The following is a 56,873-nucleotide window of genomic DNA, read 5'->3' on the forward strand; positions in this document are numbered from 1 at the left end:
GCTTCGAGACGATCGACCAACTACGTGTCGGAATTGACGAGTACATCCGCTACTACAACCACGAACGCATCAAGATGAAGCTCGGCGGCCTGAGCCCTGTAGCCTACAGAGCACAGGCCGCGTAGCCTTACACAATTACTGTCCAACTTTTGGGGCGCGGCTCATCAGTGTCGATTCTGTAGGAGCGAGCTTGCTCGCGAAGGCCACAACTGGCCTGACTGACTGGCATTACGCCGCAACGGCGGTTTTTACGATTCAGCTTCGGTTTCCTGGCGCCTCAGTCCATCAGAACGCCGGCAGTACCGCGCCGCTGTATTTCTTCTCAATAAAGGTTTTCACCTCAGGCGAGGTCAGGGCCTTGGCCAGTTTCTGGACGGCATCGCTGTCCTTGTTGTCCGGACGTGCCACCAGGAAGTTCACGTAAGGCGAGTCGCTGCCTTCGATCACCAGCGCGTCTTTCGCCGGGTTCAGACCAGCTTCCAGCGCGTAGTTGGTGTTGATCAAGTCCAGGTCCACCTGGTCCAGCACACGCGGCAGCATGGCCGATTCCAGTTCGCGGAATTTCAGTTTTTTCGGGTTCTCGGCGATGTCTTTCGGGGTCGCCAGGGCGTTTTTCGGATCCTTCAGGGTAATCAGGCCAGCCTTCTGCAACAGCAGCAGGGCACGACCACTGTTGCTGCCCTCGTTCGGGATGGCCACGGTAGCGCCTTCCTTCAGCTCGCTCAGGCTCTTGACCTTCTTCGAGTAGCCACCGAACGGTTCGACGTGAACGCCGATCACGGTCACCAGATTGGTGCCTTTGCCTTCGTTGAAGTTCTTCAGGTACGGCAGGGTCTGGAAGTAGTTGGCGTCCAGACGCTTCTGGTCAACCTGCACGTTCGGCTGCACGTAGTCGGTGAAGACTTTGATTTCCAGGTCCACGCCTTCTTTGGCCAGGGTCGGCTTGATCAGCTCGAGGATTTCAGCGTGGGGAACCGGAGTCGCGGCAACCACCAGTTTTTCACCGGCGTGGGCAAAACCGGCAACCGACAGCGCGGCGGCCAGGGCAGTCATCAACAACGTCTTTTTCATGTGCAGTCCTTATTGGTATCCGCGCCTTGTGGGCCTCGGTAAGTGTTGGTTGGCCGGGCCCGTATTGCCCGGCGTGAGGCGGACAATACCGAGATTTTTTATTCCTTAAAAATATCTTTTGCTTAGCTGGTTATGCCTTTTTGTTCGAATGCGACCATGCAGGGTGCGCAACGCTCTAGCTCGCGGCTTGCGTGAGACGCAACAGGGTTTTCTCCAGCAAACGCTGCAACGCACGACGCTCCGCGGCGTCGCCTTGCTTGCTGATGTGCTCCAGCCGTTCGGCCAGTGCCGAAAGTGGCGTCGGCAAATTCAGGTGTTCCGGCAGGATCTCGTCACCGCTGCCCAGCAACAGGGCGAAGTGAATGACGTTCTCCAGCTCGCGGGTATTGCCCGGCCAGTCGTGCAACTCCAGCACCCGCTGCGCCGCCTCGCTCAGCAGCGGCACCGGCAGGTTCAGCCGTGGGCTGTAGATCCCGATGAAGTACTCGGCCAGGGGCAGGATGTCGCCAACCCGCTCGCGCAGCGCCGGCAGTTCCAGCCGGCCTTCGTGGAGGTAGTCGTACAAGCGCTGGTGGAAGCGCCCCGCCGCCACCGCCTGGGCCAGGTCGATGCTGGTGGCCGCGACAAGGCGCACGTCCACCGAATGCGCCTGCTGCGCGCCGACGCGAGTCACCTCGCGGTTCTCCAGCGCCGCCAGCAGCTTGACCTGAATCGCCAGCGGCAGGTCGGCGATTTCGTCGAGGTAAAGGGTTCCGCCGTTGGCCGAGCCGAACCAGCCGGCGCGGCTGCTGGCCGTGCCGCTGTGGGCGCCGGCGGCGTAGCCGAACAGCTCGGCATCGGCGTAAGTCGGGCTGATCGCCCCGCAGTTGACCGAGACGAACAGCCCGCCGCGATCACTGGCGCGGTGGATCTGCCGGGCCAGCAATTCCTTGCCGGTGCCGGATTCGCCACGGATCAGCACCGGCAGCGCCAGCGGCGCGAGAATCTCCAGTTCCTCGCGCAACTGGCGCGAACGCGGATCGACAAACACCAGCGCCTTGGCGCGGATGCTCAGCGGGCTCTTGTCGAGTTCGGGGAAGGTCAGCAGCGGCTGGCCGAAAGTGTCTTGTGCAGTCATGGCAAAACTCCCGCCCGGGCACTCCTGGCCCGGGCGTTAAGCGGTAAAAAGAAAAAGAGTGCGGTGGAATCAGGCGCGGCGAAGGGCGCCTTGTTCCAGACGGCTTTGCAGGCGGTACAGGTAGGCGAAACCCTGCTCCCAGCGGCGATGCCCGGATTTGACGTTGATGTGTCCGGCGCCGCCGAGCACGCCGGCTTCGGCGCCCCAGGCACGGGCCAGTTGCATCGCCCGTGGGGCGCTGACGGCCGGGTCGTTGTCCGACGTGACCACCTGGCTCGGGAAGGGCAGTTGTTGCATGGGAATCGGTGCGAAGTTACGCAGCGCCGGCGCGCAGGCTGGGCGTTCGACATCCGCCGGCGCCACCAGCAGCGCCCCGCGTACTCGCCGCAGCAGCGCCGGGCTGGCCTGGGCCGCCCAGTGGGAAACGGTGATGCAACCGAGGCTGTGAGCGATCAGGATCACCGGCGCGTCGTCGGCGGCAATCGCCTGCTCCAGCGCGGCGACCCAATCCTCGCGCTTCGGTGTCAGCCAGTCGGCCTGCTCGACACGGGCGCTATTGGGCAGCGTGCTGTGCCAATGGCTTTGCCAGTGCTCGTCTGGCGAACCTTGCCAGCCGGGGACAATCAGGTAACGGATCGACTCGTTGCGCATGGGGAATTACCTCCTGCTGCGGTTGCGTGCATGCCGGCAAGTATTAGCGCTGGGGTTATATCCGTAAAGGAATAAGAAGCTATTTATTAATAACCAAAACAAGAGAAGGACCGCAGTGCGGTCCCGTTGTGGTTACTCGGTGGCTTGCTGCCATTCGGCCTTTTCCATGCCGTCGATCAGGGCATCGATCAGCGCCTTGGCGGCTTCCACGCCGTGCATCGCCAGCCAGACGAAGTTCGCTCTGCCGGCGTCTTGTCCGGTCGCTTCCTGGGCGGAGTAGTAAGCGCAGCGGAGGAACATCGAGGCGTGAACCAGCGTGCTGTGGGGGTCGATACCGGCGTTGACGGAAAACAGAGGAGGGTGGTCGGCGGGGCATTCGCCGAAGTGGCGCGTGCAGGTGGGGGATAGGGGTGGGTCGGGGACTATTTTTTTCATCAAGAACTCCAGTGCGATATGGAGCTGATACCCGACCGTTTCCACACGGATAGGGTGGCAGCTGTACGCGGGGTGGAAAACCGGGGCACTGGAGAGCCCGGCAGGCCCGAAGGCCTCCCGCGCACAGCCGCCATAGCGACTGCTCTCCAATACCCGGGTTTCCACGCCCGATCGCCGCTTTGACAGCGACCGGAGAAGCCTAGAGGGTGTGGGTTTCCCGGGCAAGGAAGGTGGGACCGACAGACCGCGTAGGGTACGTCCTAGGAGTTTTGGGTTCCACAAACTTTGTGTTTGCAGGTGTCTGGAATAGGCCTTTCTGAAGGTCGCGTCAGGGCCACCAGGCGCATGCCGATAGATATTTTTCGCTCTCAAGATCGAGCGCCGCCCGCGCGGCGCATCGCGAGCAAGCTCGCTCCTACATTGGTTGCAACGTGCCATGGCCTGACAGAGAGGTGTTGCCTGCTCTTGGCGCTTGGCGATGAATCGCGGGGAGGCTGTTGAGGTCGACTCGATACCGCGTCGTACAAACAAGGCTGCCAACCATGGCCTGACAGACATAGGCACGTTGCAAACCTCTGTCTGTAGGAGCGAGCTTGCTCGCGATGCGCCGCGCGAGCGGCGCTCGATCTTGAGAACCCTGAAAACCCCTCGGCTAGCGCCTGAAAGCAAAAAGCCCCGAGGCTTTCGCACTCGGGGCTTTTGCTGAATCTGTATATCGGCCTGTTCTTTCGCCTTCGCTTATCCCGCTCACTGGCTAGGAGAGGCTTTCGCCTCCGAAATCGATACCCCCTTTCGGGTTCCGGTCCGTATCGATGGGGGCAAATCTACCGCTGCCTGACCTCTTCGTCAACCTGGGGTCCCCGTTACACCTGTCACAAAAAAAGGCCAGCCCCTGCCACAGGACCGGCCTTCAAGTTTGCCTGAGTTGCGTGTTGCTCAGCGGGCGGTGATCACCGACAACTTGGTAATCCCCGCACGTTCGATGGAAGCCATGGCGCGGGCCACTTCTCCGTAATTCACACCGTCATCAGCCTGCAGTTGCACCCGCACATCGGGGTCTTTGGCCTTGGCCGTCTGCAAGTTGATCTCCAGCAGATCCGGCTGGATTTCGTCCTTGTTGATAAACACCTTCCCTGCGCCGTCGATGCTCACCACCAGCGGGTCTTTCTGTTCCACCGGGGCCACGGCCTCGGTCTTGGGCAGGTTGATCGGGATCGCATTGGTCAGCAGCGGCGCGGTCACGATGAACACCACCAGCAGTACCAGCATCACGTCCACCAACGGGGTGACGTTGATCTCACTCAGTACTTCATCACTGTCCTGGGTCGAAAAAGCCATGTCACACCGCCTCTTTCACGGGCTGGCCGGCCTGGGTGTTGGCCTTGTGCAGCGTTGGGTGGGCGATGACGCGGAAGGCACTCTTCTGCGCGAGGCTGTAGAAGTCGTGAGCGAAGTCGTCGAGGTCGGCGGCGGTCAGTTTCAGGCGACGCAGGAAGTAGTTGTAAACCAGCACCGCCGGGACGGCGACGGCGATACCCACGCCGGTGGCAACCAGTGCCGCACCAATCGGGCCGGCCACGGTTTCCAGGCTCGCCGAGCCCGCAGCGCTGATGCCTTTCAGGGCTTCCATGATGCCCCAGACAGTACCGAACAGGCCGATGAACGGCGAGGTGCTGCCGATACTGGCGACTACGGCGAGGCCGGTTTCCAGCGAGCGGCGTTCACGTACGATCTGTTGGCGCAGGGCACGTTCCAGGCGGTCCTGATGGTTGATCGACTGGCTCAGGTCAGCGGCATGGCCAGGCTCGCCAACGGCGATGGCGGCATAACCGGCCTGGGCGACGCGGGCAGCGGAACCCGGTTGGGTCTGCGCCAGGTCGGCGGCCGAGTCGAGGCTGGACGCGGCCCAGAATTGTTTGTGGAAGCGCTTGTCCTGGTTCTTCAGGCGGACAAACTGCACGGTCTTGACCAGGGCCAGGCCCCAGGTGACGACGGAGAAGCCGACCAGCAGCCAGATCACCGCGCTTTCGATGGATTCAAGTGGGGAGGCCAATACGCTCATGATGTGTTCTCTCTCGGGTTACGCGAATTTGGGTTAGCGAATCTTGAAATCGATGGGCACGCTCACCCAGCCTTCCTGGGCGACATCGCCCTGCTTGGCCGGGACGAAGCTCCAACGCTTTACCGCTGCCAGCGCGGCGTCATCGAGTTGGTCACGTCCGCTGCTTTTCTGGATCTGGATCTCGCCCGGCTTGCCGTTGGCGAGCACCTTGACCCGCAGCAGCACCGTGCCTTCCCAGCCGCGACGCTGGGCCAGCGACGGGTATTCCGGCGCCGGGTTTTTCAGGTACGCCGCGTTGGCCGAAGCCGGGGTCACCGGGGCGGGCGCGGGCGGTGCCGGCGGTTGTGGCGCGGCGACCGGTGGAGCCGGGGTCGGCGGTGGTGTCTGCACCGGCGGCTGCGGTACCGGCTTTGGCACGGGCTTGGGCACAGGTTTTGGCTTGGGCACAGGCTTGGGCGGCGGCGGCTTCACGGCCAGTTCGTCTTCCACCGGTGGTGGCGGCTCGACTGGTGGCGGTGGCTGGACCACGGGCGGCGGCGGCTCTACCACCGGCGGCGCCGGCTGGGAGAATTCGATGGTCATCGGTGGAATTTCTGGCGGTACGACCGGCAGAACCGGGGTCGGCGCCTGGCTGATCCAGTACGCGGCCGCGCCATGCAACACCAGGGCAAACACCCCAAGCAGGACTTTCTCACGACGGTTCAGGGCGCTGCGCGGCGTGCGCTGCAAGCGCTGCTGCGCCAGCGGAACACGGTGCGGACGGCCGAGATCGACCAGTTCGCCCGGCGCCGGGCGCCACAGCACATCGAGGGCGCTGGCGGCGGTCTGGACATTACCCATTGATAGACTCCTGGGGGTTCAATGCATTTCCTTCGAAGGCGGTCGGTCAGGGATGAAAAGCGCCTTCGCTTGCGGTGGATGATCGGGGCGAGACGCTTATCTCTGAAAGTAATCTTTAAAGTTATGGATAGAACTTGTTCGAATATGAGGTTTTGCCGAATCGCTACAGCCCACGTATTTCAAGGGCTGTAGCGATGCGGGCATTTCGCCATGCTTTTGCGGCATGAAAAATATTCCTCAAAGGCATGGGGAAATCGCCTCAGAAGTCGTAGCGACCGGTCACGCCCAGGGTTCGCGGCGTGCCGAGCAGGCCTTCATAGCCACCGTTGGCCGCGCTCCACAGCGTGGTGTAGTAGGTCTTGTCGAAGGCGTTTTTCAGCCACAGGGAGACATCCCACTGGCCTTGGCCGAGGTCGCCGCGCAGGCCGGTGGAGAGGTTGACCACGGCGTAGCTGGGGATGCGCGCGTAGTCCGAATCCTCGACCACGCCCACCGCTTTTGAGCGGAACGCATAGCTGGCGGTGACGTAGGGTTGCAGGCCGTTGGCGAGGTCCCACTGGTACTGGCCGTTGGCGTTGGCGATCCATTTCGAGGCGCCGACCACCTGGTGCCCGGAGAGGTCGCAGGACGCCGGGGCACCCGGTTGCAACGACACTTCCGGCGGGCACGGGGCATCTTTGTAGGAGAGGTAGCGGACGTCGTTGTAGGAGCCGTTGACGTTCAGCGTCAGCCCGCGCACCGGCACCAGGGTGCTTTCGAATTCCACCCCGCGTGAGCGCACCGAGCCGGCGTTGGTCAGGTACTGCACGCGGTTGGCTTCGTCGTAGGCGTTGGTCTGGTAGCCGTTGACCTGGGTCCAGAACAGGTTGGCGTTGAGTTGCAGGCGCTTGTCCCACAGCGTGCTCTTGAAGCCCAGCTCGGCGTTGTTGGCGCGCTCGGTGCCGACCAGCAGCGAATCGGCGCCGGCGACGGGCGCGGTGGCCACCGTCAGGTTGACCCCGCCGGACTTCTCGCCGTGGGACAGGGTGGCGTAGCCGAGCAGGTCATCGCTGAAGCGATAGCTGAGGTTGAGCAACCCCGACGGGCTGGCGCTGTACTGGTTGAGGTCGCCCGACTCGTAGGCGCCGACCCGGCCCTGCCGCGCGGTGGCCGCCGCCCCGGCGACGGCCGCGCCGCCCTGCGGAGCGTTGCGGTTGACCCGGGCGCTCTTCTCTTCATAGGTGCCGCGCACGCCCGCGGTGAAATCGAGGCGGTCGCTGAGGTGCCAGGTGCCTTGGGCGAATAGCGCGAAGCTGTCGGTTTCGATATGGCCTTTACCGAGGGTAGTGACGTTGGCCAGGGCGCCGGTCGGCGTGCCGTTCCAGATGTCGGCCTGCGGGCCGTAGTAGTTGAAGGAGCGGTTATCCAGGTCGGAGCCGAAGTAGTAGGCGCCGAGCACGTAGTCGAAGAAGCCGCCCGTGGGCGAGGCCAGGCGAAATTCCTGCGACCACTGTTTATCGCGCACCGAGACCCCGGCGTTGTACGCCGCCGGCACGTTGAGGCCGTCGTCGTTGCGCGGGGTGAAATCCCACCAGCGGTAGCTGCTGACCGAGGTCAGGGTGAAGTCATTGTCGAGGGTCCAGTTGGCTTCCAGCGAGGTGCCGCCCTGGAACACGGTGACGTGCTGGTCGTTGTCCAGATTGACCTTGCGCTTGCTGCCGTCGACCAGCGTCGCACCCGCCGCCGCCGCACGGCTTTCATAACGGTTGACGCCGTTGATGGTCGGCCCGGTGCTGAACAGCACGCGGGTGCCGGCGCTGGAATCTTCCTCGTTGTAGTCGCCGATCCAGCGCAGGTTGAAGCGCTCGTTGGGCTTGTACAGCAGTTGCCCGCGGAAGCCCTGGCGCGAGCCGCCGTTGAGGGTGTGGCCGTCGTATTCGTTTTTGATGTCGCCGTCGTTGCGGGTGCGGTAGGCCGAGAAGCGGCCGGCGAGGGTGTCGCTGAGCGGACCGGAGATCGTGCCCTTGGTCTGGAAGTAGCCGTCCTCGCCCACCGAGGTTTCTATGCTGCGTTCCGGGGTGAAGCTCGGCGCGCGGGTGCTGATGTTGATGACCCCGGCGGTGGTGTTCTTGCCGAACAGGGTGCCTTGCGGGCCGCGCAGGACTTCAAGCTGCTCGATGTCCATCAGGTCGAAAACGGCCATGCCCGGGCGCCCGAGGTAGACGTTGTCGAGGTACAGCCCGACGCTGCCTTCCAGGCCGTCGCTGGCCGGGTTGTTGCCCAGGCCGCGGATCGACACGCTGGACTGGCGCGCATGCATGTAGGCGACGTTGACGCTGGGCACCAGTTGCTGGAGGTCCTGGATGCGGTAGATGCGCTGGCTTTCCAGGGCCTGGCCGTCGAGCACGCTCATGGGGGTCGGCACGTCCTGGGCGCTTTCTTCGCGGCGGCGGGCGGTGACGGTGACCGTCTTCAACTGGCTGTCGGCCTTGGCGGCGGGGGCTGGCTCGGCGCGGCCTGCATCGGCGGCCTGCGCCGGCAGCCAGTGCGCGCTGCCCGCCAGCAGCAAGGCCAGGGGCAGGCGCTTGAGCCGCCGTGAAGACAAGGGTGCAGCGGAAGACGAAAGGCTCATGAGCGGCTCCTGTTCAGGAAATTCTTATTCCCTGAAGTTATTTATTTATGTTTTTACATATGTTTACCGAATAAGAGATTGCCTTTATAAGGAGTGCAACCGAGGCAGAGCAAATGCATTTGCCCGATACTTTTTATGTGAAAAATGCATATCGATCTTCGCCAACTCCGCCACCTGATCGCCCTCGCCGAGCACCGCAGCTTCGTCGCCGCGGCGAGCGCGGTGAACCTCTCGCAATCGGCGTTCAGCCGCAGCATTCAGGCGCTGGAGCACAGCGCCGGGTGTCAGTTGGTGGATCGCTCGAACAAGGAATTGCCGCCGACCAAGCAGGGCCTGGTGGTGCTGGAACATGCGCGCCGGCTGGTCAGTGGCGCGTGCCAGTTGAGCAACGAGATCCGCCAGTTCAACGGCCTGGAAGCCGGCGAACTGCGCTTTGGTTGTGGCCCGGCGCCCGCTGCTGGGCTGGTGCCGCGGGCTATCGCCGGCTTTATCGAGCGGTATCCGAAGGCGAGGGTGCAGTTTCAGGTGGATGACTGGCAGAGCCTGAACCGCCGCCTGCTGGCCGAAGACTTCGAGTTCTTCGTCGCCGACACCCGCAGCTTCGAGGCCGACCCCACTTACCAAACCCTGCGCCTGAAACCGCGCCGTTGGTATTTCTGCTGTCGCGCCGGGCATCCGCTGGCCGCCCGCGCCAGTGTCAGCGCCGAAGAATTGCTGCAGTACCCGCTGGCGGTGACCCTGCGCCCGCCAAACCTGCGCAAGGTCATCGCCGACCTCAGCGGCCACCCGGATGTGGAGGCCAATGTCGAATGCGAAAACAGCCACAGCCTGCTCACCGTGGTCCTGCACTCCAACGCCATTGGCATCTGCGGCGCCTACAGCGACAGCCTGCGCAGCACGCGGGGCGAGCTGGTGCGGCTGAAGATCGACGGGCTGAACGACGACTGTGAAGAGCTTTACACCCGCTACGGCATCGTCAGCCGCGCGCGCCAACGCCTGGCGCCATTGGCCGAGGCGATGATCGAGCAGATCGTGCGCACCGACCAGAACGAGGAAGACCTCGACGCCGCCGCCCTGGAACGCCTGGCCGTGTGAGGCGTTGCGCCGGACGCATCGCCGGTATTCGGCAAATGCGCTTGTCGCCGGGCGCCGTGGCGGCGAAAACAGTCGCCTGCCCTTTCATCCGGTGACTGCCATGCCCCAGCCTTCTCCCGTGCGCAACGTGCTGTACATCATGTGCGACCAACTGCGTCGCGATTACCTGTCTTGCTACGGCCATCCGCACCTGCACACGCCGAACATCGACCGTCTCGCGGCAGCCGGCGTGCGCTTCAGTCGCGCCTACACCCAGGGCACGATTTGCGGGCCGTCGCGGATGTCGGCCTACACCGGCCGTTACGTCAGCAGCCATCAGGTCTCGTGGAACGCCGTGCCGTTGCCGCTGGAGGAACTGACCCTCGGCGACTACCTGCGCCCGGCCGGCATCCGCACCGCGCTGGTGGGCAAGACCCACGCCACGCCCAACCTCGACGCCCAGCAGCACCTGCACCTCGACCCGGCCAGCGCTGCCGTCGAGCAGCTCAACGAGGTGGGTTTCGAGCCCTATGTGCGGCATGACGGCATCTTCCCCGACGACCCGCTGTTCAGCGACAAACGCGAAACCGCGCCCTACACCCGTTACCTGCGCGAGCACGGTTTCGACGGCGACAACCCCTGGCACACCTGGGCCAACGCCGCCGAGGGCGAAAACGGCGAGGTGCTCAGCGGCTGGCACATGCGCAACGCCCATTTGCCGACCCGCCTGCCGGAACAGCATTCCGAGACCGTCTACACCACCGACCGCGCCATCGACTTCATCCGCGAACAGGCCGAGCAGCCGTGGTGCCTGCACCTGTCGTACATCAAGCCGCACTGGCCCTATATCGCCCCGGCGCCGTACCACGCGCTGTATGGCGCCGCGCAGGTGCAACCGGCGGTGCGCGCCGAGGAATCGCGGCTCAGCGACCACCCGGTGTACGCCGCGTTTCGCCAGCATCAGGAGAGCGTGAATTTCTCCCGCGACGACGTGCGATTGAAGGTGATCCCGACGTACATGGGCTTGATCAAGCAGATCGACGACCAGCTCGGCCGGCTGTTCTATGAGCTGCAGAGCAGCGGGCGCTGGGACGACACGCTGATTGTGTTCACCAGCGACCACGGGGATTTCCTGGGTGACCACTGGCTGGGGGAAAAGGAGTTTTTACTGGAGCCGGCGGTGGGTGTGCCGTTGATCGTGCGGGACCCGCGACCGCAGGCGGACGCCACCCGGGGCACGGTGGACGAGCGCCTGGTGGAAACCATCGACGCCGTACCGACTTTCCTCGACGCCCTCGGCCTGCCGCCCGCCGACCACCGACTGGAGGGGCGTTCGCTGGTGCCGCTGCTGCACGGCACTGCATCGGACTGGCGGCGCTATGCGATTGCCGAGTACGACTACGCCTTCCAGTCACCGGCGCGGGAACGGCTGGGCCAGCCCATCGACCGTTGCCGCATGACCATGGTGCGCAGCGAGCGCTGGAAGTACCTGGCGTATGACGGTTTCAGGGCGCAGTTATTCGACCTGGAGAATGACCCGGAGGAATTGAACGACCTTGGCGCTGACCCGGCGTATGCGGCGGTGCGCGAGGAGCATCAGGGGTATTTGTGGGAATGGCTGCGCGGCTTGAAGCGCCGCACCACCATCAGCCATGCCGAGATCGAACGGCGAGGGCAGTGGTTCAGGTATGGCGAACCGCGGGAGGACAGTGTGGTGAAGATTGGGGTTTGGTAATTGGCGGGGCTGGCATGTCTTCAGGGTCCTTGAGATCGAGCGCCGCCCGCGCATCGCGAGCAAGCTCGCTCCTACAGAGGTTTGCAACGTACCTATGTCTGTCAGGCCATGGCACGTTGCAATCACTGTAGGAGCGAGCTTGCTCGCGATGCGCCGGCGGCGCTCAATCTTGAAAGCGCTGAAGAACTATCGCCTAGCACTTGGTGGCCATAACCAGATCCTCTGAGCCCCAAAACAGCACCGACCATTCCCTGACCTAAACTTTCACTCCCCAAGGCGATCAATCCCTTAACCCCCCAGCCCAAGGAGTGCCCCATGGAATTGACCAACCACAAATTCTCGGAGTTGTTCAAACAGCTTGGCCTGCCCGACGATCCCAAGGGCATCGATCAATTCATCACCAGCCATTCGCCGCTCAAAAATGAAATCAAGCTGGTGGATGCACCGTTCTGGACGCCCTCGCAGAGGGCCTTTCTCAAGGACCAGTTCATTGAGGATTCCGATTGGATCGTGATGGTCGATCAGCTTAACGAGGCCCTCAGAAATAAACGCTGAGCGGCACCCTATGTCCCCAGTTGGCGTTGCTATGCTCAGAAAAAAACAACAAGGGGACAGCGCCAATGAAAGACCCCTACGCCGTTGGCTTCTGGGCTGCCGTGACAGCCTTGAGCCTGCTGACCGCCGGTTATTTCTACGGGGTCAGGGAAGTCCACCAGCTCGATCAGGCCCGGCAGTTCCTCTACGGATCCGCCGGTCTGATTGCGGCCCTCGCCTTGAGCGCGTTGGCCTGGATTCGCTGGCAACTGCTCAAGGTGCGCCGACGCCAGTTGGAACAGGGCCGGACGATGGTCGCTATCTGGAACACCAAGGTGGCGCTGCGTCGGGTCGAAACCGTGTTCGATCGCTATTTTTGGGGGAGTTACTGGCAACCTGGACGCACCTTCCAGGAAGTCATGGGCGAACTCGAAGGCACGCCGCTCGAGCGTAGCCTGGAAGCCCTCAAGGCGCAGTGCCAGGAACTCGATCAGGAAATCCACGACCACCACCGCCACTGGCTGAACAATGCCCGCGAGCTGTCCAGCGTGGCGGCGGCCATGGCCCGCGAGCGCTACCAGCTCGACCTGTGCGATTCGCAACAGAGCCAGCGGCGCGGCGGCGCGGTGCTCAACCGCGACCTGGAAGTGCTGGTGTACACCTGGTCGGCGCGGTTGCGCAGCTTCGACCACCAGCTCGACGAGCTGGAGGGCGAATACCGCTGAAGGGCGATCACTCGCCGCGGATGTACTGCTCCAACTGACGAATCAGGTCGGCCTGTTCGGCGATGGCTTCCTTGACCAGGTCGCCGATCGACAGCAGGCCGAGCAGCTCGCCGTTCTCGACCACCGGCAGGTGCCGCAGGTGACTGTCGGTCATCATGTTCATGCAGGTGTCGACATTCTGGTGGGAATCCACGGTGATCACCGGCGAGCTCATGATCTCGCTGACCGCCGTGCCGACCGAAGACCGGCCCTTGAGCACCATCTTGCGCGCATAGTCGCGCTCACTGACGATCCCCACCACCTTGCCGCCCTCGACCACCGGCAGCGCACCGACGTTCTTCTCGGCCATCACCAACAGCGCTTCCAGCACCGTCTGGTGAGGCTTGATGGTGTAGACCTGTTGAACGTGCTGGGACTTCAACTTCAATAGCTGTGCCACGGTTTTCATTGCGCGCCCTCTGCATGGGGGTTGGGTGTAGGAACGCCAGATACCCTCAAGAATCGTGCACGCGGGGCAAGGGGGCAAGGCCGAAAACGGCATGAACCCGATTGAAAAGCGTCATCGCCGGTTTTTTTGTCGCCTAACCCCCGCTGGATCAACTTTTCTGCACGATCACCTGGCTGCCCAGGTCATGAATCATCGCTTCCAGCGTCGGCTGCAAGGCGCGGAACATCTCCGGCGAACAGACCGCTCCCGGGTTGTGGAAATCCAGGCGCCGGGTGACCACCACGGTGTTGCCCTCGCGGCGGTAGTCGGCGCTGTAGTCGACGTACTCGGCCTTGAGCGACACCGGCTTGGGCGTGGCGATGATTTCCACCTGGGCCGGGAATTCGAAGCGGGCGACTTCCTCGGTCACCCCCGAAATGCAGGTGAACGCCTGGTTCCGTTCCTTCTCGGTGACGAAGCCGAAGACGTTCTGCGCGATGCCGCCGGTGAAGCTGCTCAGGGTCGGCATGCCGATCGGGCCGGGCAGGTTGACCAGGTTGCGGGTATGACCGTTGATCGTCAGGGCGAAGTTGTAGCCCTGCTTGTCCAGTTTCTTGCCCTCGACGGAGCCGCTGCCGGACTGGCCATAGGCGCTGAGGATGCGCTGCATGAGCATGTCGCGCTCGGCCGCCGGCATGTTGCGCAGGCCGTAGCGGTTCAGCTCGGCGGCCCAGCCCTGGATGGTCGAGTCATGCTTGAAGTCCGCCGCGCCGCTGTCGCTGATGTTGAAGGTGGTGGTGCTTTTCACCAGGCTTGGCTGGACCGCTGGGGTGTGGCCGAGGGTGGCCGGACCGGTCAGCACGGTGGGTTTGTCGAGCACCGGCACGGGCAGGAAACCGGCGGCGATGGCTTTCATCGTCGGGTCCAGGTACAGGTCCAGGCTCGGCACGTAGGTAATGCTGTGGTTGATCACCCCGAGGGTCGGCACCTTCGGCAACACGTAGGCGGTGCCGAGGTTGACCAGCGCCGGCGTGCCGTGGATATCCACCGCCTCCAGCAGGGCCAGCAGCAGCGCGACATGGTCCTTGCAGTCGCCATAGCGGTTGCTCAGCACGGTATCGGCGGCATGCGGCACCACGCCGCCGGCACCGATATAGACGGCGACGTAGCGGATGTTCTTGCGCACCCAGTCACTCAGCACCAGGGCCTTGGCCCGCGGCTCGCTGACGTTGGCGGTGAGCGATTTTGCCAGCTCGGCGATTGCCGGGGTCACCTCGACCTTGGCCCGCGCCGCGTAGGCTTGGGCGAAGGCGGCGTAATCCTTGAAGGTCGACACCGCCAGGTACTGGCCGTAGTCGGCGTAAGCCACTGAGCCGATCTCCCGGCGCGGTTGCTTCGCGGGCTGGTAGTCCCAGCGGTAGACCTTGCGCCCGGCCTCGGCTTTCGGGCTCGATGCCTTGAAGCCCTTGGCCTCGGCGTTCAGCGCGAGTCCGGTGGGCAGGTCGTAGATCAGGGTCAGTTGTTTGGTCGGGCTCAGTTCAGGGAACACCAGTTCCTCGAACTGGCCGGGGAACAACGCCGTGTTGCGCTGGCGCTTGTAGGTCAGCACCAGCCGGTCGCCGACCGCCACCTCGGGGAAGATCACCACTTTGACCAGGCTGTCGAAGAACATCGGCGCGTCGGCCGACGCCTGCTCCTGTTGTTCCTTGATCTGCTCGGCAGTGACCGCGACTTTGCGGCCATCAGGCTTCTGGGTGTACGCCTCGACCACGTCGAGGGCTTCCAGGGTGCGGTTATACGGCAGGGACTGCTGGGCGCGGGCCTTGATCGCGCGTTCTTCATTGATCAGGTAAACCAGCTCGTGGCGTACCTCGAAACTGCCGTCGGCTTCTACCCGAGTGGTGCGGATGTCCTTTTCCACGGTGATCGACTTGTCGCTGCCGTCCTCGGCGGCGTGGGCCAGGTTCAAGGTGAACAGGCAAACCAGCAGGCCCAGCCACTGTGCCGGGCGTGAAACGAACCACTTCATAGAGATCCTTCTTGCAAAAATTCCAGGACTGACAGACGAAATGCGAATCAGTTGTAGGAGATTTTGCCTGAGAAGGTGGCCGTGATGGAATGTTGCCCCTCGTGGCTCATGTGTCACGAGGCCATGACCGCATTTGCCACGTACCCTTCGCGCTTGCACGCATCGCAGGTTAAATTGCCATTATTTCCCGGCCATCGCCCGTGCCGCGGCACACCGAGCAAGGAGCAACAACCATGAGTCTGTGGGACGACCTGAAGAAAAAAGCCATCGACGCCAATCCGGAACTGGCCGCCAAGGCTGCCCAAGCGCTGGAAAAGGCCAAGGAAATGGCGGTGGAAGCCGGTCAGAAGGCGGCGCCGATCCTCAAGGAAGCCGGCGGCAAGGCCGCGGCCTACGCCCAGGAAAAGACCCCGATCCTCAAGGCGCAGGCGCTGAAGGCCATCGACGATGCCAAGGTCAAACGCGCCGAGTTACGCGAGCAGGCCAAGCTCGACAAGGCGGCCCGCGCGGAAATGATCCGCACCATGTACGACATCACCCTGAATCCCGACGACGTGAACTTCATCGAAGAGCCGTTCAATCACTTCGATCGCCAGTTCAGCTTCTTCATAGTCAACGGCCAGGTGCTCGACACCCAGAAGCGCAACCAGACCCACCTCGACGCCAGCCACTCGCACAGCGGCGGCAGCGGCTACATCGCCAACGGCTACGGCTCGATGAGCGGCGGATCGTCGTCCTTCCATATCAGCTCCAGCAACGTGCAGGAGCATGAGTTCTGGGTCCGTGATGACGAAGACGGCAAGGAATCGTGCTTCCAGGTGCACAACACGCGCCTGCGTCTTCGCGAGGGGCAGCAGGTCAGCATGGTGTTCATGCACCCGGTGGACAGCAAGGTCGGCAAGATGGTCGCGCTGTACAACCACAACGCCGAAGAAAACTTCGTCATCGACGACCCGGCGCAGATCAACCAGTTGTTCGGCATCTACCTGGAGGAGCCGGGCTTCTTCAACCAGAAAGAAGTGCTGACCACCCGCAACCGGCTGTTGCAAGCGCTGGACACCCGCCTGGCGCAGCTCGCCGCCTACATGGCGCAACACGGCGCACGGCAGGGCCGGCTGATCGAAGGCGAGCGGGTCGAGTGAAATGCAGCGCGACACGCCACAGATGATTTCAAACCACAAGGACCACCCCGTGTTTTACCCAGCGACCCTGAAAAAACTCATCGGCCTGCCGGCCGCGCTGCTGCTCGCGACCTTCTGCGCCAACGCCCAGGCGGGCGGTCTGATCGACCTCAAGGAAGGCGCGGGCAAGGACGTCGCGGCAAGACTGGGGATCAGCGCCCATCGCTACATGCTCAGCACCGACTTCAGCCCGGCTCGGCCGTACAGTTCCGTGGTGCTCAGCAACAGCGAGGGCATGGACACAGACACCGTGGTCCACAACGCTTTGGTCCACAGCGCGGAAGGCGGCGCCCGCATGCTGTTCAGCCGCTTTGCCGCGTGCGGCAAGCCGCGGGTCGTGGATAACGTCGTGATCGAAGTGAACAGCCAGCCCATCGGCGCGCTGTATGAGTGCCGGATCGACGAAAAAGGCAACCCGGTGTCCATTTACCTGCCGACCTCGCCGGCGGCCCAGCAATTCATCGTCAACGCCTTCATGACCCACAAGCTGGTGCCGGTGGTGCTGGACAAATACACCGTGGCCTTCAGCACCGAGGGGTTCGGCGAGGTGTGGCAGCAGAAGAGCAAGCCTGTGCTTTGATGCGTCAGGGCAGGCTGGCGGTGATGCGGTCGAGTACTTCGGAAAACGGCAATGAAAAAGGCCCCGTGATTGCTCACGGGGCCTTTTCTGTAGATGGCGCACTCGGCGGGATTCGAACCCACGACCCCTGCCTTCGGAGGGCAGTACTCTATCCAGCTGAGCTACGAGTGCAACGCGGGCGCCATGATACCCATCTGCCGGGGCGCCGTCCATCGCCAGAACCGCTGTGCTCTATTTCGCACGGAATGAAGGTTCCATTTGGCGGTCTGTTCAATAAGGCCGACACGACTCGTCGCATTTTGTTCTTTTTTTCGAACGCCCTATTGTCCTTTTTCCTCGTTACTCCTAGGATTCGTTCGAGATTTCAAACGCTCTTGTCTGGTGCTGATACACACGAGCTTTTCTCTGTGGCTTGTGTCGTGCTTCGGCCCGGTGTGTGAATTCCTGACGGCAGCCCTCTCCGGGCTCCTTTTTCAAATCCAATAATTCGCTCCGTGCCAGCACGGTGCTGTTAAGGAAGCCGACATGCAGCTTAAAGACGCCCAATTGTTCCGCCAGCAAGCCTATATCAACGGTGAGTGGCTGGATGCGGACAACGGCCAGACCATCAAGGTGACCAACCCGGCCACCGGTGAAGTCATCGGTACCGTGCCGAAAATGGGCGCCGCCGAAACCCGTCGCGCCATCGAAGCGGCCGACAAGGCCCTGCCAGCCTGGCGTGCACTGACCGCCAAAGAGCGCGCTGGCAAGCTGCGCCGCTGGTTCGAACTGATGATCGAGAACCAGGACGACCTGGCTCGTCTGATGACCACCGAACAAGGCAAGCCGCTGGCCGAAGCCAAGGGCGAAATCGCCTACGCCGCTTCCTTTATCGAGTGGTTCGCCGAAGAAGCCAAGCGCGTCTACGGTGATGTCATTCCTGGCCACCAGCCAGACAAGCGCCTGATCGTTATCAAGCAGCCGATCGGTGTCACCGCGGCCATCACTCCGTGGAACTTCCCGGCAGCGATGATCACCCGTAAAGCCGGCCCGGCCCTGGCCGCTGGCTGCACCATGGTCCTCAAGCCTGCTTCGCAGACTCCTTACTCCGCTCTGGCTCTGGTCGAGCTGGCTACCCGTGCCGGTATCCCGGCTGGCGTGCTGAGCGTGATCACCGGCAGCGCTGGCGAAGTCGGTTCCGAGCTGACCGGCAACTCGCTGGTGCGCAAGCTGTCCTTCACTGGCTCGACCGAAATCGGTCGTCAACTGATGCAGGAATGCGCCAAGGACATCAAAAAAGTTTCCCTGGAACTGGGCGGCAACGCGCCGTTCATCGTGTTCGACGACGCGGACCTGGATAAGGCCGTCGAAGGCGCGATCATTTCCAAGTACCGCAACAACGGTCAGACCTGCGTCTGCGCCAACCGCATTTACGTGCAGGACGGTGTCTACGAGGCCTTCGCCGAGAAGCTGAAAGCCGCGGTCGCCAAACTGAAGATCGGCAACGGTCTGGAAGAAGGCACCACCACCGGCCCGCTGATCGACGGCAAGGCTGTTGCCAAGGTTCAGGAACACATCGAAGACGCCGTTTCCAAAGGTGCCAAGGTGCTGTCCGGCGGCAAACTGATCGAAGGCAACTTCTTCGAGCCGACCATCCTGATCGACGTGCCGAAGACCGCTGCTGTCGCTAAAGAAGAGACCTTCGGCCCACTGGCGCCGCTGTTCCGCTTCAAGGACGAGGCCGAAGTCATCGCCATGTCCAACGACACCGAATTCGGTCTGGCTTCGTACTTCTACGCCCGTGACATGAGCCGTGTGTTCCGTGTTGCTGAAGCGCTGGAATACGGCATGGTCGGCATCAACACTGGCCTGATCTCCAACGAAGTCGCGCCATTCGGCGGGATCAAGGCGTCGGGCCTGGGCCGTGAAGGTTCCAAGTACGGCATCGAGGACTACCTCGAAATCAAATACCTGTGCATCAGCGTCTGATCCACGGTTAAGGCTTTACCTCTGCCAGCGGGGCGCGAGAGCGACGTCTCGCTGGCCTTTTTTACATAGATACATCCGGCTACCGGGCCCCTGCACCAGTCGATCAACGAATGCTGACTGCAGTTGAATACCGGCGCCATCTTGAATCTCGCCACCACGCTGGCGAATTGAGGACTTTATGAGCAAGACCAACGAATCCCTGATGCAACGTCGTGTCGCCGCTGTTCCACGCGGTGTTGGCCAGATCCACCCGATCTTCGCTGAAAGCGCGAAGAACGCCATCGTTACCGACGTTGAAGGCCGCGAGTTCATCGACTTCGCCGGCGGCATCGCGGTACTGAACACCGGTCACCTGCACCCGAAAGTCATCGCTGCCGTTGAAGCTCAGCTGAAAAAGCTGACTCACACCTGCTTCCAGGTACTGGCCTACGAGCCGTACGTCGAGCTGTGCGAGAAAATCAACGCCCGCGTTCCAGGCGACTTCGACAAGAAGACCCTGCTGGTCACCACCGGCTCCGAAGCCGTTGAAAACGCCGTCAAGATCGCCCGTGCTGCCACTGGCCGCGCTGGCATCATCGCCTTCACCGGCGGCTACCACGGTCGCACCATGATGACCCTGGGCCTGACCGGTAAAGTCGTGCCTTACTCCGCAGGCATGGGCCTGATGCCAGGCGGCATCTTCCGCGCCCAGTTCCCGAACGAGCTGCACGGCGTGAGCATCGACGAGTCGATCGCTTCCATCGAGCGCATCTTCAAGAACGACGCCGAGCCACGTGACATTGCCGCGATCATCATCGAGCCGGTTCAGGGCGAAGGCGGTTTCCTGCCTGCTCCGAAAGAGCTGATGAAGCGTCTGCGCGCCCTGTGCGACCAGCACGGCATCCTGCTGATCGCCGACGAAGTACAAACCGGCGCTGGCCGTACCGGCACCTTCTTCGCCATGGAACAGATGGGCGTCGCGCCTGACCTGACCACCTTCGCCAAATCCATCGCTGGCGGCTTCCCGCTGGCCGGTGTGTGCGGCAAGGCCGAATACATGGACGCCATCGCCCCGGGCGGCCTGGGCGGCACCTACGCCGGTTCGCCGGTTGCGTGCGCCGCGGCCCTGGCCGTTCTGGACGTGTTCGAAGAAGAGAAACTGCTGGAGCGCAGCCAGGCTGTTGGCGAGCGTCTGGTTGCCGGTCTGAAGCAAATCCAGGCCAAGCACCCGATCATCGGTGACGTCCGTGCCCTGGGCTCGATGATCGCTGTTGAAGTCTTCGAGAAAGGCACTCACACCCCGAACGCTGCCGCCGTTGCCCAGGTTGTGGCCAAGGGTCGCGAGAAGGGTCTGATCCTGCTGTCCTGCGGCACCTACGGTAACGTCCTGCGTATCCTGGTTCCGCTGACCGCTGAAGACGCGCTGCTGGACAAAGGTCTGGCGATCATCGAAGAGTGCTTCGCTGAACTCGCGTAAACTGTGATCCGCTAGAAAAAAACCCGCTTCGGCGGGTTTTTTTTCGTCCCAGGGAACAGGTTGAGCGCTAAGGTTTCCATAGGAGACACCTTGGAAGGTGCACCGGACTGCGTGTGATGGCTGTAAGGAGAACCTGATGACTGCTGTAGATCCACCCGCTGCTGCACCCAAGGTGTTGATTGCCGAAGGTGATCCGTGGGTGCGCGACATGCTCACGCAAATGCTGCTGAGCGTGCGCTGTGACGCCAAGGTGAAGGTCTGCGCCAATGGCAACGAAGCGCTGGAAGGACTGACCGGGCAACCGGACCTGATCATCGCTGCGCGTGAACTGCCGGGCCTCGACGGCCTCGACCTGCTGCGCAAGGTCCGATCGCGACCGCGGACGCCGGTGCTGCCGTTCATCCTCATCAGTAGCCGTGCCGACGTGGCCAGCGTGCGCGAAGCCCTGCCGCTGGCACCCACGGCCTACCTGAGCAAACCGCTGAACCTCGACTCGCTGCGCCAGCGCCTTGAAGAGCAACTGCTCAAGCTCGGCGAGGCGGTCTCCTGCGAAGTGCCGCCGCTGCGCGCGGGGCTGACGCTGGCGCGCTTTATCGAAGAACACCGCGCTACCGCCGATGGTGGCCCGTTGTTCGCCGATGTGCAGCAGGCGATCAAGCGCGCGCTTAACCCGCAGGGGCTGGACCTGCGGGTGCTGGAAGAAGAAGTGCGTTCCGATCCGCAAATCACCGCCGTGCTGATCGCCGCCGCCAACAGCGCCGCGCTGCACCGCGAGGGCGCCGTGCAGACCCTGCTGCAGGCGCTGAACAAGCTGGGGACCACCCAGAGCATGAACCTCATCCTTGGCCTCGCGCTCAAGCGCAGTGCCCGTCTCAGCGACCCGGTGCTGGCGCGTTATGCCGAGCAGTACTGGAACCTGTCGCTGCGCACGGCGGAATACGGCCGGACTCTGGCACAAATGCTCGAACTCGACCTGGAGCGCTGCTACTGCGCCGGGTTGCTGCATTGCCTGGGCGACCTGGCGCTGCTGCGTTGCCTGCAGGAGTGGCGTTTGGCGGGTGGCGAGCTGGACGAAAATGAAATCGAACTGTCGCTGAGCCAATCCGGCGCGGGCTACGGCTCGGCGCTGCGCACGCGCTGGCGCTTGCCGCTGGAGTTGCGTGAGTTGATCGCAGCGGTGTACCAGTTGGGCGGTGGCGTGTATTCCCGCGAAGACCTGGTGATGAACCTCGCCGGGCAACTGGCGCGGTTGGCGCCGGAAGAGGGGCTGGATGAGCTGGCGGCGGGGAAGACGGCGCGGTTGCTGAAAGTGGGGCGGGCGGAGTTGGAGCGGTTGCGGAAGGTGTGAGGTTTCAGGGCCTCATCGCTGCATAGATATCTACACAGTTCATGGTCAAGTCGTAGCTGCCATGTGTCAGCCGATATGTCTTCAGCGTCCTTGAGATCGAGCGCCGCCCGCGCATCGCGAGCAAGCTCGCTCCTACATGTGTTGCAACGTGCCATGGCCTGCCAGAGAGGTGTTGTCCGCCCTTGGCGTTTGGCGATGAGTCGCGGGGAAGCTGTTTAGGTCGACTCGATACCGCGTCGTACAAACAAGGCGGCCAACCATGGCCTGACAGACATAGGCACGTTGCAAACCTCTGTCTGTAGGAGCGAGCTTGTCGGGGCGCCGAACCGTCGCGATGCGCCGCGCGGGCGGCGCTCGATCTTGAGAGCGCTGAAGAGCTATCGCGTAGCACTTGGTGGCCATGGCCAGATCCTCTGACAGGCAACTCGTGGTCGCCACACAATTCCGAGATGGATAGATACCCCATGCAGCGATGAGGCCATTGAAATCACCCCAAAACAATCTGATTCTTGCCTTTGCGCTTGGCCTCATACATCGCCGCATCCGCCCGGGCAAACAGGTTATCGAGCACTTCATCGTCCTCGATCATGCCGGTCAGTCCCTGACTGACCGTCACGCCGTACGTGTGCCCTTCATGGCTGAAACTCAGCCGCTGAATCTCCCGCTGCAGCCGCTGCGCCACCTGCATCGCCAGCTCTGGTGTACAACCCGGGAACACCGCCGCGAACTCCTCGCCACCAATCCGCCCGAACAGGTCGCCCCGGCGTAGCGCCGCCTTGCCGCTGTCGGCGATGCGCTGCAAGACTTGATCACCCTCGGGGTGGCCGTAGGTGTCGTTTACCTGCTTGAAGTCATCGATGTCCAGCAGCAGGAACGACAGCGGCGCACCATCCTGACGGGCCTTGTCGAAGGCCTGGCCGGCGCAGTCGAAGAAGTGCCGGCGGTTGCTGCTCTGGGTCAGCACATCGGTGGTGGCCAGGCGTTGCAGCTCGCCTTCGAGCAGTTTCTTCTCGGTGATGTCCTCGGCCATGCCCACCACGATCAGCCGCTGGCCGTCGGCCTGCTGGTTGATGAAGCATTTGTCGCTGAGCCAGCGCACCTGGCCGTCGGCGGCGATGATGCGGTACTCGCGATCTTCCACCGCGCCTTTGACCAGCACTTCGGCAAGGCTGCGCTCGGCGTAGTCCAGGTCGTCGGGGTAGATGCTGTCGCGCCACTGGTTGTAGTCGGCCAGCAGCAGGTTCGCGGGACGGCCGAAGATGCGCTCGTAGGCCGGGCTGACGTAGAGCATCTGCCGGGATTCCCAGTCGAAGGCCCAGAGAATGGCGTTGACGCTGTCGAGCAGGGAGCTGATCAGTTGCTCGCGCTCGCTCAGGCGGGCGACTTCGCCCTGAGCATGCATGAGCGCCAGCAAAACCTGAGCCGCCTCGGGAGGCGGATTGAACGGTGGGGTGCTATTGACCATGTTCGCAGTACTTCTTGTAAGGCGGGGACGTGCGGCCACGACCCGACCCGCCAGGCTGGCGGGCGACATGTTGGTAAGAGCGAAATGAAGGGGGGAAGTTCCAGGCGGAGCGCCCGCTGGCGGGGCGCTCCGATCAGTGGCCATCAGGCCAGGGCAGGGCGCAGCGAGTAGGTTTTCAATTGCGCGGCGAACTCGCGCAGCGAGTGGATACCGCTGGCCTCGGCCTCGTGGACCCAGTCCTTGATCGCGGCGAGCATGTCGTGGCCGTTGGCGCTGGTGCGGGCCCAGATCTGCTGCAGCGCCAGGCGCTTCTCGTAGATGGTCTTGAGCGCCTGGCTGTGTTCCAGCATGGTCTGGATGCGCTGGTGATGACGATCTTCCAGCAGGCTGGTCTCGCGCGACAGCAGGCGCTTGGCGCGGCGGAACTGATGGCGCACCGAGTCATCGACCCGGGCCAGCTCCTGCTTGACCAGCGGGCCGATCACCAACTTGCGGTACTGGGCCATGATCTGGAAGCGGTTGTTGAGGATCGCCATGGCGGTGTCCATGTCCAACTGGCCCTTGCCTTCGACCCGGTGGGCGATCGGCGCGACGCGTTGCACCTTGGCCAGGCGCAGCCAGGTGAACAGCTTGATCCAGGCCCAACCCATGTCGAACTCCCAGCGCTTGACCGACAGCTTGGCCGAGTTGGGGTAGGTGTGATGGTTGTTGTGCAGCTCTTCGCCGCCAATCACGATGCCCCATGGCACCAGGTTGGTCGCGGCGTCGCGGCATTCGAAGTTGCGGTAGCCCACCGCGTGGCCAAGGCCGTTGACCACGCCGGCAGCCCAGAACGGAATCCACATCATCTGGATCGCCCAGATGGTGATGCCGATGGTGCCGAACAGCAGCAGGTCGATCACCGCCATCAGCGCGATGCCACCGAGCTTGTAGCGCGAGTAGAGGTTGCGCTCGATCCAGTCTTCGGGGCAGTTCTTGCCGTAGATGCGCAGGGTTTCCGGGTTCTGCGCTTCGGCGCGGTACAGCTCGGCGCCCTTGCGCAGCACCGTGGACAGGCCCTTGATCACCGGGCTGTGGGGATCGTCCACGGTTTCGCATTTGGCGTGGTGCTTGCGGTGGATAGCGGTCCACTCACGGGTGTTCTGCGCCGTGGTCAGCCACAGCCAGAAACGGAAGAAATGCTTGAGGCCGGCGTTCAGTTCCAGGGAACGGTGCGCCGAATAGCGGTGCAGATAGACCGTGACCGCGACGATGGTCACGTGGGTCATCAGCAGGGTGACCGCCAGCAATTGCCAGGCCGACAGGTCGAGTAAACCGTAGTACCACATAGGTGGATATGCCCTCTTAGAGCGGAAAAACAGCGATGAGTATTATCACTGGCATGTTAAATAAAACCAGTCGGCCTTTTTGATAGGAGGTCAACGAGGAATTCTGCCCTATAATGCCCCATCTTTTGATGTGGGCATCTGTGACCCTATGTCTGTTTCTGCACGAGACGCCCTGAGAATGGCCGCGTTTTACCTGGTGCTGTCAATTCTCTGGCTGGTGGTTTCTGATCAAATATTAAGCAGTGTTTTCGATGATCCGGCCCAGATGGCGCGCTGGCAGCTTATCAATGCCTACACATGGGCCGCCTGCAGCGCCTTGCTGATCTTCGTTTCCCGCGTGCGTTTGCTCAATTTCATCGGCCTTGGTGCGCGCTTGCGCCGCGAAGACCGCGAACGCCTGCGCATGGCCGCGGCGGTGTTCGACAGCACCCTCGAAGGCGTGCTGGTCAGTAACGCCGATGGCATCATCGTCCATGTGAACCGCGCCTTCATGCGCATCACCGGCTACCAGAAGGACGAAGTCATCGGTCAGCGACCGAACAAGTTCAAGTCCGGCCGCCACGACCAGAAGTTCTACCAGCAGATGTACCAGACCCTGCACGACAAGGGCGAGTGGAGCGGCGAGGTCTGGAACCGGCGCAAAAGCGGCGAGGTGTACCCGCAGTGGCAGACCATTTGCGCGATCCGCGACGATGGCGGGATGTTGACCCACTATGTCGCGGTGTTCAGCGACATCAGCGTGATCAAGCACACCGAACGCGAGCTGGCCTATCTGGTCCACCACGACCCCCTGACCGACCTGCCCAACCGCTTGCTGTTCAACGACCGCGCCCAGCAAGCGCTGGCCACGGCGCAGGCCAACAAGCGCGGCTGCGCCTTGCTGCTGCTCGACCTGGACCACTTCCAGAGCATCAACGACAGCCTCGGCCACAACATCGGCGACCAGTTGCTCAAGGCCGTGGCCGATCGTCTCAAATTGGTGATCGACCCCGGCGTCACCTTGGCGCGCCTCGGCGGTGATGAATTCGCCATCCTCAGCGAAAACTGCTCTCAGGTCGGCCAGGCTGCGGACCTCGCGCAACTGATCGTCGATGTGCTCAAAGAGCCCTACGAACTGGAAAACCACCGCCTGTTCAGCAGCGCGAGCATTGGCATCAGCCTGTTCCCCAGCGATGCGCAAAGCGCCGAGCAGTTGCTGCGCAACGCCGATGCCGCGTTGTTCAAGGCCAAGAGCAACGGCCGTTCCGGCTATGCCCTGTACACCGAAGAACTCACTGCTCATGCCCAGCAGCGGGTCGAAACCGCCATCGAACTGCGCCGCGCGTTGGAGCAGGGCGAACTACGGGTCTACTACCAGCCGGTGCATGACCTGTTCAGCGGCCGGATGATCGGCCTGGAATCGCTGGTGCGCTGGCAGCATCCCGAACGCGGGCTGGTGCCGCCGGGGGAGTTCATCCCGATTGCCGAGCGCACCGGGCTGATCGCCGATATCGACACCTGGGTCATGCGCCAGGCCTGTTCGCAGATGGTGGAGTGGCTGGCGCAAGGGCGGGCGCTGGAGTTCGTCGCGGTGAACGTTTCCAGCCGGTTGTTCGCCAACCGCGACATGTACCAGCAGGTCGCCCGGGTGCTGGACGAAACCGGGCTGGAGCCGTCGCGGCTGGAGGTCGAAGTGACCGAAAGCGCGGTGATGGAAGACCCCGAAGTCGCCCTCGAACAACTGCATCGCCTGCGTGAACTGGGCTTGCGCCTGGCCATCGACGACTTCGGCACCGGCTACTCGTCGCTGCTGCGGCTCAAGCGCTTGCCGGTGCAGAAGCTGAAGATCGACCAGGGCTTCGTCGCCGGGTTGCCCAATGATGACGATGACGTGGCGATCGTCCGGGTCATCATCGCCCTGGCGCGCAGCATGGGGATGCAGATCCATGCCGAGGGTATCGAGCAGTCCGAGCAGGCGCGCTTCCTGCTGGAGCACCAGTGCGACATGGGCCAGGGCTACTGGTACGGGCGGCCGGTGCCGCCACAGGATCTGCGCTTCTAAGCCGCACGCTGCAAGTTACAAGCTGCAAGTCACAGCAGATCCGCGCCGTTGCTACCGCTTTTTCTGGCAGCTTGCCGCTTCAAGCTTGCAGTTGATTTTTCAGTTATATAAACATTCTTAAATAGTATTTTTAAGAATATTCAGCCCTCTCTAAGATTGCCCCTACACCAGGCGCAGTCACCTTCCTAAACGCTGCTCCCGGGCCCCCTTATTCACAGGAGCACGAGCATGAGCGCATCTCTGCGTAGCGTTGACGGTCAGGACGAAGCCACCATCCTGCGTGAAATCCAGAGCGCATTGCGTGACCTGCGATTCGGCGCGGTGGAAATCACTGTGCACAACGCCCAAGTCGTACAGATCGAACGCAAGGAAAAATTCCGCCTGCAGAACTCCAGCAACAAACCAAGCTGAAGCGCTGCCAGCCGCACCAACACATTAGAAAAAAATGCCAATCGGGAGCTTCACCATGTCTATCCGCCGTTATGCCCTGGCTGCACTCGCCAGCGCCGTTTTTGCCGGTTCCGCCATCGCCAAGGACTACGAGCTGTTGAACGTGTCCTATGACCCGACCCGCGAGCTGTATCAGCAGTACAACGCCGAGTTCATCAAGCACTGGCAGCAGGCTCACCCGGACGACAAAGTGAAGATCCAGCAGTCCCACGGCGGTTCGGGCAAACAGGCCCGTGCCGTGATCGACGGCCTGCGCGCCGACGTGGTGACCCTGGCCCTGGCCGGCGACATCGACGAAGTCGCCAAGCTCGGCAAGACCCTGCCGGAGAACTGGCAGACCCGCCTGCCGGACGCCAGCACCCCGTACACCTCGACCATCGTGTTCCTGGTCCGCAAGGGCAACCCGAAAGGCATCAAGGACTGGGGCGACCTGATCAAGAAAGACGTTTCGGTCATCACCCCGAACCCGAAAACCTCCGGCGGCGCCCGCTGGAACTTCCTCGCCGCCTGGGCCTACGGCCTGAAAGCCGGCGGCAGCGAAGCCAAGGCGCAGGAATACGTGAAAGAACTGTTCAAGCACGTACCGGTGCTGGATACCGGCGCCCGTGGTTCGACCATCACCTTCGTCAACAACGGTCAGGGTGACGTGCTGCTGGCCTGGGAAAACGAAGCCTTCCTGGCCCTGAAAGAAGACGGCGGTGCCGACAAGTTCGAAATCGTCGTGCCGTCCCTGTCGATCCTCGCCGAGCCGCCAGTGGCCGTGGTCGACAAGAACGCCGAGAAGAAAGGCAACGAGCAGATCGCCGAGGAATACCTCAAGCACCTGTACAGCCCGGCTGGCCAGAAGATCGCCGCCGACAACTTCTACCGTCCGCGTGACGCCAAGGTGGCCGCTGAATACGCCAAGCAGTTCCCGAAACTGGACCTGGTGACTATCGACAAAGACTTCGGCGGCTGGAAAACTGCCCAACCCAAGTTCTTCAATGACGGTGGCGTTTTCGACCAGATCTACACGGCGCAGTGATTGTTGCCCGATAGAGCAGGAGCCGTTTCGTAGCCAGCATGGGCCCGGGCATAGTCCCGGGCTCAATGCGTTCAACCAAGGACCTTTATGTCTCGTCGTATATCCCCCGTCATACCCGGCTTCGGGCTGACGCTGGGTTACACCTTGGTGTACCTCAGCTTGATTGTGCTCATACCGCTGGGGGCCATGTTCGTGCATGCCGCCCAGCTCACCTGGGAGCAGTTCTGGGCCATCGTCAGTGCACCGCGGGTGCTCGCGGCACTGAAGCTGAGCTTCGGCACCGCCCTCTGCGCCGCCATCATCAACGGCCTGATCGGCACGTTGCTGGCCTGGGTGCTGGTGCGCTACACCTTCCCCGGCCGCAAGATCATCGACGCGATGATCGACCTGCCGTTCGCTCTGCCCACCGCCGTGGCCGGTATCGCCCTCACCGCGCTGTACGCGCCGTCCGGCTGGGTTGGCCAGTTCGCCACCGACCTCGGTTTCAAGATCGCCTACACCCCGCTCGGCATCACCCTGGCACTGACCTTCGTCACCCTGCCGTTCGTGGTGCGCACGGTGCAGCCGGTGCTGGCCGACATCCCGCGTGAAGTCGAAGAAGCCGCCGCCTGCCTCGGCGCCAAGCCGCTGCAGGTGTTCCGTTATGTGCTGGCGCCGGCCTTGCTGCCGGCGTGGCTGACCGGCTTCGCCCTGGCCTTCGCCCGTGGGGTCGGCGAGTACGGTTCGGTGATCTTCATTGCCGGCAACATGCCGATGAAGACCGAGATCCTGCCGCTGCTGATCATGGTCAAGCTCGACCAGTACGACTACACCGGCGCCACTGCCATCGGCGTGCTGATGCTGGTGGTTTCCTTCATCCTGCTGCTGCTGATCAACTTGCTGCAGCGGCGTATCGAAACCCCTTGAAGGAGGCCTGAGCATGTCTGCATCTTCTGTTGGCGTAGCCGCTTCGGCCAATGCCGCCCGCCGTGGCAGCGATTCCGCGCGGCGTATCCTGATCGGCCTGGGCTGGCTGGTCTTCGCCCTGTTCCTGCTGTTGCCGCTGGTCATCGTGGTGTCCCAGGGCCTGAAAATGGGCCTGGGTACGTTCTTCGAGGCGATCTTCGAAGCCGACGCCCTGTCCGCGCTGAAACTGACCCTTATCGCCGTGGCCATCTCGGTGCCGCTGAACCTGGTGTTCGGGGTTAGCGCAGCCTGGTGCGTGAGCAAGTACAACTTCCGCGGCAAAAGCGTGCTGGTCACCCTGATCGACCTGCCGTTCTCGGTCTCGCCGGTGATCGCCGGTCTGGTCTACGTGCTGATGTTCGGCGCCCAGGGCTTCCTTGGCCCATGGCTGCAGGACCACGACATCCAGATCGTCTTCGCCCTGCCGGGTATCGTCCTGGCGACCATCTTCGTCACCGTGCCCTTCGTTGCCCGTGAACTGATCCCGCTGATGCAGGAGCAGGGCACCCAGGAAGAAGAGGCCGCGCGCCTGCTGGGCGCCAACGGCTGGCAGATGTTCTGGCACGTGACCGTGCCGAACATCAAATGGGGCCTGATCTACGGCGTGGTGCTGTGTACCGCGCGGGCGATGGGTGAGTTCGGCGCGGTGTCGGTGGTGTCCGGCCACATCCGCGGCGTGACTAACACCTTGCCGCTGCATGTCGAGATCCTCTACAACGAATACAACCATGTCGCGGCCTTCAGCGTGGCCAGCCTGTTGCTGATCCTGGCGCTCTTCATCCTGCTGCTCAAGCAGTGGAGCGAGAACCGCATTAACCGTCTGCGCCAAAGCGCAGCGGAGGAATAATTCATGTCGATCGAAGTTCGTAATGTCAGCAAGCGCTTCAATGCCTTCCAGGCCCTGAACAACATCAACCTGGATATCCACAGCGGCGAGCTGGTGGCCCTGCTCGGCCCGTCCGGCTGTGGCAAAACCACCCTGCTGCGCATCATCGCCGGCCTGGAAACCCCGGACGACGGCAATATCGTGTTCCACGGCGAGGACGTTTCCGGCCACGACGTGCGTGATCGCAACGTCGGGTTCGTGTTCCAGCACTACGCGCTGTTCCGTCACATGAGCGTGTTCGACAACGTCGCCTTCGGCCTGCGCATGAAGCCCAAGGGCGAGCGCCCGAACGAAAGCCGCATTGCCGAGAAGGTCCACGAGCTGCTGAACATGGTCCAGCTCGACTGGCTGGCTGATCGTTATCCGGAGCAGCTTTCCGGTGGTCAGCGCCAGCGTATCGCCCTGGCCCGTGCCCTCGCGGTCGAGCCCAAGGTGCTGCTGCTGGACGAACCGTTCGGCGCGCTGGACGCCAAGGTCCGTAAAGAACTGCGCCGCTGGCTGGCGCGGCTGCACGAAGACATCAACCTGACCTCCGTGTTCGTGACCCACGACCAGGAAGAAGCCATGGAAGTGGCGGACCGCATCGTGGTGATGAACAAGGGCGTGATCGAACAGATCGGCTCGCCGGGCGAGGTTTACGAGAACCCGGCCAGCGATTTCGTCTACCACTTCCTGGGCGATTCGAACCGCCTGCACCTGAGCGAGAACCACCACGTCCTGTTCCGTCCGCATGAAGTGTCGCTGTCGCGGCATGAAGTGGAAGGCCACCACGTCGCCGAAGTCCGCGACATCCGCCCACTGGGCGCCACCACCCGGGTGACGTTGAAAGTGGAAGGGCAGAGCGAGCTGATCGAAGCCGAAGTGGTCAAGGACCACGACAGCCTGACCGGGCTCGCGCGGGGCGAGACGTTGTTCTTCAAGCCGAAGGTCTGGCAGAAAGTCGAGAACATCTGACGGGGCTGCGGGGCTCATCGCTGCATAGGCGATGAGTCCCGAGAATGCTCAGGCCGACCCGAGAATCTTGCCGAGAAACTGCCGTGTCCGCTCATGCTGCGGATTGGCAAACAGCGCCTTCGCCTCGCCCTGCTCGACGATCACACCCTTATCGAAAAAGATCACCCGATTGGCGACGTCGCGGGCGAAATTCATTTCGTGGGTGACGATGATCATGGTGCGCTTTTCCTCGGCCAGGCCGCGGATGGTCGCCAACACTTCGCCCACCAGCTCCGGGTCGAGCGCCGAGGTGGGTTCGTCGAAAAGGATCACTTGCGGCTCCATCGCCAACGCGCGTGCGATGGCGACCCGCTGCTGCTGGCCGCCGGAGAGCCGGCGTGGGTAGGCATCCTCTTTGCCCGCCAGGCCGACCTTGGCCAGCAAGGCCCGGCCCAGGGCCTCGGCTTTGTCGCGCGGGGTCTTCTTCACCACCACCGGGCCTTCGATGACGTTTTCCAGGGCGGTTCGATGGGGGAACAGGTTGAAGCTCTGGAAGACGAAACCGACCTCTTGGCGCAAGCGCCGGATCAGTCCCGACTGCTGGCTGAGCGGGCGGCTGCCGTCGATCTCGATATCGCCGACGCGGATCACCCCGCTGTCGGGGGTTTCCAGCAGGTTCAGGCAGCGCAGGAAGGTGGTCTTGCCCGAGCCGCTGGGGCCGATGATGGCGATGACCTCGCCGGGCTCGACCGTCAGGTCGATGTCTTTGAGCACGGTCTGGCCGTTGAACTGCTTGTTCAGCCGTTGTACCTGGATCATCGTCGCGGCTCCTCGTCATGCCGGTTGACCCGGGTTTCCATGCGCTGCTGAACGTGGGCGAGGACGCTGCAGAGCACCCAGTAGATGACCGCCACCGCGAGGTACATGGTGAAGACTTCGAAGGTGCGCGCGGTGATCAGTTGCGCCTGGCGGAACAGCTCGGGCACCTGGATCGTGGCCGCCAGGGCGGTGTCCTTGACCAGCGAAATGAAGCTGTTGCCCAGCGGTGGCAGGGCGGTGCGCAAGGCTTGCGGCAGGATCGCCCGGCGCATCGCCTGGGTGCGGGTCATGCCGATACTGGCCGCCGCTTCCCACTGACCACGGTCGATCGACGAGATGGCGCCGCGGAGGATTTCGCAGATGTACGCGGCCATGTTCAGCGACAGGCCGATCAGCGACGCCGGGATCGGGTCGAGTTCGATCCCGATCTGCGGCATGCCGAAATAGATCACGAATAACTGCACCAGCAGCGGCGTGCCGCGAAAGAACGACACGTAGATGCGCGCCGGCCAGTCCAGCAGCGGTGTCTTCGACAGGCGCATCAGTGCCAGGGCAAAGCCGAGCAGCAGGCCGAAGAACATGCCGCCGACACTGAGCAGCACCGTGTAGCCAGCGCCCTTCAGCAGGAAGGGCGCGGAGTCGGCAACGAGTTGCAGGCTTTCAGCGATCATTGCGTGACATCAGCACCGAAGTATTTCTCCGACAGCTTGGCCAGCGTGCCGTCAGCCCGCAGCTTGTCCAGTGCCTGGTTGATGGCGTCGAGCAGTTCCGGCTCGCCCTTGCGCAGTGCGATGCCCGACTCCAGGCGCGAGAAGGCGGCGCCGGCGAGTTCGGTGTCCTTGGCTTTCTGGGCGTATTCGAGGGCGGCGAGGCGGTCGATCAGGATGGCGTCGATGCGGCCGTTGCGCAGGTCGGCGAACTTGCTCGGATCATCTTCATAGGTGCGCACGTCGGCCTTCGGCACGTCCTGCTTGACCCACTGTTCGTAGTTGGTGCCCAGGCCGACGCCGACTTTCTTGCCGGCCAGGTCGGCGGCGGCATTGATATTCAGCTCCGCAGCCTTTTTCTTCAGGATCAGTGCCTGGATGCCGGACACGGTGTAGGGCTTGGAGAAGTCGTATTTTTTCTTGCGCTCTTCGGAGATCGTCACCTGGTTGACCACCACGTCCAGGCGCTTGGATTCCAGGGCGGCGAGGATGCCGTCCCATTTGGTCGGCTGCACCTTGGCCTTGACCCCCAGTTGCTTGGCCAGGGCCTCGGACAGTTCCACCTCGAAGCCGGTGAGCTTGCCGTCGGCATCGACGTAGCTGAACGGCGGGTAGGTGCCTTCCAGGCCGATGTTGATGACGCCCTTGTCCTTGATGGTCTGCAATTGCTCGCCGGCGATGGCCTGGCTGAGCACGCTGGCGCCCAGAACGATGCCGGCGCCGATACCCAGAATGCGTTTGGTGAAAACGGAAATCGTCATGCCCTGTCCCCAGTCTTGTTGTGAAAGTGGTGGTGACTATAGGGCGCGATTCATAGAGTCAAAAAATAATAAAAAAGCATTTTCCTATAGCGGTTTGACCTATAAACCGACGCCAGTTTCAGCGTTTACAGACATCAGGGTAGGCGAATAATGCCGGGGCTCCGCCGGTGTGCAGAAAAATCAGCGGGCCGTCATCGAATCGCTGCCGGGCGATGCCGTCCAAAAGGCCGGCCATGGCCTTGCCGGTGTACACCGGATCGAGCAGCAGCCCTTCGTGGCTGGCCAGTAAATGGATAGCTGCGAGGCCGCCAGCGTTGGCTTCGCCATAGCGTGGAGCGTAGTACTCGTCCCACAAACGTACCTTGAACGCGTCCGGCAAACGGACGCCCAATAACTCCGCGGTGCGCTCGGCGAGGCCCTGGACCTTAGGCAGTTGCGCCTCTTCGCTGCGCGACACGGTGATGCCGATCACCGGCAGGTCCGGCAAGCGCTCGGCCAGCGCCAGGGCCAGGCCGCTGTGGGTGCCGGCGCTGCCTGAGGCGAGCACTACGCCGGCGAAAGTCTGGCCGCTCTGTTCGATCTGCTCGGCCAGTTCCAGGCCTGCGCGTACATAACCCAGCGCGCCAAGGGCGTTGGAGCCGCCGATGGGCACCAAGTACGGCTTGCGGCCGCTGGCGTGCAGGCGCACGGCGAGGGCTTGCAGCAGGTCGTCGGCGTTGTCGAGGTTGTCCACCAACTCGACCTTGGCGTCGAACAGGTCCAGCAGCAGGCGGTTGCCGTTTTCCAGGTAGCTGGCCGCGTCGGTGCCGATCGGGTTTTCCAGCAGTGCCACGCAGCCGAGGCCGAGGCGGGCGGCGAGGGCGGCAGTCTGGCGCACGTGATTGGACTGGATCGCGCCGGCGGTGATCAGGGTGTCGGCGCCCTTGGCCAGGGCGTCGGCGGCGAGGTACTCGAGCTTGCGCAGTTTGTTGCCGCCGAGGGCCAGCGGGGTGAGGTCATCGCGCTTGATCCAGATCTCGCGCCCGGCCCAGTCGGAAAGCCGCTGAAGTTTTTCCAGCGGGGTGGGCGTGGCGAGCAGTTCCAGGCGATTGAAGCGGGCGAGTTGTCGTTCGATCATGGCGGAAGTCGGTTGTAGGAAAATTCGAGCATAGGCAGGCATTCGGGCATGGGCAACCGTGCCTGGCAGCAGCACCGGATGAATTCTGCAGGAGCGAGCGTGCTCGCGATGGCCGCCTGAGGCAGGCCCAATCGGCTTATGCCATCTATATAGCCAACCGGCATAAACCATTATTTTTTCCCCCCCCGTTTCATGTCGTAGAGTGCGGTTCAAGAGAGCGGCCTTCCCCTTCCAGTCCCACGCCGCCCAGCAGGAGAAACAACCGTGAGCGACAACGCGCAATCCGGGTATTGGCAACTTCAGTCCATCGTCGGCCAGCTTCGTTCGGCCCGCGATCAGTGGCGCACCCGCAATGGCCGCAGCAGCGGCGAGCAGGGCGGGCGCGAATTGCCGTCGCGTGAGGCCGTACGACAGATCCTCGAACAGTTGTGCGGCGCGTTGTTCCCGATGCGCCTGGGGCCGGTGGACCTGCGTGAAGAAAGCGAAGACTTCTACGTCGGCCACACCCTCGACGCGGCATTGACTTCACTGCTGGCCCAGGCCCGCCTGGAACTGCGCTATGCGGCGCGGCACGGCCAGGCCGAGGACGCCAATGTCGACGCCACCGCCCTGCGCCTGATCCAGGAATTCGCCGCCGCCTTGCCGGCCATGCGTGTCCTGCTCGACACCGACGTTCTGGCCGCCTTCCACGGCGACCCGGCGGCGCGCAGCGTCGATGAAGTGCTGCTGTGCTACCCGGGCGTGCTGGCGATCATCCATCACCGTCTCGCCCACCACCTGTACCGCGCCGGCCTGCCGTTGCTGGCGCGGATCAGCTCGGAGCTGGCGCACTCGGCGACCGGTATCGACATCCACCCTGGCGCGCAAATCGGCCCGAGTTTCTTCATCGACCACGGCACCGGCGTGGTGATTGGCGAGACCGCGATCATTGGCGAGCGGGTGCGCATCTACCAGGCCGTGACCCTCGGCGCCAAGCGCTTCCCCGAAGACGAATGCGGCAAGCTGCAGAAGGGCCATCCGCGTCACCCGATCGTCGAGGACGATGTGGTGATTTATGCCGGCGCGACCATTCTGGGACGGATCACCATCGGCAAGGGCTCGACCATCGGCGGTAACGTCTGGCTGACCCGCAGCGTGCCGGCGGACAGCAACCTGACCCAGGCGAACCTGCTGCAGCATGCGGATGGGGCGCAGAAGTAAGAGGTCGTTTGGAGGCCTGATCGCGAGCAAGCTCGCTCCTACAGGCGTTGTGATAAACGCCCGATTTGTAGGAGCGAGCTTGCTCGCGATCAGGCCCCAAAAAACCAACGCTAACGGTCGGCTATCGGTCGCTTCAAATTCGTATCCATGTTTAACTTGAACGCTTGTTCAAATTAAACGCTGGTGAACTGCCGGTGTTCATCAGGAGGATTAGCCTTTGCTGAACCCGTTCAATCCATCCACTTTCCCGCCTTGCGAGGTGCACCGCCCATGAGTGCGCCGTCAAACAATTCCCGCGACAAAATCCGCATGAACCCACCGGTGTTCTACTTCGCCGCCGGCTTCATCCTGCTCTTCGCCCTGATTGTGATCGCCAACCCGCAAGCCGCGGGCGAGTGGCTGCTGGCTGCGCAAAACTGGGCGGCGCACACCGTCGGCTGGTACTACATGCTGGCGATGACCCTGTACCTGGTGTTCGTGGTGGTCACCGCGCTGTCGGGTTACGGCAAGATCAAGCTCGGCGCCGACCACGACCAGCCCGAGTTCAGCTACCTGTCCTGGGCCGGCATGCTGTTCGCCGCGGGCATCAGCATCACCCTGTTTTTCTTCTGCGTTTCCGAACCGCTCACCCACCTGATGCAACCGCCCCAGGGCGAGGCCGGCACGGTGGAGGCGGGGCGCCAGGCAATGCAGTTGCTGTTCTTGCATTGGGGCCTGCATGGCTGGGGCGTGTTCGCCTTCGTCGGCATGGCCCTGGCTTACTTCGCCTACCGCCACAACCTGCCGCTGGCGCTGCGTTCGGCGCTGTATCCGCTGATCGGCAAACGCATCAACGGGCCCATCGGCTACGCGGTGGACGGCTTCGGCATCATCGCCACGGTGTTCGGCCTTGGCGCTGACATGGGCTTCGGCGTGCTGCACCTGAACTCCGGCCTCGACTACCTGTTCGGCGTCCCCCATAGCCAGTGGGTGCAGGTGGCGCTGATCGCGCTGATGATGGGCGCGGCGGTGATGGTGGCGGTGGCCGGGGTGGAGAAGGGCGTGCGGGTCATGTCCGATATCAACCTGTTCCTGGCCTGCGCGCTGCTGCTGTTCGTGCTGTTCGCCGGGCCGACCCAGCACCTGTTCAACACCCTGATCCAGAACCTCGGCGACTACCTCGCCGTGTTGCCGCGCAAGAGCTTCGACGTCTACGCCTACACCCAGGCCAACGACTGGCTGGGCAACTGGACGGTGTTCTATTGGGCCTGGTGGATTGCCTGGGCGCCGTTCGTGGGGCTGTTCATCGCGCGGATTTCCCGCGGTCGGACCATCCGCGAATTCGTCTTCGGCGTGCTGCTGATCCCGCTGGGTTTCACCCTGGCGTGGATGTCGATCTTCGGCAACAGCGCGCTGAGCCAGGTCCTCGATCACGGCATGACCGCGCTGGCCGACTCGGCCATCGAAAACCCGTCGATGACCCTCTACCTGCTGCTGGAAACCTACCCGTGGAGCAAGGTGGTGATCGCCGTCACGGTGTTTATCAGCTTCGTGTTCTTCGTCACCTCGGCCGACTCCGGCACCGTGGTGCTCTCGACGCTCTCGGCCAAGGGCGGCAGCACCGACGAGGACGGGCCGAACTGGCTGCGGGTGTTCTGGGGCGTGATGACCGCGCTGGTCACCAGCGGCTTGTTGTTCGCCGGCAGCATCGACTCGCTGAAGTCTGCGGTGGTGCTGACCTCGCTGCCGTTCTCGCTGATCCTGCTGGCGATGATGTGGGGGCTGCACAAGGCGTTCTACCTGGAATCGCAGCGACAGATTGCGCAGATGCACTCGCTGGCGCCGTTCGCCGAGTCGCGGCGCGGTCGCGGCGGCTGGCGCAAGCGCCTGAGCCAGGCCGTGCACTTCCCGTCACGCGATGAGGTGTACCGCTTCATGGACGACGTGGTGCGTCCGGCGATTGCCGAAGTGACCGAGGTGTATGCCGAGAAGGGTCTGAACGTCATCACCCAGGAAGACCCGAGCCATGACAACGTCAGCCTGAAGATCGGGCATGGAGAGGAACAGCCGTTTATCTACCAGGTGCAGATGCGCGGCTACTTCACTCCGTCCTTCGCCCTCGCCGGGCTGGGCACCCAGGAGCAGAAGAACCGTCGCTACTACCGCGCCGAAGTGCACCTGAGCGAAGGCAGCCAGGATTACGACCTGATGGGCTACAGCAAGGAGCAGATCATCAACGACATCCTCGACCAGTACGAACGGCATTTGCAGTACTTGCATCTGGTGCGTTGAGGACACGAGTTCGCGGGATGGCCGCTCGGCCCTTCCGCGAACTTGCTTAATTTCCCCAAGCTCTTTCAGAAACGTCTCACAGACGCTGCCGTGTCACCTCTCTAGGCTGCGAACTCCAACCTACAAGGAGTTCGACGATGGCCAGCCACAGCTACCTGAGCATCACCGGCAAGAAAATGGGGCTGATTTCTGCCGGATGTTCCACCCAGGCCTCCATCGGCAACAAATGCCAGGCCGGGCACACCGACCAGATCCTCGTGCTGGCGCTGAACCATGCGATGACCAGTGTCAGCAACCTCTCCGACGCTGTTCACAATCCCCTCGTCCTCCACAAGCTCCTCGACAAATCCAGCCCGCTGTTGGCGCAGGCACTGGCTGATCGGGAAGAAGTGTCCTGCGAGATCGATCTCTATCGAACCGCCGACGCGACCCAGCAAAAGTACTTCACCCTAGAGCTCAAGGGCGCGCGGATCGTCGGCCTCACCCTCGATATCCCTGACGTACTCATGTTCAACGATGCCGAGCCCACCGAGCAGGTGGTGCTGCGCTACGACAGCATCACCTGGGTTCATCACGCCGCCAGCACCAGTGGCTACGCCTTCTGGGGCATGAACGAATGAGCACGCGGCCCTCGCCCTATCGTCTGGATAACCAGCTCTCGGAGCTTCATCAAAGTGCGGCGAACCTGACGCGGTATGCCTGCATTGTCAGTTCCCGGCATATCAAGGATGGGGTGTTGCGGGGGCGGTTCAATCGGACGATGGCGTATTACGTGCGGCAGGTTCTGGCGGATGTTAGGAACGGGAAGATCAGGGCGGATGAGGGTTTAGCGCAGATTGAGGTGGAGCATAAAGGGCTTACACAAGTCGAGACCACCGAGGCTCTCATAGGGCTTAGAGCGGGCATTTATCAGTTTGCGGACGGTGCAAGTATATGTCGTTCAGTCGCGACCTGTGTTTATGGTCTGCCAGCAGCAATTCATGGTGCTAATAACGTATATGAAAATGGAAGCAACCTGTGGACAGGTAAGGCAGACGCTGTCGGGCCTGTCCGCAAGTTGTATCGAAGTGCGGCTGAAAGCCTCGGGAGAAAGGCGATTGAAGGTGACATTGCGTATGGCTCGGTTGATATTTTTCTGTCGGGCTACGCTCTATTGAGAAAAATTCCCAAAAAAGGCTCTTGGAAGTTATTCAGGAGAATGCCCGCAGACCTTGAGCGTGCTTACAAACAAATGGGGAAAGGGGCTTTAATCGGCGATGTTTCTGCAACGGGGCTTACAATTAACAAATTGCGTGAGGAATTGGAAGAATGATTACATTTTTATTCCTTGTGTGTACGGTGTGCAGCGTTTGTTTCGCATTTTTCCTGCGTGATAGATATTCAGGGGAAGATTTAAAGCTTCGCTATGCTTTGGGGTGCCTTGGTTATAATCTTGTATTTTGCATTTCTTACTTGAAGCTGGCCAAGTATAACTGCATTGCTTTTTATGGTTGCTTTCCAAACCTTGAAAAAGAATATCCAGCCATAGTTTGGATATCGCTAATCTGCTTTTTGTTGCATGCTGTTGCTCACCCTATGGAATGGACTCCTAAATTTAGACTTCGGCGGGGTTTCAGAACGTTCAAGTGATTTTTTCGCAGCTCCCGGCATATCAAGGATGGGGTGAAGACGGGATCAGCTTTGGCAGTTATCTTGTTTAACGTATGTTTTGGGTTTTTTCATGTGAAACTCACGAAAGAAGATTGCATGCTGTTTTACGAACGTTTTCCTGGGCTGGAGGATAATTATCCTGTAACTGCATGGTTTTCTCTTGTCTGCATTTTTCTACATTGCTTTGCTATCCCTACAGAGTGGGAGCCGAGGCGTCTGTTTAGAGTAAGGCGAAAAGCCTTGTAGGGTTCGACGCTGAGCCGCCATTGCGTATGGCTCGGTTGATATTTTTGTCGGGTAACACCAATCAAGCCTCGAAGAGGGCTGAAGTGAAAATGACGATGAAAAAGCTGCATGAAGATGTGAACAAGGATTTAGAGGAGTGATGGTATTTCTGTTTTTTCTGCTTGCGCTAGGTAGTGTGTCGCTAGCCTATCTCTTAAGAGGGCATTTTTCCGGTGAAAATCTAAAGCTTAGAGATTCTGTAATCTGTCTTGTCTTTAATTCAGTGTTTGGCTTTTTTTACTTGGAGTTGGCAGAGCAAAGATGTATTTCATTTTACGGGTGCTTTCCGGAGTTTATCGATAAGCACCCAGTTGTTTTTTGGGTGGCTCTGGCATGTCTATTTCTGCATGCCTTCGCTTTTCCCGTGAACCCGAAGATTAAACGCTGGGTTTTTCGTGCGAAAAATTCAAATTAGTTCTGGGGTGTTAATTGTTAAGAGTTAATGGCGCCAGTCTCTGGACCGACGGGTCTGATGTGGTCGGGCCTGTTAGAGGTATGTATCAGAACGCTGCAGTCGCTGTCGGAGGCACTAAGAGCCAAGGCAGTGTTGCCTATTGGCTGGCAGATATGGGGTTAGCTGGCTATGGACTTGTACGTCCTGTTCTTAAGTTCGTGGAAACTTTTTTACAGAATGAAAATTGACCATGTTCCGGCCTACAAACTGATGGGCAGTGGGGCGCTTATATTTGAAGCGTATATAGCCTGGCTCACCTCTCTTCAGATTATGGAGGAGATTGATAAGTGATTACGGCGGCATTTATTTTTTCCTCCTCTCTGATTCTCTTTGTGTCTTACTGGTTGCGCCGAAGGTTTTCCGGAAAAAATTTTACGGGGGGACATTTCTTACTCTGTGTGGCCTGCAATTTTCCTTTTGGGATTTTTCATCTGGAAATAATAGCGAATAGCTGCATTAAGTTTGTTGGGTGTTTCCCAAATCTGCATTTTGATTATCCAGTTCTAAGTTGGTTTGCGTTTGCCTGCGTTTTTCTTCATTGCTTCGCTTTTCCGGTGGAAAGTGAGCCAAGGTGGATTTTTCGGAAAAAGCCGAAATTCTGACGTTGGGAGCGAAGATAGACTTTTGAAATTATTATGGGGTTGTGGGCGACAAGTCAAGTGGTTAAAGAGGTGGATGAATGATCACGGTTGTATTTGTCTTTCTTGCGGTGTTGGTTGTGGCGGTTTCTTATTATTTAAGGTTTAGGTTTTCGGGTATAAATTACACAACAGGATCAGCTTTGGCAGTTGTTGTGTTCAACCTCTTTTGTGGCTTTTTCCATATGGAACTCACGCAAAAAGAATGCATGCTATTTTACAAGTGCTTCCCCCGGTTTGAAGATGACTATCCTGTAATTGCATGGATTTCTCTTATCTGCATTTTTCTACATTGTTTTGCTATTCCTACAGCGTGGGAACCTTGGCGTTTGTTTCGAATAAGGCGAAAAGTCTTGTAGATGCACACTGCTGATGGGCTCCAGCAAGGAACCGATCATCAACGACATTCCTCGACCAGTACGAAAGGCATTTGCAGTATTTGCATCTGGTGCGTTGATCATTGTCGGGCTGGGCCTGTAGGAGCGAGCTTGCTCGCGAAGGCTCCCACAGGGTCCAGCTACTGCACGCTTGAACAGGGCGCCGGTCGTTACAGGGATGTTCTCTGGTGGGCTTCAAGCACTCTCCCGCCCAATCACCAGGCACTCCAACAAGTTCAACTGCTCCGCCTCCCCCTCGATCGCCCCCAACTGCTGCAACACCCGTTCTGCCGCCAGAACTCCCATCTGCAACGCCGGCGGCTTCACCGTGGTTAGACCCGGCATCAGCATGGCGGCGAACGGGTAATCGCCAAACCCCATCACCGCGCAGTCTTGCGGAATCTTCAGCCCCGCGCGCTGGCCCGCCAGTAGGGCGCCGGCAGCGAGGTTGTCGTTGGCGAAGATGATCGCGTCGGGGCGTTGCTCGGCGTCCATCAGTGACAGCATCGCCTGCTTGCCCGCCTCGAACGGCGCCAGGCCCGTGTCCGGTGCGAATACCCGCGGCTCACCACCCAGGCTCTTCAAGGTCTCGATATAGCCATCACGCCGCTCCAGCGCGCTGAAGTCGCCGGCCGCGCTGTTCTGCACAAAGGCGATGCGCCGGTAGCCCTTGTCGTGCAGGTAGCGGGTGGCGACGACGCCGACTTCATGGTGGGAAAAACCGATCTGGATTGGCGACCGTTCCGGGCGGTAGTCCCAGGTTTCCGCCAGCGGGATGTCGGCCTCGGCGAGCATCTTTTCCGTGGCCGCGCTGTGGAAGTGGCTGGTCAGCACCAGCGCCGCCGGTGACCAGCCGAGGAAGGCGCGCACGGCGTTTTCTTCCTGCTCGGTGGAGAAGTAGCTGGAGGCCAGCAGCAGTTGGTAGCCGTGGCGGCTGAGGGTGTCGCTAAAGCCCTGGATGGTGTCGGCGAAGATCGGTCCGGAAATGTTCGGGATCACCATGCCGACGATCCGCCCCCGCGCCGAGGCCAGTCCGCCGGCCACGAGGTTGGGTACGTAACCCAGTTCCGCGACCACTTCGGCGATGCGCTCGCGGCGTTCCGGAGAAACGGTTTCCGGCTGGTTGAAGTAACGCGACACGGTGATCGCCGACACACCGGCGGCCCGGGCCACTGCCTGCAGGGTCACGCGGCCGGCGCCGCGACGTTTGCGGACGGGGGCTTTCTCATCGCTCACGGTGCATATCCCTACAAACAAAAAGACATATAAAAGTAATTTTTCATTATTGGACGATCTATTTGGCGCCCGATGATACTGGCGATGTTAGCGCTAACAAAGTGGTTTGTCTGCTACTCGCACGAGCGAATGCCCAAGGACCCCGCGCTGACGTTTCATCAGGGCGCCGCGGTCAGCGATCGCGGTGGACAGGGCATTCTTCGAGTAGCACACCATGCACAAACGCGCCGCGTTCAACACCCCAACCTCACCCTTGGCCCAGGCCATCCGTCGTCAACGTCTGAGCCTCGGCCTGGTCGCCCTCAGCGCTTTGCCGCTGGCGCCGGCCATGGCCGCTGACACGGTGCCCGCCGCTCAGAGCGACAGCCCGACCCTCAAGGCCGTGACGGTCACCGCCACTCGCCGCGAAGCCTCGCTGCAACAGGTGCCGGTGGCGGTTTCGGTGGTGGATGGCGAGCAACTGGAGCGGGAAAACCGCAACAGCGTGGCGAGCATCGTGCAGCAGGTGCCGAGCCTGAATTTCCGCACCGGCGCCTCGAACAAGGACACCTCGCTGTTCATTCGCGGCGTGGGCACCATTTCCACCTCGCCGGGCGTCGAGCCGACCGTGGCGACGGTGATCGACGGCGTGGTCTTCGGTCGTCCGGGCCAGTCGACCCTCGACCTGCTGGATATCGAGCGCCTGGAAGTGCTGCGCGGCCCGCAGGGCACGCTGTTCGGCAAGAACGCCTCGGCCGGCGTACTGAACATCACCACCCGCGCCCCGACCGAAGAAACCCATGGCTTCGTCGAGCAGTCGTATTTCAGCGGCAACGAAAGCCGCACCCGCTTCGGCATCGGCGGCGCGCTGATCCCGGACACCCTCAAGGGCTCGATCAGCACGCTGTTCGGCAATTACGACGGCAACGTCGACAACAAGGCCAACGGTCAGGAGGTCAACGGCTACAACCGCAAGGGTGTGCGCGGCAAGCTGGTGTTCACCCCCAGCGACGACCTCAGCCTGACCGTCGCCGCCGACTACCTGCAATCCCATGACGACGCGCCCAACGGCGTGGTCAGCAAGTCGCTGCTGCCGGCGTTTTCCAACGCGCTGGCGCCGGTGCGCGCCGACAGTGACAACCGCGATATCGTCAGTGACTACCGCAGCCACGTCGAAGACATCAACAAAGGTCTGTCCGCCCAGCTCGACTGGAACCTCGGCGACTACACCCTGACCTCGATCACCGCCTGGCGCGGCTGGGACAACACCCAGTGGCAGGACGGCGACCGCCTTTCGACCATCAGCGCGGCTTTCCCCGGCATCGAGGACAAGGGCGAACTTGCCTACGACCAGTACTCCCAGGAGCTACGCCTGGCCTCGCCGAAAGGTGAGTTCCTCGAATACGTCGGCGGCCTGTTCTACATGCACGGCAAGGACGAGGAAACCTACCGTCGCACCCTGAAGACCACCACCGTCACCCAGCAGGGCGTCGCCGACTACAGCACCACCAACGACAGCTACGCGGTGTTCGGCGAAAGCACCCTCAACTTCACGCCGACGTTCCGCGGTATTGCCGGCCTGCGCTGGACCCACGACGACCTCGAATACGACCACCGTCGCGTCTCCACCTCGGCTGTCGCGGTCAACGGCATCCAGCCGGGCACAAGCAGTTCCGGCTCGGTGGACGAAGACGGCTGGTCCGGTCGCCTGGGCCTGCAATACGACCTGACCGACGATATCACCAGCTACCTGACCTATTCCCGTGGCTACAAAGGCCCGGCGTACAACGTGTTCTTCAACATGCAGCCGCGTGACACCGACGCGCTCAAGCCGGAGACCTCCAACAGTTGGGAAGCCGGCCTCAAGGCCAGCCTGTGGAACAACCGCCTGACCACCAACGTCGCGGTGTTCCATACCGAGTACGAAAACTACCAGGCGAACTTCTTCGACAGCGTCGCCGGGCAAGTGGTGACCCGCCTGATCAACGCCGGCAGCGTCAGCAGCGAAGGCGTGGAACTCGACTTCGCCCTGCAGGCCACCTCGCAACTGAAATTCTCCGGCGCCGTGGCCTACACCAAGGCGCGCATCGATGAATTCGCCTGCCCGGCGGGCGCCGCGGCGTCGTGCAACGTCAACGGCAAGCCACTGCCTTACAGCCCGGACTGGAAGAGCTACGTGCGCGCCGACTACAGCATCCCGCTGGACAACGGCCTGGATATCGAACTGGGCACCGATTTCAGTTGGCAGAGCAAAGTGCAGTACGACATTTCCCAGAACGCCGACACGGTTCAGGGCGCTTACGGCATCTGGAATGCCAGCGTCGCCCTGGCCGATTACAACGAAGGCTGGCGCGTGGCGCTGCTGGCCAAAAACCTTGCGGACAAATCCTACTCACCTCTTCTGGCTACCGGGGGCAACTACGTCTACCGCGCGGTTCCGCGCGATGACGAACGTTACTTCGGCATCCAGCTTCGCAAGGACTTCTGACATGAGCGAGACCCCACGGCAAATGAGTCTGGGCGCCTTTTTGATGGCAACAGGGCATCACGTTGCCGCCTGGCGTCACCCCGATGTTCCGGGGGATGCTGGACTGGATATCCAGCACTACCGGCACTTGGCCAAGGTCGCGGAAGGCGCCTGTTTCGATGCGATTTTCGTCGCCGACAGCGTTGCCGCCGCCGAAGGTGAAATTGCCAGCCGAATGGCACGCTCCGACCACTTCGAGCCCTTGACATTGCTATCCGCTTTGAGCGGGGTCACGGAGCGCATCGGATTGGTGGCCACAGCTACTACAACGTACAACGAGCCATACCATGTGGCACGGAAATTCGCTTCGCTGGATCATCTGTCTGGAGGGCGGGCAGGCTGGAATCTGGTGACGTCCGATGCGGCGGCCGAAGCGCTGAATTTTGGCCGAGACGAGCACGTTGGCCACGCAGATCGGTACGTTCGCGCCAAAGAGTTCCATGAAGTGGTTGTCGGGCTGTGGGACAGTTGGGCCGACGATGCCTTCGTTCGCGACAAGAAATCCGGTACGTACTACAAGCCTGATTCAGTACGATTGCTCAATCACCAAGGCGAACACTTCAAAGTCAGGGGCCCTTTGAATGTAGCTCGCACTCCGCAAGGCCGCCCGGTGGTCGTCCAGGCCGGTTCGTCGCCGGCCGGTCTCGACCTGGCGGCGCGCACTGCCGACGTGGTGTTCACCGCGCAGACGTCGCTGGCCGCCGCGCAGGCGTTCTATGCCGACCTCAAGGGTCGCCTGGCCGCCTACGGGCGCAGCCGCGACTCGCTGAAGATCATGCCGGGTGCCTTTATCGTGGTCGGCGAGACCCAGGCCGAAGCCGAGGATAAGTTCGCCGCGTTTCAGGAATTGGTTGAGCCGCAGGTCGGCATCGCGTTGCTCGGGCGCATGCTCGGCAACTTCGACCTGTCCGGTTATCCACAGGACGGCCCGCTGCCCGAGCTGCCGCTCACCGACAGCGGCCAGCGCAGCCGCCAGCAACTGCTGAGCGAACTGGCCGTGCGGGAAAACCTCAACCTCGCCCAACTGGGACGGCGCATTGCCGGCGGTCGCGGACATCACAGTCTGATTGGCACCCCGACGCAGATCGCCGATCAATTGCAGGAATGGTTCGAAAACGAAGCCGCCGACGGCTTCAACGTGCTGGTGCCGCACCTGCCGGGTGGCCTTGAAGACGTCGCCCGACACCTGGTGCCCGAACTGCAGCGGCGCGGCCTGTTCCGCACCCATTACGAAGGGCGCACCTTGCGCGAGCACCTCGGCCTGAGCCGGCCGAACAACCCCTATTTCTCCTGAGGAAGACACCGATGACCTACGTCGCTGCGGAAAACCGCAACACCTCCATTCCTTACCGTCGCGTGGGCCGCAGCGGCCTGGTGCTGCCGGCGCTGTCGCTGGGCCTGTGGCACAACTTTGGTGACAGCACGCCGCTGAGCGATCAGCGCGCGCTGTTGCGCACGGCCTTCGACCTGGGCATCAACCACTTCGACCTGGCCAACAACTACGGCCCGCCCTACGGCAGCGCGGAGATCAATTTCGGTCGCCTGTTGCGTGAAGACTTCAAGGGCTACCGCGACGAGCTGACCATCTCCAGCAAAGCCGGTTGGGACATGTGGCCCGGCCCGTACGGCCAGGGCGGCGGCTCGCGCAAACACATCCTCGCCAGCCTCGACCAGAGCCTGTCGCGGTTGGGCGTGGACTATGTGGATATCTTCTATTCGCACCGCTTCGACCCGGACACCCCGCTGGAAGAAACCGCCAGCGCCCTCGCCACCGCAGTGCAGCAGGGCAAGGCGCTGTACGTCGGCATCTCGTCTTACTCCGGGGCCAAGACCCGCGAAATCGCGCGTCTGTTGCAGGCGTGGAAAGTCCCGCTGTTGATCCACCAGCCGGCCTACAACCTGCTCAACCGCTGGGTGGAAAAAGACCTGCTGGACGTCACCGATGAGCTGGGCGCCGGCGTGATCGCTTTCACCCCGCTGGCTCAGGGCCTGCTGACCGGCAAGTACCTCAATGGGGTGCCGAAGGATGCTCGGGTCAACAAGCCGGGCGGTGGTTCGCTGCTGCCGACGCACTTGTCCGAGGCCAACCTGGCTCATGTTCGCGCCCTCAACGAAATCGCCATCGCCCGTGGCCAGAGCCTCGCGCAACTGGCGCTGGCCTGGACCCTGCGCGACCCGCGGGTGACCTCGGCGCTGATCGGTGCCAGCCGGCCTGAGCAGATCATCGAGAACGTCGGTGCACTGAACAACCTGACGTTCAGTGCTGAAGAGCTGGCGCTGATCGACCGTCATGCCGTTGAAGGTGGCATCAACCTCTGGGAAAAACCCTCGCTGGCGGAGTGACGAATGAAGGCGATTGCAATGCTGAGCGCTGGCCTGGCCCTGTTGGGCCTGGCGACGGCAGCGGTCGCCGATCCGCAGGAATTGCGCATCGGCTACCAGAAGGGCTCCATCGCGTTGGTGCTGGCCAAGGAACATGGCCTGCTGGAGAAACGCTTCGCCGGGACCAAGGTGCAATGGATCGAATTCCCGGCTGGGCCGCAGATGCTTGAAGCACTGAACATCGGCAGCCTGGACGTGGGTTCGACCGGTGATATCCCGCCGCTGTTCGCCCAGGCGGCGGGCGCCGATCTGGTGTACATCGGCGCCGAGCCGGCCAAGCCGTCGGCGGAAGTGATCCTGGTGCGCAGCGACAGCCCGCTCCAGCAGGTGACCGACCTCAAGGGTCGCAAGGTCGCGCTGCAGAAGGGCTCCAGCTCGCACAACCTGGTGCTGCGGGCGCTGAACAAGGCGGGCTTGAGCTTCAAGGATATTCAGCCGGTGTACCTCACGCCGGCGGATGCCCGTGCGGCGTTCGAACACGGCAGCGTCGATGCCTGGGCGGTGTGGGATCCGTACGTCTCGCTGGCCCTGAGCGAAGGGCACAGCCGCAAACTGACGGATGGCGAAGGGCTGGGATTATCCGGTCCGGTGTACACCGCGCGGCGCGACTATGCGGCGCAGAACGGCGAGTTTATCCACAGCCTGCTGGACCAGCTCACCGCTGCCGAAGACCTGACCCGCAGTGAGCGGGACGCCAGCCTGAAGGTGCTGAGCAACTCGATGGGCTTGCCCCAAGCAGTGGTCGCCCACTATGTGGATAACCGCCCGCCATCGCCGGTGCTGCCGATTACCGATGAGGTGATCAAGGCACAGCAGGCGACGGCGGATCTGTTCTATGAGAACCGGTTGTTGCCGAAGAAACTGGATGTGAGGAAGGCGCTGCCCTGAGTCAGGGTTTCTCCCACAGGAACCAGGTTGGTCACAGAACCTGTGGGAGCCGGCCTTGCCGGCGATGAGGCCATCACCAACAGCAGGGCATTCAGATCGATCCACACCCCATGGGCTGTGGATAACCCATCAGAACGGCACATCCCCCAGGATCGTCGCCCGATGCATCACCCGCCGCGCCGGCCGGTAATCATCCACTGCGTAATGCTGGGTCACGCGGTTATCCCAGAAGGCCACGTCGTTTTCCTGCCAGCGCCAGCGAATGGTGAACTCTGGCCGGGTCGCGTGGGCAAACAGGAATTTCAGCAGCGCCTCACTTTCCGCCTCGCTCAGTTCGTTGATGCGGGTGGTGAAGCCGTCGCTGACGAACAGCGATTTGCGTCCGCTCACCGGATGCGTGCGGATCACCGGATGGGAAATCGGCGGGTTGGCGCGGCGGGTCGCTTCCCAGCGCTCCAGGTCTTGCGGCGTGGAGCCGAAGCGGGCCAGCGGGAAGGATTTGGTGAAGTCATGGGTCGCGGTCAGTCCGTCCAGGAGGATCTTCAGCGGTTCCGACAACGCTTCGAACGCGGCGATGCCGCTGGCCCACAAGGTGTCGCCGCCATAGGCCGGCAATTGCTTGGCGGCCAGTACCGCGCCCAGTGCCGGGGTCGGCAGGAAGGTCACGTCGGTGTGCCAGATGGCGTTGTCGCGCACGTCGGTGACGGCGGTGTCGAGCACCAGCACTTGCGGTGTTTCCGGCACGTTGGGGTAGATCGGGTGAATGTGCAGGTCGCCGAACTGCGCGGCGAAGTTTGCCTGCTGCGGCGGCGTAATCGGCTGTTCGCGGAAGAACAATACCTGGTGGGTCAGCAGCGCTTGCTCGATGGCGTCGCGCGCTTCGGCGCTGATATCGCGGCTCAGGTCAACGCCACTGATTTGGGCGCCGAGCGCGGGGCTCAGCGGGGTAATGATCAGGCTCATGTCTGTCTCACTAATGCGGTTGTTCAGTGGCTCTGGCCGTGCCAGGGCACCAGCTTGCGTTGCAGGGCGCGCAGGCCCATTTCCAGGGCGAAGGCGATCAAGGCGATGACCAGGATGCCGAGCACCACCACGTCGGTGACCAGGAATTGCGCCGCCGACTGGACCATGAAGCCCAGGCCGCTGGTGGCGGCGATCAGCTCGGCGGCAACCAGGGTCGACCAGCCGACACCAAGGCCGATGCGCACGCCAGTGAGGATGTCCGGCAACGCGCTGGGCAGGATCACGTGGCGAATCAGTTGCACCTTGCTCGCGCCCAGCGACAGCGCCGCGCGCAGCTTGGCCGGATCGACCGTGCGCACGCCGGTGGCGGTGGCGATGGCGATCGGGGCGAAGATCGCCAGGTAGATCAGCAGCACTTTCGACAGCTCGCCGATGCCGCACCAGATCACGATCAGCGGCAGGTACGCCAGCGGTGGAATAGGGCGGTAGAACTCGATCAGCGGATCGAGAATGCCGCGGGCGATGCGGTTGCTGCCGATGGCGATACCGACCGGGATCGCGGTGAGGATCGCCGCGCCTAGGGCCAGGCCGATACGGCTCAGGCTGGCACCGAGGTGCTGCCACAAGGTCGATTCCATGTAGCCCTGGGTCAGCAACAGCCAGGCCTTGCCCGCCACCGCTTCAGGCGAGGGCAGGAACAGCGGCTCGATCCACTCCGCGGCGGTCACTAGCCACCACACCAGCAGCAGGGCGCCGAGGGTCAGGCCGCTGATCCAGCGGGTGCTCAGGTAGCGCCGTGCCTTGAGCGGGCGCGACGCGGTGGAAGGTTTGGCCGTCACCGGCAGTTCCAGACTGCTCATGCGAACTCCTGCCGCCCGGCGGCGCTGCGTTGAGAAAAGACCCGCGACAGCACGTGCTCGCGGGTTTCGATAAAGCGTGGATCGGACTTGATCGAACGCGCCGATTCACCGGCGGCGTAGCGCTGGCCGAAGTCCAGGTGCAGACGCTCGACCACGCGGCCGGGGTTGGGCGCCAGGAGGATGAGGTCGGTGGCGAGGAACACCGCTTCTTCGATGTCGTGGGTAATCAGGAACACCGGTTTGGCGGTGCGTTGCCAGACCTGCAACAGCAGCTCTTGCATCTGTTCGCGGGTGAACGCGTCGAGCGCGCCGAACGGTTCGTCCATCAGCAGCACCCGTGGGTCGGCGGCCAGCGCGCGGGCCAGGCCGACGCGCTGTTTCTGGCCACCGGACAACTGCCAGATATGCCGCGCGGCGAAATCGGCGAGGTCCACCAGGGCGAGCATTTCCCGCGCCTTCTGGTCCCGCTGCGCACGGGACACGCCGGCCAGTTCCAGGCCGAAGCCGACGTTGGCCAGCACATCCTGCCAGGGCAACAGGGCGTCGTCCTGGAACACCACGCCACGCTCGGCGCTCGGCCCTTGCACCGGCACGCCGTCGAGGGTGATGCGCCCGGCGCTCGGGCTGACGAAGCCGGCGATCAGGTTGAGCAGCGAGGTCTTGCCGCTGCCGGACGGGCCGAGGGCCACCAGCAATTGCTGCGGGCCCAGGCTCAGAGAAATGTCGGACAGCACAGGCTCGGCGGCGCCGGGGTACTGTGCGCTGATGCGCTCCAGTTGTAACAGGGCCATGACGACTCCGTGACTCAGTTGGTGATGAACGACGCGCTGACGTACGGCGAGTAATCCGGCAGCACGGCCTCGACCTTGCCTTGTTCCTTGAGGAAGGTGGCGGTGTCGGTGATGGCCTTGGTGGTCGGCGCGCCGAGGGCGGCGACCTGGTCGGCGGCCAGCGGGAACACGTTGCCTTGCAGCAGGGCCGGAATGTCGCTGGCCTTGGCGCCGGACAGCTTCACCAGCTTGTCGACGTTGCTCTTGTCCGCGAGCCAGGCTTGCGGGTCTTTGCGGTAGTCGGCGTAGGCATCGAGGGTCACTTTGGCGAAGGCCTTGACCACTTCAGGGTGCTTGGCGGCGAAGTCCTTGCGCACGATCCAGGCGTCGAAGGTCGGTGCGCCTTTCTTCGCCAGTTCGCCGGAGGTGATCAGCACCTTGCCGTTTTCCTTGGCCACGCCCAGCGCTGGGTCCCAGACGTAGGTGGCGTCGATGTCGCCGCGCTTCCAGGCAGCGGTGATCGCCGGTGGCGCGAGGTTGAGGATCTGCACCTTGGAAGGGTCGATGTTCCACTGCTTCAGCGCGGCCAGCAGGCTGTAGTGACCGGTGGACACGAAGGGCACGGCGATCTTCTTGCCGACCAGGTCCTGGGGCGAATTGATGCCGGCGCCATCGCGGGCGACCAGGGCTTCGGCGGCGCCGATTTCGGTGGCGATAAGGAAGGTTTCCACCGGCAGCTTGCGGGTCGCGGCGGCGGCCAGCGGGCTGGAACCGAGGTAGCCGATCTGCACGTCGCCGGAGGCCACGGCGGTGATCACGTCAGCGCCGTTGTCGAATTTGCGCCAGTCGATGCTGGCCTTGCTGGCTTGCTCATAACGGCCATCGACCTGGGCGACTTTGGCCGGATCGACGGTGGTCTGGTAGGCGACGGTAAGGTCCGCGGCCTGGACGAAAAACGCAGCACCGGCCAGGGCCAGGGCGGAGAACAGGCGCAGTGGGGCAAAGAAGGTCATGTTGAACTCCTGGTCAGGCGGAATAGGGTGGGAAGTGGTGAAAGACTAATTGATCTAAGAAATCGTAAATAAATAACTTTTTCGAATTAGCTTAGGAGACAAAGAAAGGGAGGCGCCCTTCGCGAGCAAACTCGCCCCTACAAAGCGCTGAATCTGTAGGAGCGAGCTCGCTCGCGAAGGGCCTGGAATCAGGTGTCAGCCGTTTCTATGGGAAGCTGGCCGGGCTTACTGCACGAACTTCGCACTCACAAACGGCGAATAATCCGGCAGCACCGTCTCCACCTTGCCTTGCTCCTTGAGGAATTTCGCCGTCTCGGCAATGGCGGCAGGTGTCTGGTTCTGCAGCAGCGCCGGTTGTGCCTGGGCATCGGGGAACGCGGAGCCGGCGAGCAGTTCAGGAACGTCCGCCGGGTTGGCGCCGGTCAGCTTGGCGATCTTCTGCACGGGCAGCGAATCCGCCGTCCACTGCGCCTTGTTGGCGGTGTAGTCGGCGAAGGACTGCAAGGTGACCTTGGCGAACTTGGCGACCACGTCCGGATGCTTCTCGGCGAAGTCCTTGCGTGCGACCCACACCTCGAACGTCGGCGCGCCCCAGCCACCCACTTCGGCGGCGTCGGTCAGGGTCTTGCCGGTCTTGCGGATTTCGCCCAGCGCGGGCGACCAGACAAAGGCGCCGTCGATGTCGCCACGCTTCCACGCCGCGGCAATTTCTGCGGGTTGCAGGTTCACCACTTTCACCTGGCGGGTATCGAGGTTCCAGTGCTTCAGCGCGCCGAGCAGGCTGTAGTGCGAGGTGGACACGAACGGCGTGGCGATGGTCTTGCCCACCAGGTCCTGCGGGCTGTTGATGCCGCTGCCGTTACGCACCACCAGCGCTTCGGCGGCGTTGATCTGCGCCGAGACGACAAAGGCCACGATCGGCAGCTTGCGTGACGCCGCCGCTGCCAGCGGGCTGGAGCCGAGGTTGCCGATCTGCACGTCGCCCGAGGCGATGGCGGTGACCACTTCCGGGCCACTGTTGAAGCGCCGCCAGTCGATTTTCTCGCCAATGGCCTGTTCGTAGGCGCCGTCAGCCTGGGGGACTTTGCTGGGATCGATGCCGGTCTGGTAGCCGACGGTGATTCCGGCGGCGTGGCTGACCAGGGTCAAGCCGGTGAGGGCGAGGGCGGTAAATAATCGGAGCGGGAGCGAGGGCTTCATGATGGCCATTTCCAGAGAGGGAAAGCCATAAAACTAATTGATCTAAAAAGCTTTAGATAAATACGTTTTGGTAATTAGCTTATGTATGAATGCTTTGTGAAAATTTCGTGAGATATTCCGAAAAAATCTTAAAAAAACACAAATAATTCTTTTTGGATTTATCAAATTGTCATTATCCTTCGTCCCCAGCGCGACGCATTAGACCAAAGTCGCGAAACGAATAGTTACGATTGACTTGATAGTCACCCTTTGGTGCTAATCGACCATCGACGGCGAGCAGGACGACAGATCCTGCCGTCAACGAACCACAAGAATTAGAAACGATAGGAGCAATTCATCTATGAAGAAGTCGACCCTGACTCTTGCCGTGGCCCTTGGGGTTCTGGCCCAGCAAGCAGGCGCTGCCGGTTTTATTGAAGACAGCAAAGCTACCTTGAAGCTGCGCAATTTCTATATCAACCAAGACAACCGTAACCACAGCACCAGCACCACCCAACCGAACTACACGGAAGAGTGGGGCCAAGGTTTCCAATTGGACTACACCTCGGGTTACACCGAAGGCACCGTTGGTTTTGGTGTTGATGCTATCGGGCTGCTGGGCATCCGTCTTGACTCTGGCAAGGGCCGTCACGGCAACCGTGACAGCAGTGCTTACGGTGGTCTGGTTTTCCCTACCGATAGCGACGGCCGTGCAGTCAACGACTTCTCCAGCCTGGGCGCCACCGCCAAGGTAAAAGTTTCCCAGACCGAACTGCGCTACGGCACCCTGCTGCCGAAGCTGCCGGTCATCTCGTACAACGACGGTCGTCTGCTGCCGCAAACCTTCGAAGGTGGTCAGATCACCTCGAACGAGATCAAGGACCTGACCCTGATCGGTGGTCAGATCGAGCACGTGAAGGGCCGCAACTCCTCGAGCAATGAAGGGCTGTCCATCGCTGGCGCCAACAACGCTCGTACCGGTAAGTTCAGCAACCAGTTCCGTTATGCCGGTGCTGACTACAAGGTCACCAAGGACCTGCTGCTGCAGTACTACTACGGCAACCTGGAAGACTTCTACAAACAGCACTTCCTGGGCGCGGTACACAACTGGGCAATCGGCCCGGGTACTCTGAAGTCGGACTTCCGCTACTTCCATAGCACCGATGATGGCAAAAACGGTGATACGGCGGCCTACTACACCACCGGCTATTACGGCGGCACCACCACCAGAGGCAAGGTCGACAACGACCTGTACAGCGCACTGTTCCTGTACAGCGTTGCCGGTCACACCTTCGGTGGCGGCTACCAGAAGAGCCGTGGCGATAGCGACTTCCCTTGGCTGAACCAGGGTGACGGCTCGTCCAACTACACCATCACCGACTCGCAGATCCAGAAGTTCGGCCGTGCCGGTGAGAGCACCTGGCAAGCTCGCTACTCCTACGACTTCGCCAAGGTCGGCTTGGCAGGTCTTACCGCAGGCGTGGTTTACCTGAAGGGCGATAACATCGATACCATCACTGGTGACCGCACCGAATGGGAGCGGGATATCACTGTGGCCTACGTCGTACCGGAAGGTCCGCTGAAGAACTTCGGCGTCATGTGGAAAAACGCCATGTGGCGCACCGACATTGACAACCAACGGGACCAAGACGAAAACCGTCTGATCCTCAGCTACTCCATCCCGCTGCTGTAACCCGCCGCGAGATACACCAACGCCCGCCCGGCTTCATGCCGCGCGGGCGTTGTTTTGTCTGCAATTCGTTATTTCTTTCAGGTCTAAATAAATCAATATTTATTCTTTTTAATTCGGCGCAACCACAGGCACAGTGAAGCCATAACGCACTTAGCCCAAGGAGCCGCACCATGAGCCTCAGACTCGGCGATATCGCCCCCGACTTCGAACAGGATTCCAGCGCCGGCAAGATCCGCTTCCACGAGTGGCTCGGCGATAGCTGGGGCGTGCTGTTCTCGCACCCGGCCGACTTCACCCCGGTGTGCACCACGGAACTGGGCTTTACCGCCAAGCTGAAAGAGCAATTCGCCGAGCGCGGCGTCAAGGCCATCGCGCTGTCCGTCGACCCGGTCGATTCCCATCACCGCTGGATCGAAGACATCAACGAAACCCAGAACACCACGGTCAACTTCCCGATCCTGGCCGATGCCGATCGCAAAGTGTCCGACCTCTATGACCTGATCCACCCCAACGCCAGCGACACCCTGACGGTGCGTTCCCTGTTCGTGATCGATCCGAACAAGAAGATCCGTCTGACCATCACCTACCCGGCCAGCACCGGCCGCAACTTCCACGAGATCCTGCGGGTGATTGACTCGTTGCAGCTCACCGACAACCACAAGGTGGCGACCCCGGCCAACTGGCAGGACGGTGATGAAGTGGTGATCGTGCCGTCGCTCAAGGACGAAGAAGAGATCAAACGCCGCTTTCCGAAGGGCTATCGCGCGGTCAAGCCCTACCTGCGCCTGACCCCACAGCCCAACCGCTGACAGACCGTTTTCATCGTAGTGCTTTAGCCATCGCAGGGATTTTCGGGCCGTTTCGACGGCCCTTTTTTTTGCCTGAAGAAACCAATTCGGGCCCTTCGCGAGCAAGCTCGCTCCTACAGAGACGGTGATGAACCTGTAGGAGCGAGCTTGCTCGCGATGGGCTCAACGGGGTTTTTACTTACCCGCAGTCAGCGCGTTGTAGCTGGTCATCAAATTCCGGTAATCCGGGATGTGATTCGAGCACAGCGCCGCCAGCCCTTCGACATCGTTGCGCCAGTCGCGGTGCAGCTCACAGGCCACGCCGAACCAGGTCATCAGTTGCGCACCCGCCGAACTCACACGGTTCAAAGCGGCATCGCGAGTCATCGCGTTAAAGGTGCCGGAAGCATCGGTCACCACGAACACGTCAAATTCCTCTTCCAAAGCGGACAGCGCCGGGAACGCCACACACACCTCGGTTACCACACCCGCAATGATCAGTTGCTTCTTCCCGGTAGCTTTCACCGCTTTCACGAAGTCCTCGTTGTCCCAGGCGTTGATCTGGCCAGGGCGAGCGATGTACGGGGCATCCGGGAACAGTTCTTTCAGTTCCGGCACCAGCGGGCCGTTGGGGCCTTGTTCGAAGCTGGTGGTGAGGATGGTTGGCAGGTTGAAGAACTTGGCCAGATCCGCCAGGGCCAGAACGTTGTTCTTGAAACGGTCAGGCTCGATATCGCGCACCAGGGACAGCAGGCCAGCCTGGTGATCCACCAGCAGGACAGCGGCGTCGTCTTTGTTCAGGCGGTTGTATTTGAATGCGGTCATGGTCGTTGCTCCTGAGGTGCTGATCTTCGTAAGGGGTGGTGTTTCGCGTTGATGGGAGAAGATTAAATTCAGAACCTTTGGCGCGGTAGCTAGTGAAAACTGGCTTTAGCGTTCCTTATTCAGAACGATAGAGTTTGTACAGGTACAGCAGTGACAATCCGCGGTCTGGCATAAAGCCCATATCTCTAAATCACATAAACAAATGAAAAAATATGATTTATAGATATATATACCCACCTGTTAAGGTCACTCCATTCCAGCGAGCACACTAACTCGCGGCCCTTCAGAACAGTTCTAAGGAAGCGCTTTCCATGTTGGTCGTTTCTATTGGTGGTAGCCCCAGCCTGCGGTCACGTTCCGGTGTGCTGCTCGATCGCTCCCGGGACTGGCTGCAAGGCCAGGGTGTGGAAGTGGTGACGTTCCAGGTACGGGACTTCCCGGCCGAGGACCTGCTTCACGCTCGCTTCGACAGCCCGCACGTGCAGCACTTCCAGCAGTTGGTGGAACAGGCTGACGGCCTGATCGTCGCTACCCCGGTGTACAAGGCGTCCTATTCCGGCGCGCTGAAAACCCTG

51 protein-coding genes, 1 tRNA gene and 1 pseudogene (1 of these 53 running past the window's edge) are annotated in these 56,873 nt (G+C 61.8%); 29 read left to right on the top strand and 24 right to left on the bottom strand.

Annotation, left to right across the window (positions count from 1 at the left end):
* The coding region (locus CKW37_RS28355; RefSeq protein WP_143501896.1) for an IS3 family transposase at positions 1-125 on the top strand (125 nt) is incomplete at its 5' end.
* 160 nt (positions 126-285) lie between these two features.
* Here the strand turns inward: CKW37_RS28355 and CKW37_RS28360 are convergent.
* From CKW37_RS28360 to CKW37_RS28395, 8 genes are all read right to left on the bottom strand, one after another.
* The gene (locus CKW37_RS28360; protein WP_095159420.1) at positions 286-1,071 is read right to left on the bottom strand and encodes a MetQ/NlpA family ABC transporter substrate-binding protein; all 786 of its coding nucleotides are present in this window, start codon (positions 1,069-1,071) and stop codon (positions 286-288) included.
* A 175-nt stretch (positions 1,072-1,246) separates the two neighbouring features.
* Positions 1,247-2,188 (bottom strand): sigma 54-interacting transcriptional regulator, encoded by a 942-nt coding sequence (locus CKW37_RS28365; protein WP_095159421.1) that lies wholly within the window; start codon positions 2,186-2,188, stop codon positions 1,247-1,249.
* A 69-nt stretch (positions 2,189-2,257) separates the two neighbouring features.
* Positions 2,258-2,839 carry an alpha/beta hydrolase gene (locus tag CKW37_RS28370; RefSeq protein ID WP_095159422.1) on the bottom strand — a complete coding sequence of 194 codons (582 nt, stop codon included), beginning with the start codon at positions 2,837-2,839 and terminating at the stop codon, positions 2,258-2,260.
* 132 nt (positions 2,840-2,971) lie between these two features.
* On the bottom strand, positions 2,972-3,274 hold the full coding sequence (locus CKW37_RS28375; protein WP_095159423.1) for a DUF3077 domain-containing protein: 303 nt from the start codon (positions 3,272-3,274) through the stop codon (positions 2,972-2,974).
* 936 nt (positions 3,275-4,210) lie between these two features.
* Positions 4,211-4,612 (bottom strand): biopolymer transporter ExbD, encoded by a 402-nt coding sequence (locus tag CKW37_RS28380; protein ID WP_095159424.1) that lies wholly within the window; start codon positions 4,610-4,612, stop codon positions 4,211-4,213.
* A gap of 1 nt (position 4,613) precedes the next feature.
* Positions 4,614-5,336: a MotA/TolQ/ExbB proton channel family protein gene (locus tag CKW37_RS28385; RefSeq protein ID WP_095159425.1), complete on the bottom strand. Its 723-nt coding sequence runs from the start codon at positions 5,334-5,336 to the stop codon at positions 4,614-4,616.
* A gap of 33 nt (positions 5,337-5,369) precedes the next feature.
* On the bottom strand, positions 5,370-6,176 hold the full coding sequence (locus CKW37_RS28390) for an energy transducer TonB (protein WP_095159426.1): 807 nt from the start codon (positions 6,174-6,176) through the stop codon (positions 5,370-5,372).
* A gap of 259 nt (positions 6,177-6,435) precedes the next feature.
* The gene (locus CKW37_RS28395; protein WP_095159427.1) at positions 6,436-8,787 is read right to left on the bottom strand and encodes a TonB-dependent receptor; all 2,352 of its coding nucleotides are present in this window, start codon (positions 8,785-8,787) and stop codon (positions 6,436-6,438) included.
* A 144-nt stretch (positions 8,788-8,931) separates the two neighbouring features.
* Here CKW37_RS28395 and CKW37_RS28400 point away from each other — a divergent pair, with 144 nt between their 5' ends.
* The 4 genes from CKW37_RS28400 (at position 8,932) to CKW37_RS28415 (ending at position 12,855) form a co-directional block, all read left to right on the top strand.
* Positions 8,932-9,882, top strand: coding sequence for a LysR family transcriptional regulator (locus CKW37_RS28400; protein WP_095159428.1), 951 nt, complete (start codon positions 8,932-8,934; stop codon positions 9,880-9,882).
* Positions 9,883-9,982: 100 nt separating this feature from the next.
* Positions 9,983-11,596: an alkaline phosphatase family protein gene (locus CKW37_RS28405; protein WP_095159429.1), complete on the top strand. Its 1,614-nt coding sequence runs from the start codon at positions 9,983-9,985 to the stop codon at positions 11,594-11,596.
* 315 nt (positions 11,597-11,911) lie between these two features.
* A complete protein-coding gene (locus CKW37_RS28410; RefSeq protein ID WP_095159430.1) occupies positions 11,912-12,151 on the top strand; it encodes a DUF2789 domain-containing protein in 240 nt (79 codons plus the stop codon).
* Between the two features lie 65 nt (positions 12,152-12,216).
* Positions 12,217-12,855, top strand: a complete 639-nt coding sequence (locus CKW37_RS28415; RefSeq protein WP_095159431.1) for an NADH:ubiquinone oxidoreductase subunit N — start codon at positions 12,217-12,219, stop codon at positions 12,853-12,855.
* A 7-nt stretch (positions 12,856-12,862) separates the two neighbouring features.
* Here the strand turns inward: CKW37_RS28415 and CKW37_RS28420 are convergent, their stop codons facing one another.
* On the bottom strand, positions 12,863-13,303 hold the full coding sequence (locus CKW37_RS28420; protein ID WP_095159432.1) for a CBS domain-containing protein: 441 nt from the start codon (positions 13,301-13,303) through the stop codon (positions 12,863-12,865).
* A 148-nt stretch (positions 13,304-13,451) separates the two neighbouring features.
* Positions 13,452-15,311: a DUF3857 and transglutaminase domain-containing protein gene (locus CKW37_RS28425; protein ID WP_095159433.1), complete on the bottom strand. Its 1,860-nt coding sequence runs from the start codon at positions 15,309-15,311 to the stop codon at positions 13,452-13,454.
* A 233-nt stretch (positions 15,312-15,544) separates the two neighbouring features.
* On the opposite strand from CKW37_RS28425, the gene CKW37_RS28430 reads away from it, so the two are divergent.
* Entirely contained in the window at positions 15,545-16,453 is a 909-nt protein-coding gene (locus CKW37_RS28430) for a hypothetical protein (RefSeq protein ID WP_095159434.1), read from the top strand.
* Between the two features lie 49 nt (positions 16,454-16,502).
* Positions 16,503-17,072 (top strand): hypothetical protein, encoded by a 570-nt coding sequence (locus CKW37_RS28435; RefSeq protein WP_143502163.1) that lies wholly within the window; start codon positions 16,503-16,505, stop codon positions 17,070-17,072.
* A 94-nt stretch (positions 17,073-17,166) separates the two neighbouring features.
* On the opposite strand, the gene CKW37_RS28440 is transcribed toward CKW37_RS28435, so the two are convergent.
* A tRNA-Arg gene (locus CKW37_RS28440) sits at positions 17,167-17,243 on the bottom strand.
* Between the two features lie 354 nt (positions 17,244-17,597).
* On the opposite strand from CKW37_RS28440, the gene gabD reads away from it, so the two are divergent.
* From gabD to CKW37_RS28455, 3 genes are all read left to right on the top strand, one after another.
* The gene (gene gabD / locus CKW37_RS28445) at positions 17,598-19,040 is read left to right on the top strand and encodes an NADP-dependent succinate-semialdehyde dehydrogenase (protein ID WP_095159436.1); all 1,443 of its coding nucleotides are present in this window, start codon (positions 17,598-17,600) and stop codon (positions 19,038-19,040) included.
* Positions 19,041-19,218: 178 nt separating this feature from the next.
* The gene (gene gabT, locus CKW37_RS28450) at positions 19,219-20,496 is read left to right on the top strand and encodes a 4-aminobutyrate--2-oxoglutarate transaminase (RefSeq protein ID WP_095159437.1); all 1,278 of its coding nucleotides are present in this window, start codon (positions 19,219-19,221) and stop codon (positions 20,494-20,496) included.
* Positions 20,497-20,632: 136 nt separating this feature from the next.
* Positions 20,633-21,844, top strand: coding sequence for a response regulator (locus CKW37_RS28455; RefSeq protein ID WP_095159438.1), 1,212 nt, complete (start codon positions 20,633-20,635; stop codon positions 21,842-21,844).
* A gap of 487 nt (positions 21,845-22,331) precedes the next feature.
* Here CKW37_RS28455 and CKW37_RS28460 read toward each other — a convergent pair whose 3' ends face one another.
* Together CKW37_RS28460 and desA are read right to left on the bottom strand one after the other, a co-directional pair.
* Positions 22,332-23,309: a sensor domain-containing diguanylate cyclase gene (locus CKW37_RS28460; RefSeq protein WP_095159439.1), complete on the bottom strand. Its 978-nt coding sequence runs from the start codon at positions 23,307-23,309 to the stop codon at positions 22,332-22,334.
* Between the two features lie 143 nt (positions 23,310-23,452).
* Positions 23,453-24,637 (bottom strand): delta-9 fatty acid desaturase DesA, encoded by a 1,185-nt coding sequence (gene desA / locus CKW37_RS28465; RefSeq protein WP_095159440.1) that lies wholly within the window; start codon positions 24,635-24,637, stop codon positions 23,453-23,455.
* A 148-nt stretch (positions 24,638-24,785) separates the two neighbouring features.
* On the opposite strand from desA, the gene dibA reads away from it, so the two are divergent.
* The 6 genes from dibA (at position 24,786) to CKW37_RS28495 (ending at position 30,937) form a co-directional block, all read left to right on the top strand.
* On the top strand, positions 24,786-26,678 hold the full coding sequence (gene dibA, locus CKW37_RS28470) for a phosphodiesterase DibA (RefSeq protein WP_095159441.1): 1,893 nt from the start codon (positions 24,786-24,788) through the stop codon (positions 26,676-26,678).
* Positions 26,679-26,906: 228 nt separating this feature from the next.
* A complete protein-coding gene (gene oscA, locus CKW37_RS28475; protein WP_095159442.1) occupies positions 26,907-27,089 on the top strand; it encodes a sulfur starvation response protein OscA in 183 nt (60 codons plus the stop codon).
* Positions 27,090-27,144: 55 nt separating this feature from the next.
* Entirely contained in the window at positions 27,145-28,152 is a 1,008-nt protein-coding gene (locus CKW37_RS28480) for a sulfate ABC transporter substrate-binding protein (RefSeq protein WP_095159443.1), read from the top strand.
* 87 nt (positions 28,153-28,239) lie between these two features.
* The gene (cysT, locus tag CKW37_RS28485) at positions 28,240-29,058 is read left to right on the top strand and encodes a sulfate ABC transporter permease subunit CysT (RefSeq protein WP_095159444.1); all 819 of its coding nucleotides are present in this window, start codon (positions 28,240-28,242) and stop codon (positions 29,056-29,058) included.
* Between the two features lie 13 nt (positions 29,059-29,071).
* A complete protein-coding gene (gene cysW, locus CKW37_RS28490; protein WP_095159445.1) occupies positions 29,072-29,944 on the top strand; it encodes a sulfate ABC transporter permease subunit CysW in 873 nt (290 codons plus the stop codon).
* Positions 29,945-29,947: 3 nt separating this feature from the next.
* Positions 29,948-30,937 (top strand): sulfate/molybdate ABC transporter ATP-binding protein, encoded by a 990-nt coding sequence (locus CKW37_RS28495; protein WP_095159446.1) that lies wholly within the window; start codon positions 29,948-29,950, stop codon positions 30,935-30,937.
* A 48-nt stretch (positions 30,938-30,985) separates the two neighbouring features.
* Here the strand turns inward: CKW37_RS28495 and tcyN are convergent, their stop codons facing one another.
* The 4 genes from tcyN to CKW37_RS28515 all read right to left on the bottom strand — a co-directional run bounded on the left by tcyN (position 30,986) and on the right by CKW37_RS28515 (position 34,320).
* Entirely contained in the window at positions 30,986-31,735 is a 750-nt protein-coding gene (gene tcyN, locus CKW37_RS28500) for an L-cystine ABC transporter ATP-binding protein TcyN (protein WP_095159447.1), read from the bottom strand.
* On the bottom strand, positions 31,732-32,406 hold the full coding sequence (gene tcyL, locus CKW37_RS28505; RefSeq protein ID WP_095159448.1) for a cystine ABC transporter permease: 675 nt from the start codon (positions 32,404-32,406) through the stop codon (positions 31,732-31,734). Before tcyL ends, tcyN begins: the two co-directional genes overlap by 4 nt.
* Positions 32,403-33,197 carry a cystine ABC transporter substrate-binding protein gene (gene tcyJ, locus CKW37_RS28510; protein ID WP_371864345.1) on the bottom strand — a complete coding sequence of 265 codons (795 nt, stop codon included), beginning with the start codon at positions 33,195-33,197 and terminating at the stop codon, positions 32,403-32,405. Before tcyJ ends, tcyL begins: the two co-directional genes overlap by 4 nt.
* A gap of 124 nt (positions 33,198-33,321) precedes the next feature.
* The gene (locus CKW37_RS28515) at positions 33,322-34,320 is read right to left on the bottom strand and encodes a D-cysteine desulfhydrase (RefSeq protein WP_095159450.1); all 999 of its coding nucleotides are present in this window, start codon (positions 34,318-34,320) and stop codon (positions 33,322-33,324) included.
* A 264-nt stretch (positions 34,321-34,584) separates the two neighbouring features.
* Between CKW37_RS28515 and epsC the strand changes: the two genes are divergently transcribed.
* The 6 genes and pseudogenes from epsC to CKW37_RS33860 form a co-directional block, all read left to right on the top strand.
* On the top strand, positions 34,585-35,520 hold the full coding sequence (epsC, locus tag CKW37_RS28520) for a serine O-acetyltransferase EpsC (protein WP_095159451.1): 936 nt from the start codon (positions 34,585-34,587) through the stop codon (positions 35,518-35,520).
* Between the two features lie 270 nt (positions 35,521-35,790).
* The gene (gene betT / locus CKW37_RS28525) at positions 35,791-37,791 is read left to right on the top strand and encodes a choline transporter BetT (RefSeq protein ID WP_095159452.1); all 2,001 of its coding nucleotides are present in this window, start codon (positions 35,791-35,793) and stop codon (positions 37,789-37,791) included.
* Positions 37,792-37,928: 137 nt separating this feature from the next.
* Positions 37,929-38,411, top strand: a complete 483-nt coding sequence (locus CKW37_RS28530; protein WP_095159453.1) for an Hcp family type VI secretion system effector — start codon at positions 37,929-37,931, stop codon at positions 38,409-38,411.
* Positions 38,408-39,103: a DUF4225 domain-containing protein gene (locus CKW37_RS28535; protein ID WP_095159454.1), complete on the top strand. Its 696-nt coding sequence runs from the start codon at positions 38,408-38,410 to the stop codon at positions 39,101-39,103. The genes CKW37_RS28530 and CKW37_RS28535 overlap by 4 nt, the downstream gene beginning before the upstream one ends.
* A 1,097-nt stretch (positions 39,104-40,200) precedes the next feature.
* Complete coding sequence (locus CKW37_RS33855) at positions 40,201-40,368, top strand: DUF4225 domain-containing protein (protein WP_371864346.1); 168 nt, start codon at positions 40,201-40,203, stop codon at positions 40,366-40,368.
* Positions 40,369-41,187: 819 nt separating this feature from the next.
* Positions 41,188-41,275: pseudogene (locus tag CKW37_RS33860) on the top strand (hypothetical protein); the annotation flags it as partial.
* Between the two features lie 115 nt (positions 41,276-41,390).
* On the opposite strand, the gene CKW37_RS28540 reads toward CKW37_RS33860, so the two are convergent.
* Positions 41,391-42,431, bottom strand: coding sequence for a LacI family DNA-binding transcriptional regulator (locus CKW37_RS28540; RefSeq protein WP_095159455.1), 1,041 nt, complete (start codon positions 42,429-42,431; stop codon positions 41,391-41,393).
* Between the two features lie 328 nt (positions 42,432-42,759).
* On the opposite strand from CKW37_RS28540, the gene CKW37_RS28545 reads away from it, so the two are divergent.
* Genes CKW37_RS28545 through CKW37_RS28560 form a run of 4 tightly spaced genes read left to right on the top strand, consistent with a single transcriptional unit; the run spans position 42,760 to position 48,207 of the window.
* The gene (locus CKW37_RS28545) at positions 42,760-44,898 is read left to right on the top strand and encodes a TonB-dependent receptor (protein WP_256587886.1); all 2,139 of its coding nucleotides are present in this window, start codon (positions 42,760-42,762) and stop codon (positions 44,896-44,898) included.
* A gap of 1 nt (position 44,899) precedes the next feature.
* On the top strand, positions 44,900-46,231 hold the full coding sequence (locus CKW37_RS28550; RefSeq protein WP_095159456.1) for an LLM class flavin-dependent oxidoreductase: 1,332 nt from the start codon (positions 44,900-44,902) through the stop codon (positions 46,229-46,231).
* A gap of 11 nt (positions 46,232-46,242) precedes the next feature.
* Positions 46,243-47,280 carry an L-glyceraldehyde 3-phosphate reductase gene (mgrA, locus tag CKW37_RS28555; RefSeq protein ID WP_095159457.1) on the top strand — a complete coding sequence of 346 codons (1,038 nt, stop codon included), beginning with the start codon at positions 46,243-46,245 and terminating at the stop codon, positions 47,278-47,280.
* A gap of 3 nt (positions 47,281-47,283) precedes the next feature.
* Positions 47,284-48,207, top strand: coding sequence for a sulfonate ABC transporter substrate-binding protein (locus CKW37_RS28560; RefSeq protein ID WP_095159458.1), 924 nt, complete (start codon positions 47,284-47,286; stop codon positions 48,205-48,207).
* Positions 48,208-48,336: 129 nt separating this feature from the next.
* Here the strand turns inward: CKW37_RS28560 and tauD are convergent, their stop codons facing one another.
* The 5 genes from tauD to tauA (CKW37_RS28585) all read right to left on the bottom strand — a co-directional run bounded on the left by tauD (position 48,337) and on the right by tauA (CKW37_RS28585) (position 53,013).
* Positions 48,337-49,170, bottom strand: a complete 834-nt coding sequence (gene tauD / locus CKW37_RS28565) for a taurine dioxygenase (RefSeq protein WP_095159459.1) — start codon at positions 49,168-49,170, stop codon at positions 48,337-48,339.
* Positions 49,171-49,193: 23 nt separating this feature from the next.
* Positions 49,194-50,030, bottom strand: a complete 837-nt coding sequence (tauC, locus tag CKW37_RS28570) for a taurine ABC transporter permease TauC (protein WP_095159460.1) — start codon at positions 50,028-50,030, stop codon at positions 49,194-49,196.
* Positions 50,027-50,821, bottom strand: coding sequence for a taurine ABC transporter ATP-binding subunit (gene tauB, locus CKW37_RS28575; RefSeq protein WP_095159461.1), 795 nt, complete (start codon positions 50,819-50,821; stop codon positions 50,027-50,029). Before tauB ends, tauC begins: the two co-directional genes overlap by 4 nt.
* A gap of 14 nt (positions 50,822-50,835) precedes the next feature.
* A complete protein-coding gene (gene tauA, locus CKW37_RS28580) occupies positions 50,836-51,813 on the bottom strand; it encodes a taurine ABC transporter substrate-binding protein (protein WP_095159462.1) in 978 nt (325 codons plus the stop codon).
* A 225-nt stretch (positions 51,814-52,038) separates the two neighbouring features.
* Positions 52,039-53,013 carry a taurine ABC transporter substrate-binding protein gene (gene tauA, locus CKW37_RS28585; protein ID WP_095159522.1) on the bottom strand — a complete coding sequence of 325 codons (975 nt, stop codon included), beginning with the start codon at positions 53,011-53,013 and terminating at the stop codon, positions 52,039-52,041.
* 340 nt (positions 53,014-53,353) lie between these two features.
* Here tauA (CKW37_RS28585) and CKW37_RS28590 point away from each other — a divergent pair, with 340 nt between their 5' ends.
* On the top strand, positions 53,354-54,685 hold the full coding sequence (locus CKW37_RS28590; RefSeq protein ID WP_095159463.1) for an OprD family porin: 1,332 nt from the start codon (positions 53,354-53,356) through the stop codon (positions 54,683-54,685).
* A gap of 170 nt (positions 54,686-54,855) precedes the next feature.
* Positions 54,856-55,494, top strand: a complete 639-nt coding sequence (locus CKW37_RS28595; protein ID WP_095159464.1) for a peroxiredoxin — start codon at positions 54,856-54,858, stop codon at positions 55,492-55,494.
* A gap of 174 nt (positions 55,495-55,668) precedes the next feature.
* Here CKW37_RS28595 and ycaC read toward each other — a convergent pair whose 3' ends face one another.
* A complete protein-coding gene (gene ycaC / locus CKW37_RS28600; RefSeq protein WP_095159465.1) occupies positions 55,669-56,298 on the bottom strand; it encodes an isochorismate family cysteine hydrolase YcaC in 630 nt (209 codons plus the stop codon).
* Between the two features lie 311 nt (positions 56,299-56,609).
* Here ycaC and ssuE point away from each other — a divergent pair, with 311 nt between their 5' ends.
* Positions 56,610-56,873, top strand: partial view of an NADPH-dependent FMN reductase gene (ssuE, locus tag CKW37_RS28605; protein ID WP_095159466.1) — the 5' portion only. The gene runs 330 nt beyond the window's last position; only the first 264 of its 594 coding nucleotides appear in the window; the start codon lies at positions 56,610-56,612; the stop codon falls past the right edge of the window.

This window comes from Pseudomonas sp. Irchel 3E13, from assembly GCF_900187455.1.
In the GTDB taxonomy this organism is placed as follows: Bacteria; Pseudomonadota; Gammaproteobacteria; order Pseudomonadales; family Pseudomonadaceae; genus Aquipseudomonas.

Excerpts from the sequence above, each read along its gene's own strand:
- CKW37_RS28360 (WP_095159420.1), bottom strand. The coding sequence starts at position 1,071 with ATGAAAAAGACGTTGTTGATGACTGCCCTGGCCGCCGCGCTGTCGGTT.
- CKW37_RS28365 (WP_095159421.1), bottom strand. The coding sequence starts at position 2,188 with ATGACTGCACAAGACACTTTCGGCCAGCCGCTGCTGACCTTCCCCGAA.
- CKW37_RS28370 (WP_095159422.1), bottom strand. The coding sequence starts at position 2,839 with ATGCGCAACGAGTCGATCCGTTACCTGATTGTCCCCGGCTGGCAAGGT.
- CKW37_RS28375 (WP_095159423.1), bottom strand. The coding sequence starts at position 3,274 with ATGAAAAAAATAGTCCCCGACCCACCCCTATCCCCCACCTGCACGCGC.
- CKW37_RS28380 (WP_095159424.1), bottom strand. The coding sequence starts at position 4,612 with ATGGCTTTTTCGACCCAGGACAGTGATGAAGTACTGAGTGAGATCAAC.
- CKW37_RS28385 (WP_095159425.1), bottom strand. The coding sequence starts at position 5,336 with ATGAGCGTATTGGCCTCCCCACTTGAATCCATCGAAAGCGCGGTGATC.
- CKW37_RS28390 (WP_095159426.1), bottom strand. The coding sequence starts at position 6,176 with ATGGGTAATGTCCAGACCGCCGCCAGCGCCCTCGATGTGCTGTGGCGC.
- CKW37_RS28395 (WP_095159427.1), bottom strand. The coding sequence starts at position 8,787 with ATGAGCCTTTCGTCTTCCGCTGCACCCTTGTCTTCACGGCGGCTCAAG.
- CKW37_RS28400 (WP_095159428.1), top strand. The coding sequence starts at position 8,932 with ATGCATATCGATCTTCGCCAACTCCGCCACCTGATCGCCCTCGCCGAG.
- CKW37_RS28405 (WP_095159429.1), top strand. The coding sequence starts at position 9,983 with ATGCCCCAGCCTTCTCCCGTGCGCAACGTGCTGTACATCATGTGCGAC.
- CKW37_RS28410 (WP_095159430.1), top strand. The coding sequence starts at position 11,912 with ATGGAATTGACCAACCACAAATTCTCGGAGTTGTTCAAACAGCTTGGC.
- CKW37_RS28415 (WP_095159431.1), top strand. The coding sequence starts at position 12,217 with ATGAAAGACCCCTACGCCGTTGGCTTCTGGGCTGCCGTGACAGCCTTG.
- CKW37_RS28420 (WP_095159432.1), bottom strand. The coding sequence starts at position 13,303 with ATGAAAACCGTGGCACAGCTATTGAAGTTGAAGTCCCAGCACGTTCAA.
- CKW37_RS28425 (WP_095159433.1), bottom strand. The coding sequence starts at position 15,311 with ATGAAGTGGTTCGTTTCACGCCCGGCACAGTGGCTGGGCCTGCTGGTT.
- CKW37_RS28430 (WP_095159434.1), top strand. The coding sequence starts at position 15,545 with ATGAGTCTGTGGGACGACCTGAAGAAAAAAGCCATCGACGCCAATCCG.
- gabD (WP_095159436.1), top strand. The coding sequence starts at position 17,598 with ATGCAGCTTAAAGACGCCCAATTGTTCCGCCAGCAAGCCTATATCAAC.
- gabT (WP_095159437.1), top strand. The coding sequence starts at position 19,219 with ATGAGCAAGACCAACGAATCCCTGATGCAACGTCGTGTCGCCGCTGTT.
- CKW37_RS28455 (WP_095159438.1), top strand. The coding sequence starts at position 20,633 with ATGACTGCTGTAGATCCACCCGCTGCTGCACCCAAGGTGTTGATTGCC.
- CKW37_RS28460 (WP_095159439.1), bottom strand. The coding sequence starts at position 23,309 with ATGGTCAATAGCACCCCACCGTTCAATCCGCCTCCCGAGGCGGCTCAG.
- desA (WP_095159440.1), bottom strand. The coding sequence starts at position 24,637 with ATGTGGTACTACGGTTTACTCGACCTGTCGGCCTGGCAATTGCTGGCG.
- dibA (WP_095159441.1), top strand. The coding sequence starts at position 24,786 with ATGTCTGTTTCTGCACGAGACGCCCTGAGAATGGCCGCGTTTTACCTG.
- oscA (WP_095159442.1), top strand. The coding sequence starts at position 26,907 with ATGAGCGCATCTCTGCGTAGCGTTGACGGTCAGGACGAAGCCACCATC.
- CKW37_RS28480 (WP_095159443.1), top strand. The coding sequence starts at position 27,145 with ATGTCTATCCGCCGTTATGCCCTGGCTGCACTCGCCAGCGCCGTTTTT.
- cysT (WP_095159444.1), top strand. The coding sequence starts at position 28,240 with ATGTCTCGTCGTATATCCCCCGTCATACCCGGCTTCGGGCTGACGCTG.
- cysW (WP_095159445.1), top strand. The coding sequence starts at position 29,072 with ATGTCTGCATCTTCTGTTGGCGTAGCCGCTTCGGCCAATGCCGCCCGC.
- CKW37_RS28495 (WP_095159446.1), top strand. The coding sequence starts at position 29,948 with ATGTCGATCGAAGTTCGTAATGTCAGCAAGCGCTTCAATGCCTTCCAG.
- tcyN (WP_095159447.1), bottom strand. The coding sequence starts at position 31,735 with ATGATCCAGGTACAACGGCTGAACAAGCAGTTCAACGGCCAGACCGTG.
- tcyL (WP_095159448.1), bottom strand. The coding sequence starts at position 32,406 with ATGATCGCTGAAAGCCTGCAACTCGTTGCCGACTCCGCGCCCTTCCTG.
- CKW37_RS28515 (WP_095159450.1), bottom strand. The coding sequence starts at position 34,320 with ATGATCGAACGACAACTCGCCCGCTTCAATCGCCTGGAACTGCTCGCC.
- betT (WP_095159452.1), top strand. The coding sequence starts at position 35,791 with ATGAGTGCGCCGTCAAACAATTCCCGCGACAAAATCCGCATGAACCCA.
- CKW37_RS28530 (WP_095159453.1), top strand. The coding sequence starts at position 37,929 with ATGGCCAGCCACAGCTACCTGAGCATCACCGGCAAGAAAATGGGGCTG.
- CKW37_RS28535 (WP_095159454.1), top strand. The coding sequence starts at position 38,408 with ATGAGCACGCGGCCCTCGCCCTATCGTCTGGATAACCAGCTCTCGGAG.
- CKW37_RS28545 (WP_256587886.1), top strand. The coding sequence starts at position 42,760 with ATGGCCGCTGACACGGTGCCCGCCGCTCAGAGCGACAGCCCGACCCTC.
- CKW37_RS28550 (WP_095159456.1), top strand. The coding sequence starts at position 44,900 with ATGAGCGAGACCCCACGGCAAATGAGTCTGGGCGCCTTTTTGATGGCA.
- mgrA (WP_095159457.1), top strand. The coding sequence starts at position 46,243 with ATGACCTACGTCGCTGCGGAAAACCGCAACACCTCCATTCCTTACCGT.
- CKW37_RS28560 (WP_095159458.1), top strand. The coding sequence starts at position 47,284 with ATGAAGGCGATTGCAATGCTGAGCGCTGGCCTGGCCCTGTTGGGCCTG.
- tauD (WP_095159459.1), bottom strand. The coding sequence starts at position 49,170 with ATGAGCCTGATCATTACCCCGCTGAGCCCCGCGCTCGGCGCCCAAATC.
- tauC (WP_095159460.1), bottom strand. The coding sequence starts at position 50,030 with ATGAGCAGTCTGGAACTGCCGGTGACGGCCAAACCTTCCACCGCGTCG.
- tauB (WP_095159461.1), bottom strand. The coding sequence starts at position 50,821 with ATGGCCCTGTTACAACTGGAGCGCATCAGCGCACAGTACCCCGGCGCC.
- tauA (WP_095159462.1), bottom strand. The coding sequence starts at position 51,813 with ATGACCTTCTTTGCCCCACTGCGCCTGTTCTCCGCCCTGGCCCTGGCC.
- tauA (WP_095159522.1), bottom strand. The coding sequence starts at position 53,013 with ATGAAGCCCTCGCTCCCGCTCCGATTATTTACCGCCCTCGCCCTCACC.
- CKW37_RS28590 (WP_095159463.1), top strand. The coding sequence starts at position 53,354 with ATGAAGAAGTCGACCCTGACTCTTGCCGTGGCCCTTGGGGTTCTGGCC.
- CKW37_RS28595 (WP_095159464.1), top strand. The coding sequence starts at position 54,856 with ATGAGCCTCAGACTCGGCGATATCGCCCCCGACTTCGAACAGGATTCC.
- ycaC (WP_095159465.1), bottom strand. The coding sequence starts at position 56,298 with ATGACCGCATTCAAATACAACCGCCTGAACAAAGACGACGCCGCTGTC.